Source organism: Streptomyces sp. NPDC020489 (genome assembly GCF_044386545.1).
Classification (GTDB): domain Bacteria; phylum Actinomycetota; class Actinomycetes; order Streptomycetales; family Streptomycetaceae; genus Streptomyces.
In genome coordinates this window covers 1-57,157 of record NZ_JBIRUZ010000003.1, presented here as the reverse complement: position 1 = coordinate 57,157, position 57,157 = coordinate 1, and the positions used below count along the sequence as shown (strand labels likewise).

Genomic DNA, 57,157 nt, shown 5'->3' with positions numbered 1-57,157 from the left:
GCGAAGGACGCCTGATCGCCGTCGACCTCCACGGACTCGACGGTGCCGTGCGCGAAGTCGAGGTTGACGCGGTCCAAGGAGGTCGTCGTCCAGGCGTCGATCGTGGTGACGGCCTTCAGCGGCTTGTTGTTGGAGCCGGGATAGGTGAAGGAGAGGTCGTACGACGCCACGTCGTACCCGGGGTTGCCCAGGTGCGGGAAGAGGCGGTCGCCGACGCCGAGCGGGGTGGCGGGGGCGCTTGCGGCGACGAGGCAGACGGACACGGCGGAGGCGAGCAGCGCGGCCGCCTTGAGCCGGCGCGGGCTCCTGGCGTGGGGGGTGAGCAGCATGCACCACCGCTACCAGTGCGCGCGTACCGCACGGCGACGACTCGCGCCCGGCCCACCCGAACGGGTAACGGCCTGGTGGGATGCGGGCGGGGACGCGCAAGTGTGTCCGGAGTGGCGCCGAGGGCGGAGCCGGGGGCACGGGCGCGCGTACCCGCCGCTCACGCGCTCGTCGTCTGCGCCCTGCTCACGTCGTACACCCCGGGGACGTTCCGCATGGCCCGCATGAGCGTGGGCAGCAGGGCCGCGTCCGGGAGTTCGACGGTGTAGGTGTGGCGGACCCGCTGCTGGCTGGGGGGTTCGACGGTCGCGGAGACGATCTCGGCGCCTTCGAGGGCCATGGCCTCGGTGAGGTCGGCGAGCAGATGGGGGCGGCCGAACGATTCGGCGAAGAGCGTGACCCGGCAGCCGGCGGTCTCGCCCCAGCGCACGGCGACCTCCGCGCGCCCCGCCTCTGTCATGCGCGCCACCGCCGGGCACTCGACCCGGTGCACGGTGACCACTCCCCCGCGCACCGCGAATCCGGTGATGTCGTCGGGCGGTACGGGGGTGCAACAGCCGGCGAGCCGTACGGTGGCGCCCGGTGGGTCGACGAGGACGTCGGCGCCGCCCGGGCGCAGGGCCGGGGCGTCCGCGGCCGGCGTCTCGGCGGTCGCGCGCGGGGCGACCTCGCGCTCCGCGGGCGCGTCGGCCTCCTGCGGCTCCTCGGGCGAGGGATGGGTCGCGATCCAGCGTTGGATGGCGATCCGGGCGGCGGGTGTGTGCGCGTGCTCCAGCCACTCCCTGGAGGGCTCGGAGGCCGGGTCCTGGCCCATGAGGAGCTGGACGGTGTCGCCGTCCCGCAGAACGGTGCTCAGCGTCGCCAGCCGGCCGTTCACGCGGGCGCCGATGCACGCGTGCGCGTCCTCGCCGTACTGCGCGTAGGCGGCGTCCACACAGGTCGCGCCCTCGGGCAGGCCCAGGGTCCCGCCGTCGGGCCGGAACACGGTGATCTCGCGGTCCTGGGCGAGGTCCTCGCGGAGTGTGGACCAGAACGTGTCCGGGTCGGGCGCGGCCTCCTGCCAGTCGAGGAGGCGGGACAGCCAGCCGGGACGAGTCGGGTCCTCGCGCTCGCCGTCCAGGGGCTCCTCCGCAGGGGGCGCGTAGGGGTTGCGGAGCGCGACGACGCCGGCCTCGGCGACCTTGTGCATCTGGTGGGTGCGGATGAGGACCTCGGCGACCTGGCCGTCCCCGCGTGCGACCGCGGTGTGCAGCGACTGGTAGAGGTTGAACTTCGGTACGGCGATGAAGTCCTTGAACTCCGAGACGACGGGCGTCATGCAGGTGTGGAGCTCGCCGAGGACGCCGTAGCAGTCGGCGTCCTCGTTGACCAGGACCAGCAGTCGGCCGAAGTCGACGCCGCGCAGCTGGCCGCGCTTGCGGGCGACGCGGTGCACGGAGACGAAGTGCCGTGGCCGGATGACGACTTCGGCCGGGATGCCGGCGTCGCGCAGCACGCCGCGCACCTCGTCGGCGATCTCGGCGAGGGGGTCGTCCGCGCGGGAGGCGTTGTCGACGATCAACTCCCGCGTGTGCTCGTACTCCTCGGGGTGCAGGATCGCGAAGACCAGGTCTTCCAGTTCGGTCTTGAGCGCCTGCACGCCGAGCCGTTCGGCGAGCGGGATGAGGACGTCGCGGGTGACCTTGGCGATGCGTTCCTGTTTCTCGGGGCGCATCACGCCGAGGGTGCGCATGTTGTGCAGCCGGTCGGCGAGTTTGATCGACATCACGCGGACGTCGTTGCCGGTGGCGACGAGCATCTTGCGGAAGGTCTCCGGCTCGGCGGCGGCGCCGTAGTCGACCTTCTCCAGCTTCGTGACGCCGTCGACGAGGAAACGCACCTCCTCGCCGAACTGCTCCCTGACCTGATCGAGCGTCACCTCGGTGTCCTCCACGGTGTCGTGGAGCAGTGAGGCGGTCAAGGTCGTGGTCTCGGCGCCGAGTTCGGCGAGGATCAGGGTCACGGCGAGCGGGTGCGTGATGTACGGCTCGCCGCTCTTGCGCATCTGGCCGCGGTGCGAGGACTCGGCGAGGACGTAGGCGCGGCGCAGCGGTTCCAGGTCGGCGTCGGGGTGGTGGGCGCGGTGGGCCTCCGCGACATGGCCGATGGCGTCGGGCATCCGGTCGCGCGCGGTCGGGCCGAGCAGGGCGGCGCGGCCCAGACGGCGCAGGTCGATCCGCGCCCGCCAGCGGGCCGCGGGTCCCGTTACCGGACCTGGGGTCGCGGGGTTCGTGGCCTCCGCACTCATGGGCACCTCCGGCTGCGTCAACCGGCGGACGGGGTGCCCCAGGGCGGACACGGCTCAGGGGATGGCATCAATCCCCCGTCCGGGCCGGTGCTTGATGCTACCGAGCCCACCACGTGCGGCTGACCGCCTCTCGTCGAGCGTGAAACGGATCACCCATTCGAGCGACGGTTTCCAGGTTTACGGTTTCGCGCCAGCTGACCTGCGGTTGTCCGTCGTTTCACACCGTTCCGGATGCCCGGAGCTGCGGATCCGAGCGCCTAATACCACCGAGCCCGTCGATTTACACGGTCAGCGGGCCGCGGTTTCCAGCCATTCCGCGGCGATCGTGCCCTCGGCCACGATCACGGCGGGGCCGGTCATCTCGATCTCGCCGTCGGGCCGCTCGGTGATCACGAGGGTGCCGCCGGGCACGTCGACGGTGTACGTCACCGGGGTCCCGGTCACGGCCGGGTCCGCGCCGTCCCTGCGGGCGGTGGCCACGGCGACCGCGCACGCGCCCGTGCCGCACGACCGGGTCTCACCGGAGCCGCGCTCGTGCACGCGCAGGGCGACGTGCCGGGGGCCGCGGTCCACGACGAACTCCACGTTGACCCCGTCGGGGTAGGCGGCGGCCGGGCTGAAGGGCGGCGGGGAGTACAGGGTGCCCGCGTGGGCGAGGTGGTCCACGAAGGCCACGGCGTGCGGGTTGCCCATGTTCACGTTCCGCGCGGGCCAGCTGCGCTCGCCGACGCTGACGGTGACCTCGCCCTCGGGCAGGCGGGCCTTGCCCATGCCGACGGTGACGTCCCCGTTCTTGGCGAGGTGCACGGACTTCACGCCCCCGCGCGTGGCGATCGCCAGGTCGCCCTCGGTGACATGTCCGGCGTGCTGGAGGTAGCGCGCGAAGACCCGGACGCCGTTGCCGCACATCTCCGCGATCGAGCCGTCGCCGTTGCGGTAGTCCATGAACCACTCCGCCTCGGCCGCCAGGTGCCGGGCCTCGGGGTGCGCGGCGGACCGCACGACGTGCAGGACGCCGTCGGCGCCGATGCCCGCGCGGCGGTCGCACAGGGCGGCCACGGCGGCCGGGGACAGGTCTACGGCGTTCTCGGGGTCCGGGACGATCACGAAGTCGTTCTCGGTGCCGTGACCCTTGAGGAAGGCGATCCGCGTGCTCATCCCTCGATCGTACGGGGTGGGTACGACACCGGGTCACGGACCGTCGCACGGCGTCCGTACGCGCGCGTGGCCGTACGTCGTGCCACGCGCGTACAGGTCAGCGCAGGCGGGCCACGCGGAGGACGGCCAGCGCTGTCACCGCGGCCACGACCACGGCGTACAACAGCACCACACGCCAGTCCGGGCGCCGCCCGGAGCCCCGCTGCGGCCAGCCGGGCCACGTGTAACCGACGCGACGGGCGGCCATCATGCCCCAGCCGGCCGCACACGAGCAGATCAGCAGACCGAGCATGGCGATCACGGCCCCGCTGTCGCCGAAGTCGAAGGCGAGCGGGAAGGCGAACATCAGGGAGCCGACCGCGGCCAGGGAGACGATGGGCGCCAGCTGCCAGATGCGCATCCGGCGCTGCGGACGCAGCTCGACCTCGACCTCCGGGCCGCCCGGGAACATCTCCTCGGGCTCGGGGCCGTCGGCTGTGACGCCGTCCGGCGTCTCGTCGGGCCCGTCGGGGCTCAGACGGTCCTCGTCCTGCTCCGGTTCACCGCTGTCAGCGGTGAGGGGCTCGGTGCCGTGTGCGGTGTCGCGAGGGCCGGCCTCCATCGCCACGCGCCCTCCCAACTCGGACTTCACTTGGTCGATCGAAGCTCGATGATGGCACGGCGCCGGATGCCGGGATGACGGCCGGGGCGTCCCGATGCCAGGACGTGATCAGGCTGTAACCGGTCGTTCGACCAACGCCAGTGCGAGCTGCGGAAGTTCTGTGACATCCGCCGCAGCCCCACTCAACCAGTGCACCCGCGGATCGCGCCTGAACCATGAATCCTGGCGGCGCGCGAAGCGCTTGGTGGCACGGACGGTCTCCTCCCGCGCCTCCTCGAGCGTGCACTCCCCGGCGAGCGCCGCGAGCACCTGCTGGTACCCGAGCGCACGCGAGGCCGTACGCCCCTCGCGCAACCCGTGCGCCTCGAGCTCCCGTACCTCGTCGACCAGGCCCGCGTCCCACATCCGGTCGACCCGGCGCGCGATGCGCTCGTCGAGCTCGGGGCGCGCGACGTCGACGCCGATCTGGAGGGTGTCGTAGACCGAGTCGTGGCCGGGGAGGTTGGCGGTGAAGGGCCGGCCGGTGATCTCGATGACTTCGAGCGCCCGGACGATCCGACGGCCGTTGCTGGGCAGGATCGCCCGGCCGGCCTCGGGGTCGGCGGCGGCCAGGCGGGCATGCAGCGCGCCGGAGCCGCGGAGCGTGAGCTCCTCCTCGAGTCGGGCCCTGACGTCGGGATCGGTGCCGGGGAACTCGAGGTTGTCGACGGCGCCGCGGACGTACAGGCCGGAGCCGCCGACCAGGATCGGCCAGCGTCCCTCGGCGAGCAGCGCGTCGATCCGCTCGCGTGCGAGCCGTTGGTACTCGGCGACGGAGGCGGTGACGGTCACGTCCCAGATGTCCAGCAGATGGTGCGGGACGCCGTCGCGCTCCTCGGGCGTCAGCTTGGCGGTGCCGATGTCCATCCCTCGGTAGAGCTGCATGGAGTCGGCGTTGACGACCTCGCCGCCGAGACGTCGGGCCAGGAAGACTCCCAGATCGGACTTTCCGGCCGCGGTCGGTCCGACGACGGCGATGACGCGGGGGGCGGGGGGTGCGCTGCTCACCGCCCCAGTCTCGCAAACGTCAGGGTGTGGCCTCGAACGAGTTACGTGACGGCACGCGCGCGGTGTCGTTGGCTGTTGCGTGGTTTTCGCCGCCGGTTTCTAGAGGCGGCACCCGGGGTGGCGCAAACGGACGCACCGGGCAAGGCGGGTTTTCCCCGCACGAGTACCGTATGGAGTGGATATGGGTGTTTTCGCACGACTTCTTCGGAGGTCGAAGGCTACGGAGGAGACGTCGACCACCGAGGCGGGAGCCGCCCCACTGACGGCCGAGCCCGAGGTGGCGGAGGCGGCAGCGGCGAAGGAGCCGGCCGGGACGGAGCCCCAGGCCGCGTCCGAGGCCGGGAAGCCGGCCGAGCCGACGGCCACGGAGTCCGTCGAGTCCGGTGCCGCCGAGAACGTCGACATCCCCAAGCAGCAGTCCGCCGAAGAGGCGGCCGACCGTGACGCCGGCGACAGCGCCCGCACGTAACTGCCCCCGCGTGGGAAGGTGAACGATGGGTCTCCTGGACAATCTGAAAGCCAAGCTCAGCCCGGCCAAGGGCAAGGTCTCCGGCCTCGCGCAGCAGCACGGGGACAAGATCCAGCACGGTCTCGACAAGGCCGCGAAGGTGGTCGACGAGAAGACCAAGGGCAAGTACAGCGGCAAGATCCAGACGGGCACGGGCAAGGCCAAGGACGCCATGGACCGACTCGCGCACAAGGACGACGGCATGGGCGGCGGCCCCACCACGCCCCCGTCCGCACCGCCGCCCGCTTCCTGAACGGCATATCGACGGACGGCCGCGGGGGTTCGGACCTCCCGGCCGTCCGCCGTTTCCCGACCCGTCAGGACCAGGCCGCGACCAGGTACCCCACGCCGTAGGGCGCGTCGTCGTACAGCAGCCGGCCGTCGAGGCCCGCACCCTCGGCCGCGCCCGCGAGGACCTGCCAGGGAGCCCGCCCGGACGCCTTGAGCTCGTACGCCAGCTCGGCGTCCAGCGCTTGGAGGGCCGCCAGGTCCGCCGCCCCCAGCGCACGCGCGACCTCCTCGTCGAAGGGCGCCGCCCGCTCATCCAGGTAGCCCGGTGCCTTGAGCGTGCGGCAGGCGCTGGCGTCGCCCATGACCAGCAGCGCCACGCGCTCGGCCCGCGCGGCGATGTCCCTCCCGGCCTGGATACACCGCTCGGCGGCCAGCGGTTCCCCCACGCCGAGTCCCTCGATCGGGGCACCCGACCAGCCGACGCGTTCCAGCAGCCACGCGGCCACGGCGAGCGCGAGCGGCAGGGCGCGCGCGGACGCCTCGCCCCGGTCCTCGTCCGGTCGCCCGTCCTGGTCAGCGCCCGGTCGCCCGTCCCGGTCCGCGCCCAGTCGTACGTCGAGGTCGACACCGAAGCCCCGGAAGGAGCCGCGCGTCCCCTCCGCGTGCGTGCCCCGACCGTCCTTCTCGGCGGGGCCGATCACCACGAGCAGGTCCGGCCGGGCGGCGGCGAGCACACCGAGGGCGTCGGCGCACGCGGCCCGCGCGGAGTCCAGCTCGGGCGCGGCACCCGCGGCGACCTCGGGCACGAGGAGTGGCGGACATGGGCAGACGGCGGCGGCGACCAGCATGATCGGCAGCCTACTGCCAGGGGTTCGGCTCGGTGTCGGTGCTCCACACCAGTTCGGCCAGGCGGTACAGCACGTGATGCGTCGACAGCCTGCCTTCGATGGTGGCGTAGTACGCGTCGCCGTCACCGATCCGGTAGACCCGTCGGCTCTTCTGCCGCAGCCGGGACGACGGCTTGTGGGTGCAGGCGATCTCGTACAGCCTCGCGCGGGCCCGTTCGAGGGTGTCCTCGATGTGCTCCACCTCGTCGAGGCTGTACGACTCCCCGTACCCGGCCTGCACCAGGACCACCCAGCGCGGCATGCCGCCCCCCGTCCCTCGTCGCCACGACGAGTATGGCGCGCGCTCAGTCGACCGCGCAGCCCCCCGTCACCGCCGGCAGCGGTTCCGGTACGCCGATCTTCGGCAGGCCCAGCAGCACGCCCGCGGGCTTCGCCGCCTCGGCGGCGTTGCGCTTCTCCCAGGCGTCGCCCGCGCGGGTGCGGCGGACCTTCAGGACCTCGCCCTCGGCGAGGAGGTGGTGCGGGGCGGCGTAGGTGATCTCGACCGTGACCACGTCGCCGGGGCGGACCTCCTCGGCCGGCTTGGTGAAGTGGACCAGGCGGTTGTCGGGAGCGCGGCCGGAGAGGCGGTGGGTGGTGCCGTCCTTGCGGCCCTCGCCCTCGGCGACCATGAGGTCGAGCGTGCGGCCGACCTGCTTCTTGTTCTCCTCCCAGGAGATCTCCTCCTGGAGGGCGACGAGACGCTCGTAGCGCGCCTGGACGACCTCCTTGGGGATCTGCCCCTCCATGGTGGCCGCGGGGGTGCCGGGGCGCTTGGAGTACTGGAAGGTGAAGGCGTTGGTGAAGCGGGCCTCGCGGACCACGTGCATGGTCTGCTCGAAGTCCTCCTCGGTCTCGCCGGGGAAGCCCACGATGATGTCGGTGGAGATCGCCGCGTCCGGCATGGCGGCGCGCACCTTCTCGATGATCCCGAGGAAACGCTCCTGCCGGTACGAGCGGCGCATCGCCTTCAGGATCGTGTCCGAGCCGGACTGGAGCGGCATGTGCAGCTGCGGCATCACGTTCGGCGTCTCGGCCATGGCCGCGATCACGTCGTCGGTGAAGTCGCGCGGGTGCGGGGAGGTGAAGCGCACGCGCTCCAGGCCCTCGATCGTGCCGCAGGCCCGCAGCAGCTTGCTGAACGCCTCACGGTCGCCGATGTCGGAGCCGTACGCGTTGACGTTCTGGCCGAGCAGCGTGATCTCCGAGACGCCCTCGGCGACCAGGGCCTCGATCTCGGCGAGGATGTCGCCGGTACGGCGGTCCTTCTCCTTGCCGCGCAGCGCCGGGACGATGCAGAAGGTGCAGGTGTTGTTGCAGCCGACGGAGATCGACACCCAGGCCGCGTAGGCGCTCTCACGCCGGGTCGGCAGGGTCGAGGGGAACGCCTCCAGGCTCTCGGCGATCTCGACCTGCGCCTCCTCCTGGACGCGCGCGCGTTCCAGCAGGACGGGCAGCTTGCCGATGTTGTGCGTGCCGAAGACGACGTCGACCCAGGGCGCCTTCGACACGATGGTGTCGCGGTCCTTCTGCGCCAGGCAGCCGCCGACCGCGATCTGCATCCCGGGGCGCTTGGTCTTCATGGGCGCGAGGCGGCCGAGGTTGCCGTACAGCCGGTTGTCGGCGTTCTCCCGCACCGCGCAGGTGTTGAACACGACGACGTCGGCGTCACCGTCGGAGCCCTCGGGCGCGCGGACGTAGCCGGCGTCCTCGAGCAGACCGGACAATCGCTCGGAATCGTGGACGTTCATCTGGCACCCGTAGGTGCGCACTTCGTAGGTCTTGGAAGAGGAGGAGACGTCCACGGCCTGGCTCCGGTCGATGCTGCTCATGGGACAAGGGTAGGCGGTGCCGGGTCGGGCTCCGGCCGCCCTGTGGACAACCGCGGGTTCAGGGCTCGATCAGGCCCGCGCGTATCGCGTACCGGGTGAGTTCCAGCCGGTCGCGCATCCCCAGCTTCTGGAGCAGGTTCGCGCGGTGCCGCTCGACGGTCTTCGCGCTGATGAACAGCATCTCGCCGATCTCCTTGGAGGTGTGGCCCTCGGCGACGAGCTTGAGGATCTCCTCCTCGCGCTCGGTGACGGCCCGTTCGGGCAGGGCGTCGCCGCGGTGGAGGCGGTCGAGGTAGGAGCGGACCAGGGCGCGTTCGGCCCCCGGGTAGACGAACGGCCGGTCGCGCACCGCCGCGCGGCACGCCTCGACCAGGTCGCGGTCGGCGACGGACTTGAGGACGTAGCCGCTGGCGCCGGCCCTGAGGGCCTCGAAGAAGTACTGCTCGTTGTCGTACATCGTCAGGATCAGGATCCGCAGGTCCGGCAGGCGGCGGGAGAGCTCGCGGGCCGCCTGGAGGCCGGTCATCCGGGGCATGGCGATGTCCAGGACCGCGAGATCGACGTCACGCGCGCGTGCCAGCTCGACGGCCTCCGCGCCGTCACCGGCCTCGGCGACGACCGTGAGGTCGTCCTCGCCGTCGAGGATGAGGCGCACTCCTCGCCGTACGAGGGTGTGGTCGTCGGCGAGCAGGACGCGGACAGGGGTCCTCGGGGTCACCGCGGGCCTCCGACGCGCAGGCGTACGTCCGTGCCGCCGCCCGGTGCCGGGCCGACCGTGAGGGCCGCCCCAATGAGCAGCGCCCGCTCCCGCATACCCCGTATCCCGGCGCCTTCCGGTGCGTCGCCCAGCCCCTTGCCGTTGTCCCGGACGAGCAGCTCGACACCACCGTCGACCTGCCGGAGGCGGACCTCGGCGTGGTCGGCGGCGGCGTGCCGGGCGGTGTTGGTGAGGCCCTCCTGGGCGACCCGGTAGAGCACGAGTTCCGACTCCTCGGTCAGGGGCGGCAGGCCGCCGGAGACGTGATGGCGCACGGTCAGGCCATGGGCGCTGAACTCCCCGGCGAGCGAGCGCAGGGCGCTGGCCAGGCCGAGTTCCTCCAGGACGCCGGGGCGCAGCCGACGGGCGATGAAACGGATCTCGTCGAGCCCCGCGCGGGTGGCCTCCTGGGCCTGCGCCACCTCCTCGCGCAGTTCCTCGGGGGCCCGGTCGGCGACCCGCTTGAGCTGGAGGAGGACGGCGGTCAGGGTCTGGCCGACCTCGTCGTGCAGCTCGCGCGCGATGCGGTGCCGTTCACGCTCCTGGGCGGACAGGGCACGGGCGGCTCCGGAGGCCCGCTCGGCCTCCAGCCGGTCGAGCATGGTGTTGTACGTCGTGATGAGCTCGGCGGCCTCGGCGGGACCGGCGACGTCCGCGCGGGCGCCCGGGCGCAGCAGGTCGGCGGTGGACATGGCCCGGCCGAGCCTCTTCAGCGGGGCGAGGCCGATCCGCAGGACCAGGGCGTTGGCGACCAGCAGCACGACGAGGCCGAGGAGCACGACCAGGGCCTCGGCCCGCCGGACCGGGGTCGACACGGTCACCGGGCCGAGCAGCAGGGCCGCGGCGACGACGAGGCCGACGGCGTTGAGCGAGAAGATCCGCCAGAACAGTGACACGTGCCCCGACCCGCCCCTCTCTCCTCGCCTCTTTCCGACCAGCCTCGTCGCCCCGCGCGGGTCGCGTATATCCGTGCCGACACCCATGTCGCCACCGTACGGGCGAATGGCAGCATGGCGGATTCGGCACCGACATCACGCTCAGTACATGGGCCAATCACCAAGGGAGAAACGTGTCTGCACCGCGCCTGAGGGCGACGCCGCTGCCGGGGATCGGGGTCCAGTACGACCTCGTGACGCGCGAACACCGCCATCTGTCCGTGGTGGCACACCGCGACGGTGCCCGGACGGTCAGCGTGTACCGGGCCGACGACCCCGACTCCTGCGCGCAGTCGCTGCGGCTGACCGGAGCGGAGGCGGGTTCGCTGATCGACGCGCTGAAGCCCTCGCACCACAGCGCGAGCCTGCTCTACACCACCGATCTGGGACTGGTCGCCGAGCGAATCGAGGTGGCCGCGGCCTCACGCTGGAACGGGCGGGTGCTGGGCGAGACCCGGATGCGGACCGATACCGGCGCCTCGGTGGTGGCGGTGCTGCGGCGGGCCGAGGCGATCCCGTCCCCGGCGCCGGACTTCCGCCTCGCGGGCGGGGACACGCTGATCGTCGTCGGGACGCGTGAGGGCGTCGACGCGGCCGCGGCGATACTCGGGCGGGAGTGAACCGGTGCACTCCGCGGTCCTGCTGATCGAGTTCGGTTCCATCATCCTCGGCCTCGGCCTGCTCGGCCGGTTCGCCGCCCGCTTCCGGATCTCCCCGATCCCGCTCTACCTCCTCGCCGGGCTCGCCTTCGGCAAGGGCGGGCTGCTGCCGCTGGGCGCGAGTGAGGAGTTCGTCTCCATCGGCGCCGAGATCGGCGTCATCCTGCTGCTGTTGATGCTCGGCCTGGAGTACTCGGCGGGCGACCTGGTCACCAACCTCAAGGCCCACTATCCGTCCGGGCTGGTCGACTGCGCCCTGAACGCCGTCCCCGGCGCCCTGGCCGCGCTGCTGCTGGGCTGGGGCCCGGTGTCCGCGGTGGTCCTGGCGGGCGTCACCTGGATCTCCTCGTCCGGCGTGATCGCGAAGGTGCTCGGCGACCTCGGCCGGGTGGGCAACCGGGAGACGCCGGTGATCCTCAGCGTGCTGGTCCTGGAGGACCTGGCAATGGCGGTCTACCTGCCGATCGTGACCGCGCTGGTGGCCGGCGCCGGGCTGCTGGCCGGCAGCCTGACCCTGGCGATCGCGCTGGGCGCGGCGGGTCTGGTGCTGTTCGTGGCGGTCCGCTACGGCCGTCTGATCTCCCGTTTCGTCTCCAGCGACGACCCGGAGAAGCTGCTCCTCGTGGTGCTGGGACTGACGATCCTGGTCGCGGGCGTCGCCCAGCAGCTCCAGGTGTCGGCGGCGGTGGGTGCCTTCCTGGTCGGCATCGCGCTGTCCGGGGAGGTCGCGGAGGGCGCGCACACGCTGCTGAGCCCGCTGCGGGACCTGTTCGCGGCGGTCTTCTTCGTCTTCTTCGGGCTGCACACCGACCCGGCGAGCATCCCGCCGGTCCTGCTGCCCGCGCTCGTGCTGGCGCTGGTGACCGCCGCCACGAAGATCGCCACCGGGTACTGGGCGGCCCGGCGCGCCGGGATCTCCGTCAAGGGCCGCTGGCGTACGGGCGGGGCGCTGGTGGCTCGCGGCGAGTTCTCCATCGTCATCGCCGGTCTGGCGGTGACCGCGGGCATCGAGCCGTCCCTCGGCCCACTGGCCACGGCGTACGTCCTGATCCTGGTCGTCCTCGGCCCCCTGACCGCGCGGTACACGGAGCCTCTGGCCGCCCGCTGGGCGGGGCGCCTCGGGAAGCGCCGGGAGACGGGGGCGACGGCGGTGGCGGAGGCTTCGGTGGCGGACTGACGTGGAGGGAACGAGCTGAGGGTGGCGCGGGCCGCTGGAGTGCTGGAGAGGTGAGCCGGCGCGCACGGCGTAGTACGGCCAGGAGTGGTCCGCGCCCCCTCAGCCCGCGCGCCCTCAGCCCGCGCCCCCTCAGCCGGCGCCCTCCTCAGCCCGCGCCTCCGGCACCCACCCCTGCCGGCGCAGCACCCCCGTCACGTCCGGTGCCTGGTAGTGGTCCCCCTTGAGGACCTTGCCGTCGGCTCTGCGGGTGACGTGGCCGTCGGGGCCCAGCTTGGTCATGTTGGAGCGGTGGATCTCGGCGATGACCGCGTCGAGGTCGATGCCGTGGACGAGGGCCGTGCCGTAGGCGACGTAGACCACGTCGGCGAGTTCGTGCGCCAGCCGGTCCAGAGGGCCCTCGACGGCCACCTCGGCGACCTCCGCGGCCTCCTCAGCGAGCAGCTCGCCCCGGTGCGCGGCCAGCTGCGGCGGCACCGCGGTCGGCGTACTGCGCGCGTCCAGTTCGAAGGCCAGGTGGAACTCACGGACCAGGTCGGCGGGTGATGAACTCATACGGCGACTCTAGCGATCACCACTGACAGCCCGGCTTCCTCCGGCGCCCTCCGGGACGGCCTGGGCGGCGGGTGTACGGCGGGGATGGCCTGGGCGGGGTGCGTGGCGATGCCGGGTGGCTGGGGGCGTGCCCGGCGCTCTCCGGCGGCGCCGGGTGACTGGGGAGCGCACCCACCGCCCCCGTACCCCCTCCCCCGTGACCCCCGCCCTGGCCACCACCGCTCCCAGCTGGCAGGATCCCCGCATGTCCAAGCTGTTCCCCCGTATGAGCAGGAGCCGGGCGCTGCAAGGTGCGGTCGCCGGTTTCGTGGTCTTCGGGCTGCTCCTGTGGTGGCTGCTGCCGGGCGAGGCGCCGCCGGGCGGCAAGATCGTGTTCAGCACGGGTTCGACGGGCGGGGTCTACGAGGAGTACGGCAAGGACCTCACCCAGGCGTTCGCCAAGGACATGCCCGACCTCCAGGTGGACCTGGAGACCAGCGACGGGTCGCAGGACAACGTCGCGCGCGTGGCGTCCGGTGAGGCCGACTTCGCCATCGCGGCGGCCGACGCGGTGGAGTCGTACGCGCTCAAGAACCCGGAGCGGGCCGCCCGGCTGCGCGGTGTCGCCCGCCTGTACGACGACTACGTCCAGCTCGTCGTCCCGCGGAACTCCGCCATCGACTCCGTCGCCGATCTGAAGGGCAAGCGGGTCGCCATAGGGCTGGAGACGTCGGGCGTGCGGCTGATCGCGACCCGGGTGCTGGAGGCGGCGGGCATCGATCCGGCCGAGGACATCAAGCCGTTCGCGTACGGGATCAACGACGCCGACCAGCTCGGGCACACCATCGACGCGTTCTTCTGGTCCGGCGGGCTGCCGACGAACGGGCTGAAGACGCTCGCGCGGACGTCCTCGTTCAAGTTCGTCCCGATCGAGGGCGACTTCGTCACCAAGCTGCACACCCAGAGCGCCGCCAACCGCTACTACCGGCCCACCAACATCCCCGAGTCGGCCTACCACGGCCAGGACGCCTACGCCGTACCGACGATCGCCGTCTCCAACCTGCTGATCACCCGCAAGGACCTGGACCCGCGGCTCACCGAGTGGCTGACCCGGACCGTGATCCGCAGCCGGGACGACATCGGCGCCAAGGTGCACTCCGCCCAGCTGGTCGACCTGCGCACGGCGATCTACACCTCTCCGCTGCAACTGCACGAGGGCGCGCAGCGGTACTACCGCTCGGTCAAGCCGTAGCGCCGCTGCGGGGCACCGTCACCGTCACCGTCAGGCCGTGCGGTTCGTGATGGTCGTAGGCGATCGTGCCGCCGCCCGCGTGCAGCAGGGTCCGCGAGATGGACAGGCCCAGGCCCGAGCCCTTGATGTTCTGGTGGCGGTTGCTGCGCCAGAAGCGGTCGCCGATACGGGCCAGCTCCTCGTCGGTCAGCCCGGGCCCGTTGTCCGTGACGACGACGGTCGTGGTCTCGCCGTTGGAGGAGACGGTCACCTCGACGCACTCGCCCTCGGGCGTGAACTTGACGGCGTTGTCGATGACCGCGTCCAGCGCGCTGGACAGGGTGACCGGGTCGGCCCAGCCGGTGGTGGGCGGACAGTCGCCCACCAGCGTCACGCCCTTGGCCTCGGCGGTCGGCGCCCAGGCCGCGACGCGTTCGGAGGCCAGCGCGCCGATGTCGGTGATGCGTAGGTCGGCGTCCGTGTGCTCGGCGAGGGCGAGGTCGAGCAGGTCGTCGAGGACCTGCGCGAGGCGCTTGCCCTCGGTCTGCACCGAGGCGATCTCCTGGTTGCCCTCGGGAAGTTCGAAGGCGAGCAGCTCGATGCGCAGCAGCAGCGCGGCGAGGGGGTTGCGCAGTTGGTGCGAGGCGTCGGCGACGAAGGCGCGCTGCTGCTCCAGGACGTCCTCGACGTTGTCCGCCATCTCGTTGAACGACCGGGCCAGGCGCCGGAGTTCCGGCGGCCCGCCGGCGGCCGCGACCCGGGACTTCAGACGGCCGCTCGCGATCGCGTGCGTGGTGGCGTCCAGCACGCGCACCGGGCGGAGCACCCACCCGGTCAGCCTCAGGGCGGCGCCGACGGCCACCAGCATCGCGGCCATCAGGCCCGCGCCGATGACCAGCCAGCCGTGCAGGATCCGCGAACGCATCTCCCCCGTCGGTGAGTCGGTGACGACGACCGCGACGACGTCACCGTCCCGGATGACCGGGGAGGCGACCACGATCCGGCCCCGCTGCCAGGGAAAGACCTGCGGCGGGTCCTCGCTGCGCCGGCTGAGCAGCGCCTCGTCGAACGCCTCCCGCACCTCGCCCGCGTCGGGGATGAACAAGGTCATCGGAGCGTTGGCCATGATGCTCTTGTTCTGGTAGAAGACGCCGACGCGGATGCGGTAGACCTCGTAGTAGCTGTCGAGTTCGCTCTGCAGCGTCCTCTGGCGCTCGCCGCCCTCGCCGGTGACGTACTGGGCGAGCGCCGCGAAGTGCGCGGTGTCGTCGATCCGGTCGACGACCACCTTCTGCTGCTGGGCCGCGGCCACCCCGACGGCGAGCGGGATGCCGAGCGCCAGCAGCACGGCCGCCATCAGGACGATGAGCAGCGGGAGAAGTCGTGTGCGCACCCGGCCCCGCTAGGACGACGGCGCGACGAGCCGGTAGCCGACGCCGCGCACGGTCTCGATGAGGGCGGGCATGCGCAGCTTGGCGCGCAGGGAGGCGACGTGCACCTCCAGGGTGCGTCCGGTCCCCTCCCAACTGGTGCGCCACACCTCGCTGATGATCTGTTCCCGGCGGAAGACGACTCCGGGGCGCTGGGCCAGCAGGGCGAGCAGGTCGAACTCCTTGCGGGTCAGCTGCACGACCGCGCCGTCCACGCTGACCCGGCGGGTCGGCAACTCGATCCGGACGGGGCCGAGGATCAGCGCGCTCTCGCCGTCCGCGGCGGCGTCCTCGTGGACGGTGCGACGGCTGACGGCGTGGATGCGGGCGAGCAGTTCCCCGGTGTCGTAGGGCTTGACCACGTAGTCGTCGGCGCCGAGGTTGAGGCCGTGGATGCGGGAGCGGACGTCGGAGCGGGCCGTGACCATGATCACCGGGGTGCTGGTGCGCTTGCGGATCTTGCCGCAGACCTCGTACCCGTCCTGGTCGGGCAGGCCGAGGTCGAGGAGGACGACCCCGAAGCCGTCGCCCTCCGGGACCAGTGCCTGAAGGGCTTCCTCGCCACTGCGCGCGTGGGTGACGTCGAAACCGTGCCGTGCCAGAACCGCGGACAGAGCGGCGGCGACATGATTGTCGTCCTCTACGAGCAGCAGTCTCATCCGGGCCTCCTTCGGTTCATCGGCCGTACGATCGGAATAGGTGAAAAACTACGTTCTGGGTGTGTACAACAACGCGTGCACACGCGCGCGTGCGCCCCGTGCAGTCACGCTGATGGAAGAGGACGGAGTCAAGTGGGTTCCGGTTGCGAGCCGCTTCCGTTACCCGGCCGATATGCGCCCTGCTCACAACTGCTACGACACGTGTCCGATTGCTATCGGATCGTGATGCTCAGATTCCCCTCAAAGGTAATGACGCAGGTCGCGTGGGGTCACTACTGTCCTCCGAAACCGAGGAGGACGGAGCCCGATAGCGATGACCGAAGTATCGGTGGCCAAGGAAGACATGGCCGCGACCGGCGAACTGGTCGTCCTGAAGAGCGTCAACAAGCACTTCGGCGCGTTGCACGTTCTCCAGGACATCGATCTCACGATCGCCCGCGGCGAGGTCGTCGTGGTCATCGGACCCTCCGGGTCCGGCAAGTCCACCCTGTGCCGCACCATCAACCGCCTGGAGACGATCGACTCCGGGACGATCGCCATCGACGGCAAGCCCCTGCCCGCGGAGGGCAAGGAGCTGGCCCGGCTGCGCGCCGACGTCGGGATGGTCTTCCAGTCCTTCAACCTCTTCGCGCACAAGACCGTGCTCGAGAACGTGATGCTCGGCCAGGTCAAGGTCCGCAAGGCTGACAAGAAGCAGGCCGAGGACAAGGCCCGCGCCCTGCTCGACCGGGTCGGTGTGGCGAACCAGGCGGACAAGTACCCCGCACAGCTCTCCGGCGGCCAGCAGCAGCGTGTCGCCATCGCCCGCGCGCTGGCCATGGACCCCAAGGTCATGCTCTTCGACGAACCCACCTCGGCGCTCGACCCCGAGATGATCAACGAGGTCCTCGAGGTCATGCAGCAGCTCGCCCGCGACGGCATGACCATGATCGTCGTCACCCACGAAATGGGATTCGCCCGTTCGGCGGCGAACCGGGTGGTGTTCATGGCGGACGGCCGCATCGTCGAGGAGGCTGTGCCGGACCAGTTCTTCAGCGCTCCGCGCAGCGACCGCGCGAAGGACTTCCTGTCCAAGATCCTGCACCACTGACGGCGTACGGCACGACCCTCGTCATCCGCCGCCCCGTCTCGACGGACCGCATCTCTCTTCCCACAAAAGGATGTTCACCATGAAGCTCCGCAAGGTCACCGCCGCGGCCGCCGCTGCGCTGGTCCTCTCCCTGACCGCGACCGCGTGCGGCGGGGACGACGGCGACAGCGACAGCTCGGACACGGGCTCCGGCGGCGGCAAGATCAAGATCGGCATCAAGTACGACCAGCCGGGTCTCGGCCTCAAGGAGCCCGACGGTTCCTTCTCCGGCTTCGACGTGGACGTGGCGACGTACGTGGCCAAGGAACTGGGCTACAAGCCGGACCAGATCGAGTTCGTGGAGACCAAGAGCGCCGACCGTGAGAACGCGCTCGCCCGTGGCGACGTGAAGTTCATCGCGGCGACCTACTCGATCAACGACGAGCGCAAGCAGAAGGTCGACTTCGCCGGCCCCTACCTGCTGGCCCACCAGGACCTGCTGGTCAAGGCGGACTCCGACATCACCAAGGCCACCGACCTCAACGGCAAGAAGCTGTGCTCGGTGACCGGCTCGACCTCGGCGCAGAACGTCAAGAAGGACTTCGCCCCGAAGGCCAACCTCAAGGAGGTCAGCGGCTACTCCGAGTGCATCGCCGGCCTCCAGAGCGGCTCCGTGGACGCGCTCACCACGGACGACTCGATCCTCGCCGGCTTCGCCGCGCAGGACCAGTACAAGGGCAAGTTCAAGCTCGCCGGCCTCAAGCTGAGCAACGAGAACTACGGCATCGGTGTCAAGAAGGGCGACACCGCGACCGTGGACAAGATCAACAAGGCGCTCGAGAAGATGGTCGCCGACAAGGCCTGGGACAAGGCGGTCCAGGACAACTTCGGCCCGGCCAACTACAAGAACGAGCCCGCCCCGAAGATCGGCGTGGTCGTCAAGTAACGCAGGGATCCACTGGCGCGCCGCCGCCCGCCGCGATCAGGGCGGCGGCGCGCCGCGCCCCTCCACGTACCCCAGACACCCGGAAGCGCGGGAGATCGTGTTCGACTTTCTTGATGGTTACGACGTCCTAGGGGCGTTCTGGATGACGGTGAAACTCACCGTCCTCTCCGCCCTCGGCTCCCTGATCTGGGGCACCCTGCTGGCCGCGATGCGGGTCAGCCCGGTCCCGCTGATGCGCGGGTTCGGCACCGTCTACGTGAACATCGTCCGGAACATCCCCCTGACGGTGATCATCATCTTCACGTCGCTCGGCCTCGCCGACATCTTCGGGATGACCCTGGGCTCCGAGGAGTTCGACGTCCAGGGATTCCGGCTGGCCATCCTCGGACTCGTCGCCTACACCGCGGCCTTCGTATGCGAGGCGATTCGTTCCGGCATCAACACCGTGCCCCTCGGCCAGGCCGAGGCGGCCCGCGCCATCGGGCTGAACTTCAGCCAGACGCTCCGGCTGATCATCCTGCCGCAGGCCTTCCGCGCGGTCATCGGCCCGCTGGCCAACGTGCTGATCGCCCTCACCAAGAACACCACCGTGGCGGCCGCGATCGGCGTGGCCGAGGCCGCCGCCCTGATGAAGACGATGATCGAGAACGAAGCCCAGACGCTCGCCATCGGCGCCGTCTTCGCCCTCGGATTCGTGATTCTGACCCTGCCGACCGGTCTCATCCTCGGGTGGCTGAGCAAGCGACTGGCGGTGAAGCGATGAGCTCCGTTCTGTACGACACACCAGGACCCCGCGCCAAACGGCGCAACGTCCTCATCTCGGTGGTCTTCTTCATCCTGCTCGCCCTGCTCCTGTGGTGGATCTGGCAGGCCATGGACGACAAGGGCCAACTGGAGTGGGCCCTGTGGGAGCCGTTCACCACCGAACAGGCGTGGACGACGTACCTGCTGCCGGGCCTCGCCGACACCCTGAAGGCAGCCGCGCTCGCCATGGTGATCGCCCTGCCCCTCGGCGCGGTCTTCGGCATCGCGCGCCTCTCCGACCACCGCTGGGTGCGCGGCACGGCCGGCGCCGTGGTCGAGTTCTTCCGGGCCATCCCGGTGCTGCTGCTCATGCTGTTCGCCAACGAGTTCTTCGTCCGCTCCACGGACGTCAGCAGCGAGGACCGGCCGATGTACGCGGTCGTCACCGGCCTGGTGCTGTACAACGCCTCCGTCCTCGCCGAGATCGTGCGGGCCGGCATCCTCTCCCTGCCCAAGGGGCAGACCGAGGCCGCCAAGGCCATCGGCCTGCGCAAGGGCCAGACGATGACGAGCATCCTGCTGCCGCAGGCCGTCACCGCGATGCTGCCGGCCATCGTCAGCCAGCTCGTCGTCATCGTGAAGGACACCGCGCTGGGCGGCGTGATGCTCGGCTTCACCGAGCTGCTCAACGCCCGTGCGACGCTGGCCGCCAACTACGCCAACGTCATCCCCAGCTTCATCGTGGTCGCGATCATCTACATCGTCCTGAACTTCCTCCTCACCAGCTTCGCGAGCTGGCTGGAGGGCAGGCTGCGCCGCAGCAAGAAGAGCACGGGCGCGGTGCTCGGCGAGGACACGGAGATGAACCCGGCGGCAGTCGGCGGCGCCTTCGGGACCGGTGGCGAGGGTGGCGGCCCCGGTGGCTTCACCTTCACCAAGAAACCCTGACGATCCGTTCCGTCGGACCTTGAAGATCTGATGAGCAGTCAAGTGGCTTGAACGGCACGGACACAGCGCCGTGAGCAGTACGGAGGCAGTGGCATGATCGCCACTGCCTCCGTCACTTGACGCAAGCACCGGCAATGGGTTGCATACGTTCTGTGATCGTGCACCCTGCTCCAATCTCCTGTTCACCCACGTCGCTCGGGACGCCCTCGCGGGCAGGGGGCGCCACGCCGTGGACCCGGTGATCATCGTCGGAGCGGGGCCCGTCGGGCTCACGCTCGCCCTCGCGCTGGCCCGTCAGGACGTGCCGTCCGTGGTCCTCGACGAAGGTCCCGGCAAGGACGAACCCCGCCCCGCCCGCACCGTCGTCCTGCGCGAGGACACCGCCGCCCTCCTCGAACGCCTCACCGGTGTCCCCCTCGCCGAGGTGGGCTGCCGCTGGGCCGGATGGCGGTCGTTCCGCCGCAAGCAGGTGATGCGCGAGATCACCTTCGACGACACCGCCGACGCCCCCGACAGCGCCGCGAGCGAGCCCGGGTCCGCGCCGCCCCTGCACATCGCCCAGCACGCGCTGACCGGCGCCCTGCGCGACGCCCTCGCCGGCGAACGCCTCGTCAAGCTCGCCGCGGACAGCCGCCTCGACACGATCGAACAGGAGCCCGGCGGCGTCACCGCCCACACCCGCGGCCCCAAGGGCACCTGGTGGCGCGGCAGCTACCTGGTCGGCTGCGACGGCCCGCGCTCGACGGTGCGCAAACTCCTGGACATCCGCTTCCCCGGCCGTACGGCGGTGGAACGACACGCCGTCGCCGCGTTGCGCACGGAACTTCCGTGGCACGACGAGGCGTTGCTCCATCGGATGCCGCCGTGGCGGATGTCCGGTCCCTCCGCCGGGGAGGTCACCGGACGCCCCCTCCCCGACGGCGTCTGGCGCCTGGACTGGCTGCTGCCGCCCGGCAAGGACCTGGTCACACCCGAGCTGCTGGTGTCCCGCGTCCGGGAGACCCTCGCCGGCTGGACGGACGGACCGACGCCGCCCTACGACCTCCTCGACACCGGCGTGCACACCGTCCACCACCGGCTCGCGCGACGCTGGCGGGTGGGCCGGGTCTTCCTCGCCGGGGACGCGGCGCACCTGCTCGGCGCGCTCGGGACACAGGGGCTCGACGAAGGGCTGCGGGACGCCGACAACCTCGCCTGGAAGCTGGCGTCGGCCTGGCACCACGGTCCGCACGAGGCGCTGCTCGACAGTTACCAGGCCGAGCGGCGCGCGGTGGTCGCCGCCCGACTGCGCGCCGCCGACCAGGCGCTGCCGCTGGTGCGGGGCGGCGGCGGACTGCGGTCCGTCGTCCCCGGCTCGGCCCGGGGCCACGACGCGCTGCTCACCGACGGTCACCTGGGGCGCGGCACGCTCGGCGCGCCGGGGACGTACGCCACGTCACCGCTCGCCCCGCGGCACCTGGAGGCGGAGGTGCCCGTGGACACCGCGCCGGGCGCGCAGGTCGCGGACGTACGGGTCACCGCCGAGGACGGCTCCTTCGTACGGCTCCGGGACCGGCTCGGCCGCGGTGCGCTGCTCGTGGTGCTGATCGCGCCGGGCACCGGGGTGTGGGAGCGCAAGCACTGGGTGGGCGCGGGCCTCATGCCCCGACTGGCGGCCGCGGTGTCGGCGCTGCCCCATCCGGCCGAGCTGCTGGTCGCGGAGGCGTATCCGGGCGCGGCGGCCCACAGCGTCCTCCTGGTACGCCCCGACGGCCACCTGGTGACCGCGCTGAGCGGGGTACGCCCCGCCGACCTGTACGCGGCCGCGGAGGCGACCCTGGGCGGCCCGAGGAGGACGGAGGCTTCGGCGGGGGTGCGGTGAGCTTCGGGCGGGGCGGGGGCGGGCGATCGCGGCCGGATCATGGTCAGCGGGCCCGACCGAGACGATGGCTTCGACGGGCACCCGGGGAACGGGACCGGCCGTCGGACGGATGGCGGGTCTCCGCACGGTGAGCGAGGGCCGGCCAAGGCGAAGGCCGCCGTCCACAATGCGGTTGCCGGCGTCTGCATGCGGCTGGCCGCCCGGGGGCGCCCTCGGAGCACGGTGAGCGACACCTGCCGTGGCTGTGGGGACCGCACATGTGTGCGTTCCACATAGTGACGGTGAGTTGACCGCTCTGTACCGCCATGGTGTACTCCGCGTCATGACCGACACCTGTGTGCGCCTGTGGCGGAGGGTCCATATGGACCTCGTCCGTTACGCGGGCTGCGTGTGTCGCGAGTCCTGCTGAATTCGCATCCCCTTCTTCCGCGCGCGCCGCCCCGGCGCTGCCGCGCGCTTTCCGCGAACACTCATCAGGACGGTACCCGTGTCTGTCTCCCCCTCCGTGTCCGCCGTTTCCGCGCCCACGCAGGCCGAACTCCTCGATTTCGTACGGCGGACCGCCGCCGACGCCGAACTGATCTCCTCTCTCCCGCTCGACCCCGAAGGCCGCACCTGGGTGCGTCTGGAGGGACCCGGCGGGAGTGAGGCGTGGCTGATCGGCTGGCCGCCCGGCACGGGCACCGGCTGGCACGACCACGCCGAGTCCGTCGGCGCCTTCGTGACGGCCGCCGGCGAACTCAAGGAGAACTCGCTGGCCGCTCGACTCCCGGCGGACGGTTGGAAGACCATCGAACTCACCGAAGGCGTGGACCGCGAGCGGCGGCTCCCGGCCGGCACCGGACGCTCCTTCGGACAGCACCACGTCCACGAGGTGCTCAACGAGTCCACCGAGCGCCACGCCGTCTCTGTGCACGCCTACTACCCGCCGCTGCCTCAGATCCGGCGCTACAGCCGCACCGGGCCGGTCCTGCGCCTGGAGCACGTGGAGCGCCCGGAGGACTGGCAGTGAGCCCCGGATCCTCGCTCGGCATCGACGAGTTGCTGGAACGCGTCCGCGAGAGCTACGAGCGGATCGAGGCGCGGGCGGCGCACGACGCCGCCGCGCGCGGACAGGCGCTGCTGGTGGACATCCGCTACGCCGCCCTGCGTGAGCGGGACGGACTGATTCCCGGCGCCCTCGTCGTCGAGCGCAACGAACTGGAGTGGCGCCTCGACCCGCGCGGCAGCCACCGGGTGCCCGAGGCGACGAGCCACGACCTGCTCGTCGTGGTGATCTGCGACGAGGGTTACGCCTCGACGCTGGCCGCCGAGTCCCTGCACCGGCTGGGACTGCGCCGGGCCACGGACCTGGTGGGCGGGTTCCAGGCGTGGCGGGCCGCAGGGCTGCCGGTGCTGGCGCCGCTGACGTCGTAGAGGCGGGCCCACGGGCTCGGTCGATGCGGGGGCGCGGTGGAGAGGACCGCGTCCGCGTCGCCCTTGGTGACGCGGACCACCGGGGTGGCGATCTCGTCGGTGTCGTCGTCGCAGCGCGGCAGGGCGAACGCGTTGGTCACCGCCAACTCGCCCGTGCTCTCGGCCGGGTTGGCGACGGTGGCCGCGAAGCGTGAGCTCCTCAGCACGGCCGGGCCCTCGTCGTGCGTTTCAGCGCGGCCGGGCCTCGTCGTGCGCCTCAGCACGGCCGGGCCCTCTCGTGCGCTTGCGGACCCGTGCCCTTCAGGATCCGTGCGCTTCAGGACCCGTGCGCTTCAAGGCCCGGGCGCGTCAGAACCCCTCCCCCTCCAGGAACTCCGCGTCCTCGCCCTCCTCTTCGAGCGCCTGCCGGACCACTCTCAGGGCCATGCCCTCGGGGTACCCCTTGCGGGCGAGCATGCCGGCGAGACGGCGTAGTCGCTTGTCGCGGTCGAGGCCGCGCGTGGAGCGCAGCTTGCGGGCGACGAGTTCACGAGCTGTCTCCTCCTCCTGCTCGGAGTCGAGCTGCGAGACGGCCGCGTCGATCAGCGTGGAGTCGACCCCCTTGGTACGCAGTTCCTGGGCCAGGGCCCGCCGGGCCAGACCTCGCCCGTGGTGCCGGGACTCCACCCAGGCGTCGGCGAACGCACCGTCGTTGATCAGCCCGACCTCCTCGAACCGCGACAGCACCTCCTCCGCGGCCTCGTCCGGAATCCCCTTCTTGCTCAGGGCGTCCGCGAGCTGCTTCCGCGTGCGCGGGGTCCCGGTGAGCAGGCGCAGGCAGATGCCCCGCGCCCGCTCCACCGGGTCCCCTGAAGACTCCCCCTGCTCGGCCCTCGACGAGGAGGAGGCGCCTTCGTCCGTACCGGACGGCTCCCCGCCACGTCGCTGCCGACGCCCCCGGGAACCGCCCACGCCACGTGCCGCACGGCCCCCGCCGCGCCCACGGCGGGACCCGCCGCCGGACCCGCCGCCGGACGGGACGGCGGAGCCGGCCGTCGCCGAGTCGTCGTCCAGCCACTCCCCGCCGCCCGGTACCCCGCCGTCCGGCGCGTCGCCGTACGGCCGGTCGCCGCCCTCGTCCTCGCCGTACGCGCGCCCCGTGCCGCCGTACGACGACACGCGGCCGTGTCCCCCGTCCGCGCCGTACCCCCTGCCGTCCCCGTGCGCATCGCCGTCTAGCCCTGAGGTTCCTCCGTCGCCTCCCCCGGCCCGCTCACGCGGGGCGTCCTGGTAGGCGTACTCGGCCCAGTCGGTTCGTCGAGTCACGGGTCAGCTCTTGGCAGCCGCGGCCTTGGTCTTGGCCGCCTTGGCCGCCGGTGCGGGCACCGTCTTCGCGGCGTCGTCCGCAGGGGCGGTGACCGCGGCGGCGTCGGCACCCGGCTCCGCGGTCGGCTCCTGGGGACGTACGCCCACGCCCAGCTTCTCCTTGATCTTCTTCTCGATCTCGTTGGCCAGGTCGGGGTTGTCCTTCAGGAAGTTGCGGGCGTTCTCCTTGCCCTGGCCGAGCTGGTCGCCCTCGTACGTGTACCAGGCGCCGGCCTTGCGGACGAAGCCGTTCTCCACGCCCATGTCGATCAGGCCGCCCTCGCGGCTGATGCCCTGGCCGTAGAGGATGTCGAACTCGGCCTGCTTGAAGGGCGGCGCGACCTTGTTCTTGACGACCTTGACCCGGGTGCGGTTGCCGACCGCGTCCGTGCCGTCCTTCAGGGTCTCGATGCGACGGATGTCCATGCGCACCGAGGCGTAGAACTTCAGCGCCCGGCCACCGGTCGTGGTCTCCGGGGAGCCGAACATCACACCGATCTTCTCGCGGAGCTGGTTGATGAAGATCGCGGTGGTCTTGGACTGGTTGAGCGCGCTGGTGATCTTCCGCAGGGCCTGGCTCATCAGACGGGCCTGCAGACCGACGTGGCTGTCGCCCATCTCGCCCTCGATCTCCGCACGCGGGACGAGCGCGGCGACGGAGTCGATGACGATCAGGTCGAGGGCACCGGAGCGGACCAGCATGTCCACGATCTCCAGGGCCTGCTCGCCGTTGTCCGGCTGGGACAGGATCAGGTTGTCGATGTCGACGCCGAGCTTCTTCGCGTACTCGGGGTCGAGGGCGTGCTCCGCGTCGATGAAGGCGACCTGGCCGCCGGCCTTCTGCGCGTTCGCCACCGCGTGCAGCGTCAGGGTCGTCTTGCCGGAGGACTCCGGTCCGTATACCTCCACCACGCGGCCGCGCGGGATGCCGCCGACGCCGAGCGCGACGTCGAGCGCGGTCGACCCGGTGGGGATGACCTCGATGGGCTCGTTGGGCCGCTCGCCCATGCGCATGACCGCGCCCTTGCCGAACTGCCGTTCAATCTGTGCGAGTGCGGCGTCCAACGCCTTCTCGCGGTCGGTTCCTGCCATGGGTTCCACCCGATTTGCTTGAGTCGATCGCTTCACGTCAAAGACGCTAACGCCTGCCACTGACAATGCGCCCCGACGCCCGTCCGGCCTGTGGATAACTAGGGGACCTGTCCACTCAAACCGTGCCGAAATCCCCGCCAAGAGCCTCGCCGGAGCTTCCATAAGAATGGATGTTCGATTTTCGTGTCAAGCGCACCACGCGGCACTTCCGAGGCAATCCGCAGGGCACCGCCAGAGCCCCTGCCGGCACCCCTCCGCGCCCCCTCAGCACCCGGGGCGCACCACCGCCCGCACCGCCTCACCCTCCGCCCCCCTGACCCGTCGGCCATCGGGATCTGCGAATGTGCCGTCATGCTGCTGACTCCTGAACAGACCCTGTTCGTCCGGGGCGCCACGCCCGCCCTCCTCCTCGCCGAGGCTCCCGTTCACCACGACCTGCCGGTCCTGACCGCACAGGACGGAACCGTGCCCCGGTGCGAGGGATGGAGCCTCGTCCCCAAGCTCACCCTGTGTGTCGTGGACGGCCCCGGCGAGGCAGGCGTCCTCATCCCCTCCCTCGCGGCCCCGGTGATGACCGACGGCGCCCCGGATCCGGACGGCATGACCGACTGGTGCGCGGACGCCGAGCGGGCGGGCGGCGCGGTCGTACTGTCCCTCGCCCAGCTGCCCCGGACACTGGACTGGTCCCACCTGCTGAACTCCGGATCGGCGCGCGGCGGTTTCATACCCGCCCTCACCTGACGCCCTCCCGCGACCGGGGCGCTCCCCGCCCTCTCCTGGGCGCACCGCGTAGCGCGAGCGCCCCTCAGGAGGCCCCTCCCCCGGAGCCACCCCCCGAACCCCTCCCAGGGCCACCCTCCGAACCATCCCCGGCATCACCGCCGGAACCCCCCGCAGCTCTCCCCGAGGAGCCCCCGGCCACATCCCCGGAGCCCTGCTCCCCGGAGTCCCGCTCCCCAGAAGGACGCTCCCCGGAGTCCCGCTCCCCAGAAGGACGCTCCCCGGAATCCCGTTCCCCCGACTCCGGCTGCTCCCCCGCCCCCCGGTGGGCCACCAACCCACGCGCGCGGGTGAGGAACCCCGACTCCCCGCCCAGGCGCCGGTGCCCGAGCACGCGCGGGTCGTCGGTGACGTCGTAGCGCTTCACGTACGCCCCCAGGAACGCCTGCAACGTCGCGACCGCCGGGATGGCGATCAGCGCACCCACGGCCCCGAGGAGGGCCGTACCGGCGATGACGGAGCCGAAGGCGACCGCGGGGTGGACGTCGACCGTCTTCGAGGTCAGCTTGGGCTGGAGCATGTAGTTCTCGAACTGCTGGTAGATCACGACGAAGATCAGCACCCACAGCGCGTACCAGGGATCGACCGTGAAGGCGATCAGCATCGGCAGCGCGCCCGCGAGATACGTGCCGATCGTCGGGATGAACTGCGAGACCAGACCCACCCAGACGGCGAGCACGGGCGCGTTGGGCACGCTCAGCGCTTGCAGCAGGACGTAGTGCGCGACACCGGAGATCAGCGCCATCAGACCGCGCGAGTAGAGATAGCCGCCGGTCTTGTTGACGGCGATCTCCCAGGCCCGCAGCACCTCCGCCTGCTTGGCGGGCGGCAGCACGGAGCACAGTGCGCGCCGCAGCCGGGGGCCGTCGGCGGCGAAGTAGAACGAGAACAGTCCGATCGTCAGCAGTTGGAAGAGCCCGCCGAGGACCTGGGCGGAGACGTCCAGGACACCGGTGGCGCTGTTCTGCACGTAGTTGCGCAGCCAGTCGGAGTTGAGGACGCCCTCCTGGACGTCGACGCGCTTCAGCTCGGTGTGGAAATGCGTGTTGATCCAGTTGATGACGGAGTCGAGATACGCCGGGAAATCCTCGACGATCTTGATGATCTGCCCGGCGAGCATGGTGCCGAGGAGCGTGACGAAGCCCGCGGAGACGATCAGTACGGCGAGGAACACGAGGAAACTGCCGAACCCCCGGCGCACGCCGCGCGAGGCCATCCAGCTCACCGCGGGTTCGATGGCGAGGGCCAGGAAGAACGCGATCAGGATGTTGATCAGCAGCCCGGTCAGCTGATGGAAGGCCCACGTGCCCAGCTGGAAGGCGGCGTAGAGGGCGAGGGTGAGCACCACGGCACGCGGCAGCCAGCGCGGCATGCGGGAGTTGGCCCCGTCGGGATGGTCGGCCGGGGGCCGGGGAGGCGGAGTCGTGCCGAACGGGGAGGCGTGCTGGGGGACCGCGTCGGTCTCGTCGGTGGGTGCCACGGTGCAAGTTTCGCCCACGTGACTGACAATCCGCTCCTCCCCTGCGATCCCCGTGACCGTCAGCGCTGTTCCTGGGGCACGTCCATGACCGTGCACACCACGCGCCACACGTCCTTGGCGTCCCAGCCACCTTGCAGCGCCTCGTGCACCGTGCGCCCGCCGAGCTCCGCCATGACGTGGTCGCGCGCGAAGGTGTCGGCGTAGTCCGGACCGAAGTGATCCGCCATCCGCTGCCAGAAGACCGTCAACCGCATGACACCAGTATCCCGCCCCTGAGAGTGGGCCTCGGTCGGGACCGCTTGTCGAGAACGCTTTCCGTCCTACGGTCTGACGCATGGCCGAAACAGGAGCTTCCCCACTCCCCCCGACGCCCCCGGCGCACTCCCCGCTCTTCCGCGCCGAGCACTTCGTCTGGCTCACCGCGCGCGTGCTGGAGCAGCGCCTCTTCGCCCACCACTTCCTGAACGGCGCCGCCGACCCGGTGGAGACCGCCCTGGACGCGTACCGCAACGAGGACGGCGGTTACGGCCACGCGCTGGAGCCCGACCTGCGCGGCCCGGTCAGCCAGCCGCTGCACGCAGGGCATGCCCTGCGCGTCCTGGACGCCATCGACCGTTGCGGCGGACAGCGCGTGGAACGGGTGTGCCGCTATCTGACCTCCGTCTCCACCACGGACGGCGCCCTGCCGGCCATCCATCCCAGCCAGCGCGGCTATCCGTCGGCCCCGTTCATCCCGATCGTGGACGACCCGCCCAGTGCGCTGCTCGCCACCGGTCCCGTGGTGGGCCTGCTGCACCACAACGAGGTCTGGCACGCGTGGCTGTTCCGCGCCACGGACTTCTGCTGGCACACGGTCGAATCGCTGCGGACCTCCCATCCGTACGAGGTGCAGGCCGCCGTGGCCTTCCTGGACTCCGCTCCCGACCGTTCGCGCGCGGAGGCCGCCGCCGACCGCCTCGGCCGCCTGGTGCGCGAGCAGCGGCTCGCGGCGCTGGACCCGGAGCGCCTGGACACCCACCCGGTGGCACCCGGCTACGCCCCGGGCGAGCACCACTTCCCGCACGACTACGCCAGGACGCCGCACTCACTCGCGCGCGCGTGGTTCACCGACGAGGAGATGGAACGCTCCTTGGACTTCCTCGCGGGCGACCAGCGGGAGGACGGTGGCTGGCCGGTCCGTTGGCGCCAGTGGGCCCCGGGCACGTCCCTGGAGGCCCGCCCCATAGTCACGATCGAGGCGCTGCGCACCTTGAGGGCCTACGGCCGTCCGATCGGCTGAACCGACGCCGGTGACCGGCTGGACGTCTTCGGCGCGTGCCGTTCGCCTCACCGTCCACCTACTCGGCGCTCACCCGTGGCGTGCGCCTCACCGGTCCCCCCGCGTCCCTCACCCCAAGGCCCGCACGCCCGCCGTCACCGCCACGGCCGCCGCGACGACGACCAGGAAGGGGGCGCGCAAGAGCAGCGCGAGGGCGGCCGCCGCCAGCCCCGCGCCCCTGGCGTCCAGCACCAGGGCGCGACCGTCGGCGAAGGCCTGCTGAGCCGTGAGCGCGGCGAGCAGCGCGACCGGGAGCAGCGCGGCGAGCCGCTTGACGAGGGGCCGTTCCAGGGCTCCGGTGGGCACCAGGAGCCCCGCCAGCTTGACGGCGTAGCAACCGAGCGCGGTGAGGCCGATCGCGATCCAGACGTTCACCGCTCCGCCTTCCTGCGCCCCTCGGCCCACAGCACGACGGGCGCCGCGAAGGCGGCCACCAGGACCGGCACCCCGGCCGGCAACACTGGCAGCAGCCCGAGCCCGAACAGTACGGCGAGCCCGGCGACGGCACGCTCGACGGCGCTCTTGAGCATGGGCGCGAGCAGCGCCAGGAACACGGCGGGTCCCGCGGCATCGAGGCCCCACGCCTCCGTGTCGCCGATCGCCTCGGCTCCCAGCGCACCGAGCAGGGTCGTGAGGTTCCACAGCACGTAGAGGCTGAGTCCCGTGACGGTGAACCCGATCCGCGCGCCGCGTCGCGTGCGTTGCGCCAGCGCGACGGCCGCGGTCTCGTCGATGACCCACTGGGCGGCGAAGGGCCGCACCGCGCGCGGGAGAGCCAGCAGCTGGGACAGCCGCAGCCCGTAGAACGCGTTGCGCGCCCCCAGGAAGAACGCCCCGGCGGCCGCGGTGAACGGGTTGCCACCGGCCGCGAGCGCCCCCACGAGCGCGAACTGGGACGCCCCCGTGAACACCAGCAGGCTGAGCGCGCAGGTCTGCGCCAGGGTGAGCCCACTGCCCGCCGAGGTCACCCCGAAGGCGAACCCGGACAGTCCTACGGCGACTCCGACCCCGAGGGCGTCTCGTACGACGGCGGTGTCCGGCCTTTCTCCGTCGTCGGAGCGTGTGTCTGGGACTGCTGTCTGTTCTTCCACGCGCCGCACGCTATGTCGGGTCCTCGCGGGCCGTCTTGTACGTTCTTGCGCTCCCTCTGGTACGCGCCGGGAGGCACCCCGACGATCCGCGTGAAATGCCGGTTCAGATGCGGCTGGTCGGTGAACCCCACGGCAACGGCGGCCTCCGCCGGGGACGTCCCCGCGTCCAGCAGCAGCCGCGCCCGCCGCACCCGCGCGTCGGTCAACCAGGTGTGCGGCGGCATCCCATAGGCGTCCCGAAAGGCCCGCAACAGCGCGAAGGGCCCCACCCCCAGCTCGGCGGCCAGCCTCTCCAGGGACGGCGGCCCGGTCATCCGCTCCTCCAGCGCCTCACGCGCCCGTGCCGCCATCCGCGCCCCGGCCGTCCGCACCTCCCGCCGCACCAGCACCCCGCCGTTGAGCCGCAGCAGCCGAGTGACGGCGACCCTCAGCAGCGTGTCGGCGGCCAGCGCGTTCCCCTCGTCCACGGCACGCAGCACCTGATGCACCAGCCCGGCCGCGTAAGGGTCGTCAAGGACCGGACTCACGAACCCCGGGGTGCCCCGGATGCCGGTGGTCTCCGCGGCTATCCCGGCCACCACCTCCGGCGCCGGGTACACCGCCCCGTACCGCCACCCCTCAGGCACCCCCGCCCGCCCGGTGTGCGGGGTGTCCGGATTGACGAGCGCCAGCGAACCCGCCCCCGCGTACCGATCGGCCCCGCGGTAGTGGAAGACCTCCACACCGTCGGCGATGGCCGCGATCACGAAACTCTCATGGGTGTGCCGCACGAAGTTCTTCCGGATGTACCGGGCCCGCAGCAGATCCACCCCGGGCAGCTCGGCGTACCGCCAATGCCGCGCCCGCTCACCGGATCCCACCATGCCCCCATTGTCCGCCGCCCGGGCGCCACCCCTCACGCCCACCAGGCCGCACCCAGCACACCCCAGCACCCCCCACCGGCCGCCGGCGCCACAACCGCACCAACCAGCCGCCGCCGTCCCAACCGCACCCATCGGCCGCCCCCGTCACAGACGCACCCCCACCCCGGAAACCCCAGGTCAGGGCGATTGTCAGTACCCGGGTGCAGGATGGACCCATGGCCAGCTCCACACACCGAGCCCTCGCAGGCTTCTCCCCCGCGACCCAAGGCTGGTTCGCGGGGGCCTTTGACGCGCCCACCGCGGCCCAGGCAGGTGCCTGGCGGGCCATCGCGGAGGGCTCGGACGTCCTGGTGGTGGCGCCCACCGGTTCCGGCAAGACCCTGGCCGCCTTCCTCGCCGCACTGGACCAGCTGGCCTCCACTCCTCCGCCCGCGGACCCCAGGAAACGCTGCCGAGTCCTGTACGTCTCCCCTCTGAAGGCCCTCGCGGTCGACGTGGAGCGCAACCTGCGCAGTCCTCTCACCGGCATCCGCCAGGAATCCGTACGCCTGGGCCTGCCCGAGCCGGAGATCAAGGTCGGCATCCGCTCCGGCGACACCCCCGCCGCGGAGCGCCGCGCCCTGGCCACCCGCCCCCCGGACATCCTGATCACCACCCCGGAGTCCCTCTTCCTGATGCTGACGTCGGCCACCCGCGACGCGCTGACCGGCATCGACACCGTCATCCTCGACGAGGTGCACGCCGTCGCGGGCACCAAGCGCGGCGCCCACCTGGCCCTCTCCCTGGAGCGCCTGGACGAGCTCCTGCCGAAGCCGGCCCGCCGCATCGGCCTCTCCGCGACCGTGCGCCCGGTCGACGAGATCGCCCGCTACCTCTCGCCGCGCCGCAAGGTGGCGATCGTCCAGCCGAAGTCCGGCAAGGAGTTCGACCTGTCCGTCGTGGTCCCCGTGGAGGACCTGGGCGAACTGGGCGGCTCCCCGGTGGCCGACGGCAAAGAGGGCGCGGAACGCCCGTCGATCTGGCCGCACGTGGAGGAGCGGATCGCCGACCTCGTCCAGTCCCACCGCTCGACGATCGTCTTCGCCAACTCCCGCCGCCTGGCGGAACGCCTGTGCAACCGCCTCAACGAGATCGCCTACGAGCGGGCGACCGGCGAGCCCCTCTCCGAGAACCACACCCCCGCCGAACTCATGGGCGGCTCAGGCGCGGCCCAGGGCGCGCCCCCGGTCATCGCCCGGGCCCACCACGGCTCGGTCTCCAAGGAGCAGCGCGCCCTCGTGGAGGAGGACCTCAAGGCCGGCCGCCTTCCCGCGGTCGTCGCCACCTCCAGCCTCGAACTCGGCATCGACATGGGCGCGGTGGACCTGGTCGTCCAGGTCGAGTCACCCCCTTCGGTGGCGTCCGGCCTTCAACGCGTGGGCCGCGCGGGGCACCAGGTAGGAGCGGTCTCCACCGGCGTGGTCTTCCCGAAGTACCGAGGAGACCTGGTCCAGTCGGCGGTCGTCACGGAGCGCATGCGCACCGGCGAGATCGAGTCCCTCAAGGTCCCCGCGAACCCCCTGGACGTCCTGGCCCAGCAACTGGTCGCCATGACCGCGATGGACACCTGGCAGCTGGACGACCTCCTGGCCATGATCCGCCGGGCCGCCCCCTTCGCGTCCCTGCCCGAATCCGCCTTCACCGCGGTCCTGGACATGCTCGCCGGCCGCTACCCGTCCGACGCCTTCGCGGAACTGCGCCCGCGCGTGGTCTGGGACCGGGTGGCCGGCACGATCACCGCCCGCCCCGGCGCCCAGCGCCTCGCGGTGACCTCCGGGGGCACGATCCCTGACCGCGGCCTCTTCGGCGTCTTCCTGGCCGGCGCGGACCCCAAGAAGGGCGGCGGCCGGGTCGGCGAGCTGGACGAGGAGATGGTCTACGAGTCCCGCGTGGGCGACGTCTTCACCCTCGGCACCAGTTCCTGGCGCATCGAGGACATCACCCGTGACCGCGTCCTGGTCTCCCCCGCCCCAGGCGTCCCGGGCCGGCTCCCGTTCTGGAAGGGCGACCAGCTCGGCCGGCCCCTCGAACTGGGCCGCGCGGTGGGCGCGTTCCTCCGCGAGGTCGGCTCGCTGCCGAAGGACATGGCCCGCCCACGACTCCTCGCGGCGGGCCTGGACACCTGGGCCGCCGACAACCTCCTGGCCTACCTCGGCGAGCAGCGCGAGGCCTGCGGCCACATCCCCGACGACCGCACGATCGTCGTGGAGCGCTTCCGCGACGAACTCGGCGACTGGCGCGTGGTCGTCCACTCCCCCTTCGGCGCCCAGGTGCACGCCCCCTGGGCCCTCGCCCTCGGCGCCAAGCTCTCCGAGCGCTACGGCATGGACGCCCAGGTCATGCACGCCGACGACGGCATCGTCCTGCGGCTGCCCGACGCCGACCTGATGGGCCTGGACCTGCTCGACCAGGAACCGGCGAAGCTCGGTACGGAGTACGACGCGGACCAGGCCCCGGTCGGCGCCGCGGACGTCGTGTTCGACAAGGGCGAGGTCGACCAGATCGTCACCGACCAGGTCGGCGGCTCGGCCCTGTTCGCCTCCCGCTTCCGCGAATGCGCGGCACGCGCGCTCCTGCTCCCCCGCCGCAACCCCGGCAAGCGCACCCCGCTGTGGCAGCAGCGCCAACGGGCCGCACAACTGCTCCAGGTGGCCAGCGAGTTCGGCTCGTTCCCGATCGTCCTGGAGGCGGTCCGCGAGTGCCTCCAGGACGTTTTCGACGTCCCCGGCCTCGTCGAGCTGATGGGCGACCTGGAGTCCCGCAAGGTCCGCCTGGTCGAGGTCACCACCCCCGAGCCGTCCCCGTTCGCCCGCTCGCTCCTCTTCGGCTACGTCGCCCAGTTCCTGTACGAGGGCGACTCACCGCTGGCCGAGCGCCGCGCGGCCGCACTCTCCCTCGACTCCCGCCTGCTGGCCGAGTTGCTCGGTCAGGCGGAGCTGCGCGAACTGCTCGACGCCGAGGTCCTCACCGAGTTGGAGCGGGAACTTCAGTGGCTCACCGAGGACCGTCGGATCAAGGACGTCGAAGGCGTCGCCGACCTCCTCCGCGTCCTCGGCCCCCTCACCGACGCCGAACTGGCCGAGCGGGGCGCGGAGCCGCAGTGGGCACGCGACCTCGCCCGGGCCCGACGCGCGATCAAGGTCCGCATCGCCGGCACGGATCACTGGGCGGCGATCGAGGACGCAGGCCGCCTGCGCGACGCCTTGGGCACGGCGCTGCCGGTCGGTGTCCCGGAAGCCTTCATGGAGCCCGTGAAGGACCCCCTCGGCGACCTCCTCGCGCGGTACGCCCGCACCCACGGCCCGTTCACCTCGGCGACCGCCGCCGCCCGCTTCGGTCTGGGTGCCGCGGTGACCGAGGGCGCCCTCCAGCGCCTCTCGGCGTCAGGCCGTGTGGTCCAGGGCGAGTTCCACCCCGCGGGCATCGGCCAGGAGTGGTGCGACGCCGCCGTGCTGCGCCGACTGCGCCGCCGCTCGCTGGCCGCCCTGCGCCACGAACTGGAGCCGGTCCCCCCGCCCGCCCTCGCCCAGTTCCTGCCCCAGTGGCAGCACATCGGCAAGGGGCACGGGCTGCGCGGCATCGACGGACTGGTGCGTGCCGTGGAGCAGTTGCAGGGCGCCTCCGTCCCGGCCTCCGCCCTGGAGAAGCTGGTCCTGCCGTCCCGCGTCGCCCAGTACACCCCGGCGATGCTCGACGAACTCACCTCCGCCGGCGAGCTGGTGTGGGCCGGGGCCGGCTCCCTGCCCGGCAAGGACGGCTGGGTCTCCCTCTACCTCGCGGACACGGCTCCCCTGCTGCTGCCCCCACCCCACCCCCTGGAGCTGACGGCACTCCACGAGTCCGTCCTGAACGCCCTCTCCGGCGGCTACGGACTCTTCTTCCGCCAGATCGCCGACCAGGTCCGCGCGACGACCCACCCAGAGGTCACCGACCCCCAACTCGCCGACGCGGTCTGGGACCTGGCCTGGTCCGGCCGCCTCACCAACGACACGCTCACCCCCCTGCGCTCCCTGCTGGGCTCGGGCCGCACCGCCGGTTCCACGGCCCACCGCGCCAAGCGCACCATGCCGCGCGGCCGCTACGGCGCCCTGACCGCCGCCGCCCGCACCGCCTCCCGGGGCGGCCCCCCGACGGTCGCCGGCCGCTGGTCCCTCCTCCCCGACCGCGAACCGGACCCCACCCTGCGCGCCCACGCCCTGGCCCGCACCCTCCTCGACCGGCACGGCGTGGTGACCCGGGGCGCGGTGTCCGCGGAGGGCGTCGAGGGCGGCTTCTCGGCGACGTACCGCGTCCTGTCCGCCTTCGAGGAGACCGGCCAGGCCCGCCGCGGCTATGTGGTGGAGGGCCTCGGCGCCGCCCAGTTCGCCATGGACGGCGCGGTCGACCGCCTCCGCGCGGTGGCCAACGCCCGCGAACGGGGCGAGGGCATGCCACACCCGGCCACCCCGGGCGCACGCGACGCATTCGAGGCCCCCGACGGCGCCACCCCCCACGACCCCTTCGGCACCCCCGCTCTCCCCACTGCCCAGGACCCCTTCGCAACGCCCGGCCTCACCGTCCCCGCCGACGACCCCGACTTCGACTGGCTGGACGACATCCCGCCCTCCGCCGGCACCTCCCCCTCCCCCGGCGACTACATCTCCCCCCAAGACTTCCCCGGTTCCGGCCGTGGCCCCGGCACCCCCCGCCGCGGCCCGTACAACCCGGCCCACGCCCCCACCCCCCACCGCTCGCCCACCCGAACCCCCGACTCCCGAGCCGTCGTCCTCGCCGCCGCCGACCCGGCGAACGCGTACGGCGCGGCCCTGCCCTGGCCCGAGCCCCCGACCGGCGCCAGCCACAAGGCGGGCCGCAAGGCGGGCTCCCTGGTCGTGCTGGTCGACGGCGAGCTGGCGCTCTACATGGAGCGCGGCGGCAAGACCCTGCTGGCCTGGGCCGAGGACCCGGAGGGCAAGCCCGCCGACGATCCCCGCCTCCAGGCGGCGGCCGACGCCCTCGCTGCGGCGGCCCGAGCGGGCTCGCTCGGCACGGTCACCGTGGAGCGCGTCAACGGCGTCCCGGCCCTCACCTCCCCCATCGGCACCCTCCTGGAGGGAGCGGGCTTCATCGCCACCCCACGCGGCCTGCGCCTACGTGCATGACCAGACCTCCACGCCGCACGCAACCACCCCACCAGGGGCACGCCTCACGCCCCTAGCGCCCCCGCCCCGCCAAGGGCACGCCTCGCGCCCCCCCGCCGCACGCGACCCACCAAAGACACGCCTCACACCCCCGCCCCGCACGCGACCACCCCAGAGGCACGCCTCACGCCCCCCGCCCCGCAGGCGACGCCCCCACCTGACGCCCCCTGCACCGCACGCACCGCACGCACCGCACGCGACCACCCCACCAAAGGCACGCCTTACACCCCGCGCCCCCACCCCGCACGGGACCACCCACCAGAGGCACCGCCTCGCACCCCCGCCCCGCACACCACCACCCCACCCAACGCCCCCTCACGCCCCCTCCCTCCCCCACCCGCCCGCAACCCCCACCCCATGCCACCCTTGACCCATGCCCGAAGGAGACACCGTCTGGCAAGCCGCGAACCGTCTGCACACCGCCCTCGCCGGCAAGATCCTCACCCGTAGCGACCTGCGCGTCCCCAAGTTCGCCACCGCCGACCTGACGGGCCGCGCCGTCCTGGACGTCACCCCGCGCGGCAAGCACCTGCTCACCCGCGTCGAGGGCGGCCTGACCCTCCACTCGCACCTCAAGATGGACGGCTCCTGGCGCGTGTACGGCAACGACCAGCGCTGGACCGGCGGCCCCACCCACCAGATCCGCGCGATCCTCGGCACCGCCGACCGCACGGCCGTCGGCTACCGCCTGCCGATCCTGGAGCTCCTGCGGACCACCGACGAGGACCGCGTCGTGGGCCACCTCGGCCCCGACCTCCTGGGCCCCGACTGGGACCCCGACCGCGCCCTCGCCAACCTCCTCCAGGACCCCGACCGCGCCCTCGGCGAGGCCCTCCTCGACCAGCGCAACCTCGCCGGCATCGGCAATGTCTACAAGAGCGAGATCTGCTTCCTGCTCGGCGTCACCCCGTGGCTCCCCGCCGGGGCCCTGCCCGAGGACCGCGCCGCGAAGCTGCCCGTCCTCGCCAAGAAGCTCCTCGAGGCCAACCGGGACCGCCCGGTCCGCATGACCACGGGCCGCCGCGGCCAGGACCTCTTCGTCTACGGCCGCGCCCGCCGCCCGTGTCTGCGCTGCGGCACCCCCGTCCGCCTCGCCAACCAGGGCGACGGCTCCCGCGAACGCCCCACCTACTGGTGCCCCACCTGCCAGACCGGCCCCACCCCGGCCGCCCCCCGGGGCCCGGGCCCGGCCCGAACCCCCGGAACCCCACCCCGTACGACTAATTGACGACCCGTCAGAAAGACTCGTACCGTCCCCCTCATGACCGTCAGCGCGTACGACCTGACCGGACGCACCGCATTCGTCACCGGGGCCGCCGGCGGGATCGGCCGGGCCTCGGCGGTCCTGCTCGCCGAGGCCGGTGCCACCGTGCACTGCGCGGACCGGGACCCCGAGGGCCTGCACGAGACGGCGACGCTCATCAAGGACGCGGGCGGCGCCGCCCGCACCCACCACCTCGACGTCACCGACCGCGAGCAGCTCCGTCGGGCCGTCGCCTCCTGCGGGCGCCTCGACGTGCTGGCGGCCATCGCCGGGATCATGCACAGCAGCCCGGTCCTGGAGACACGGGAGGAAGACCTCGACCGTGTCCTGAACGTCAACTTCAAAGGGGTCCTGTACGCCTGCCAGGAGGCGGCCCGCCGGATGCTCGAGCACCGGACCAGGGGCAGCATCGTCACCATGGCCTCCGGCGCCGTGGACACCGGCGGCCCCGGCCTGCTCTGCTACGGCGCGGCCAAGGCGGCCGTCGTCCAGCTGACGAAGACCCTGGCGACCGAGGTCGGCCGGCACGGCATCCGCGTCAACGCGATCGCGCCGGGCTGGATCCGCACGCCCATGACCGACCGCCACGGCGAGGCCCAGGAGCGCACCGAGGCGATGATGGCCCGGATGTCACCGCTGGGCCGGGTCGGTGAGGCGGAGGACGTCGCCCACGCGGTGCTGTATCTGGCGTCCGACGCCTCGTCCTTCACGACGGGCCAGATCCTGCGTCCGAACGGTGGGGTGGCGATGCCGTGGTGACCCGCCAGGCCGCCCGCCACCGTCCCGCGGCGAGCGCCCCGGCCGCCCGTCCCCTGGGCACGCAGTGCACCGGCAGCAGGCTCAGCCCCCAGCCACCGGCCGCGACAGCGCCTTCCAGCACCCCCGCTCCGGGAGCCAGCGCCAGCCGCAGCACCGCCCACCACCACAGCGCCCCCAGCCCGAGCACCACCCCCCAGCGCACTATCGGTCGCGCCATGAACCGACCTCCAGCCCGAGGAACCGATGAGCCGCCGCGGCAGTGAGCCGACAGCCCCGACCCAGGCCACCTCGAACGCCCAGGTCGCGGGCGCACCGGCAGCGCAGGGAGTCACCGCCCGCACATCCACCACCGGCGGCCCGGGCCATGTCACTCCACGATGCACGAAAGCCCCGACCAACGCCTCCCCGGATGATCCGGAGAAACCCGGTCAGGGCCTCCCGCACTTCTCAGCGCGTCGTCAGCTCATGGTCGAGCGCGTCTCGAGCGCAAACGCCGTGACGCTCACGCGGCGACGACATCCACCGCTTCGGCGGGCGCCTTGATGGTCACCCGTTCCGGTGGCACACCGGCCACCGAGACGGAACCCAGCATCGGACGTACCGGCGTGGGCACAGGCTCGTTCGGGGTGGCCGCAGCGGACTGGGCCAGCTCGGCGAGAGCGAGCTCGTCGCTCACTTCCCGCATCAGTTCGGACATCCGTACGTCCAGCGCGTCGCAGATGGCGGAGAGCAGCTCGGAGGAAGCCTCCTTCTGCCCCCGCTCCACCTCGGAGAGATAGCCGAGCGAGACTCGGGCGGACGAGGAGACTTCGCGCAGAGTACGGCCCTGGCGTTGGCGCTGCCGACGCAGCACGTCACCCAGCAGGCGACGGAGCAGAATCATCGGTGGCTCCCTCCTCGGACCGCGTAGCCGCATCCATTACGCCCCACCGTACCGCCTTGCGCCGCGGCCGTGCGGGGAGCGATGTCGTGTTCACTCAGGGCTGCAAACATCAAAACCCCCCGTTCCGTTCCGTATCCTGTGCCCGCTCATTCCCGGTCTGTTCGCCCGCAAGCTCCTGAAGGAGCAGTGCGAGTACGCTCCGTACACTCTCCATACGAATTTCCGCCCGGTCGCCGTTCAACCGCAGCGACAGCACTTTCTCGCCATCGGGCAGCTGCGAGGGCGGCCCGGAGATGGCCACATAGACCGTCCCGACGGGCTTGCCGTCCTGTTCCACCGGACCGGCGACACCCGTGGTCGCGATGCCCCAGGCCGCACCGAGCGCCTTGCGCACTCCGGCCGCCATCTGGGCCGCGACCTGCGGATCCACCGCTCCCCGCTCCGCCAGCAGGGTGGCGTCCACCCCGAGCAGCTGCTGCTTGAGCTCGGTGGCGTAGGCGGTCACGGAGCCCCGGAAGGCCTTGGACGCCCCGGGGGCCGCTGTGATTTCCGCCGCAACCAACCCACCGGTGAGCGACTCGGCGACGGCGAGCGTCTCCGCCCTCACCGTGAGTAGTCGCACCACTTCAGTGGCCGGGGAATTCACGCTTCCGTCTCCTCCAACGCCGCCGCGCGCGCGGCGATTCCCTGCCGGCGCAGCACAATGGCCTGTCTTACATAGTCGAGGCCGGTCACCACGGTCAGCACGACCGCCACGGCCATCACCCAGAACCGCGCGGTGGCCAGCCATCCCGTCAGCGCCAGGACGTACATCCCGACGGCGATGCCCTGGATGAGGGTCTTCAGCTTGCCGCCGCGGCTCGCCGGGATGACGCCGTACCGGATGACGATGAAACGCAGGAGTGTGATCCCGAGTTCCCGGCCCAGGATGACACCGGTCACCCACCACGGCAGGTCGCCCAGCGCGGACAGACAGATGAGCGCCGCCCCCATGATCGCCTTGTCGGCGATGGGGTCGGCGATCTTCCCGAAGTCGGTGACGAGGTTGTACGTGCGGGCCAGGTGACCGTCGAACAGGTCGGTGATCATGGCGACGGCGAAGGCCGCCCAGGCGAACGAGCGCCATGCGGGGTCGTACCCGCCGTCGGCCAGCATCAGCGCGACGAAGCCCGGCACCAGCAGCAGCCGCAGCATCGTCAGGATGTTCGCAACGTTCCAGAGGCTGGCCTGGTCGACGGCCGCCGCGGCGATCTTGCCGCTCCGCACGGACTTGGCGCCGGCGTCGGTGCCAGCCGCACCCGCCGTGCCAGCCGCACCCGCCGTGCCGGCCGCACCCGCCGGAGAGGGGCTGCCCGCGGCGGGTGCCGGTGCTCCGGTCATCTGCGCGCCTCCTCACTACCTGCGTGCGAGCCCGTCACCGGCTCGGCGACCAGGTCGACCCCCTCGGTGCCGACCACCTTCGCTTCGACCATACGACCGACGCTCAGTCCTTCGCCGCTCGTGAGCAGCACCTGGCCGTCCGTCTCCGGCGCCTGGTGCTCACCGCGCCCGTACACGCCCTCCTCGTCCACGGACTCCACCAGCACGTGCACGGTCTCGCCCACGCGCTCCTCGGCCCGCTGCGAGACGAGTTCCTCGGCCAGCCGGGAGACGCGCGCGAGGCGCTCGGCGACGACGTCCTCGTCGAGCTTGTTGTCGTACGTGGCCGCCTCCGTGCCCTCCTCGTCGGAGTAGCCGAAGACGCCGATGGCGTCCAGGCGCGCGCCGTTCAGGAACCGCTCCAGCTCCGCCAGGTCGTCCGCGGTCTCGCCGGGGAAGCCCACGATGAAGTTGGAGCGCACTCCGGCCTGCGGGGCCTTGCTCCGGATGGTGTCGAGCAGTTCCAGGAAGCGGTCGGTGTCGCCGAAGCGCCGCATCGCGCGCAGCACGCCGGGGGCGGAGTGCTGGAAGGACAGGTCGAAGTAGGGCGCGACCTTGGGCGTGGAGGTCAGCACGTCGATCAGCCCGGGCCGCATCTCGGCCGGCTGGAGGTAGCTGACCCGCACCCGCTCCAGGCCGTCGATGTCGGCGAGCTCGGGCAGCAGGGACTCCAGCAGCCGGATGTCGCCCAGGTCCTTGCCGTAGGAGGTGTTGTTCTCGGAGACCAGCATGATCTCCTTGACGCCCTGCTCGGCCAGCCAGCGAGCCTCGTTCAGCACGTCGCTCGGGCGCCGCGAGATGAAGGAGCCGCGGAAGGACGGGATGGCGCAGAAGGTGCAGCGCCGGTCGCAGCCGGAGGCGAGCTTCACCGAGGCCACCGGGGCACCGTCCAGACGGCGGCGCAGGGGCGCGCGGGGACCGGAGACCGGGGCCACGCCCTCCGGGAGGTCGGCGGGCGCGCCGTGGCCCGGCAGGGCCACGTCGGAGGCCGACTGCCGCTCGGCGGGGCTGATCGGCAGCAGCTTGCGCCGGTCGCGCGGGGTGTGGGCGGCGTGGACGCCACCGCTCAGGATGGTCTGGAGCCGGTCGGAGATGTCGGCGTAGTCGTCGAAGCCGAGCACGCCGTCGGCCTCGGGGAGGGCCTCGGCGAGGTCCTTGCCGTACCGCTCGGCCATGCAGCCCACCGCGACGACGGCCTGGGTTCTGCCGTGCCCCTTGAGATCGTTGGCCTCCAGGAGGGCGTCGACGGAGTCCTTCTTGGCGGCGTCGACGAAGCCGCACGTGTTGACGACGGCGACGTCCGCGTCCGCGGCGTCCTCCACGAGGTCCCAGCCGTCCGCCTCCAAGCGGCCTGCGAGCTCCTCCGAGTCCACCTCGTTACGGGCGCAGCCAAGAGTGACGAGTGCGACGGTACGGCGTTCAGGCATGGACTCAAGACTACTTCGTTCCACCGACAGCCCACGTCGACGGGGTTGGCGATCTTGCTCCGCCAACCCCGACCCCGCCTACAGCACCGCCTGTCCGGCCCTAACCGACCGTCGGGTCGCCCTTGGTGTACGTCAGCCGCTCCACCGCGCCCGGCTGCCAGTCGTCCTCGATCTTCTTGCCGTTGACGTACAGCTGGATCGCCCCGGCGTCACCGAGGACGAGGTTGATCTTCTCGCTGTCCTGGAAGGTCTGGGAGTCGCCCTGCTGGAGCAGACCGTCGAACAGGATCCGGCCGTTGTGGTCCTTGGCGGAGATCCAGCTCTTGCCGTCGGGGGCGCTGACCTGGACGGTCACCTTGTCCTGGGGCGCGGCCGCGATGGCGCTGTCGGACGGGGCCGGCTTGGCCGACTCGGGCTTCTCGCTCTTGGGCTTGGGTGAGGAGGTCGTGCTGGTCGACGGCGTGGCGTCCTCGGCGACCTGTGCCGCGCCGCCCTCGTCGCCGCCCTTGAACGCGGTGAACCCGACGAACCCGACCACGGCGACGATCGCGGCGACCATGGCCGCGGTCCAGTTGGGCCCGCGGCGCTCGGGGCGGATGCGCTCCGCCTCGAACAGCGGGGCCGCGGGGGTGGGCGCCGGACGGCCCCCGCCGTGGTCCGCGGCGTACTGGTCCAGGAGCGGGGCCGGATCGAGGTGGACGGCCTTGGCCAGGGTCCGGATGTGCCCGCGCGCGTAGACGTCCCCGCCGCAGGGGCCGAAGTCGTCGGCCTCGATGGCGTGCACGATGGCGATGCGGACCCGGGTGGCGTTGCTGACGTCATCGACGGTCAGCCCGGCCGCGATCCGTGCCTGCTGAAGGGCACGGCCGACGGAGATACGGGCTTCCTCGCGGTCGTCTTCGAACGGACGCTCGTCTTCAGGGGAGTTGCCGATGGACACGGGGGCGCCTTTCGAGCGTTTAAGCCACCTGTGCTGGAGGTTCAGTCTAGGGGGGGTACGAAAGGGTGGGGCAACCGGGCGGTGGGACTTTGTACGCCATCGGTATGGCCGGACACGCCGATGGTGGAGCAAAAGGTTTCCGCTTCCCTCAACTTGACGTACGCCGAAGGGAAACGGTTGCTCAATGATCCCTTACGGGTGAGTCACGATCGAACACCCATCGGCGGCTCACCCGTGGGCCCGGCGACCACTGCGCCCCGTTTCCTGCCCTTAAGCCTCCCCGCGGATCACCGCGAGCACTCCGTCCAGTTCGTCAGCCTTCACAAGAACGTCACGAGCCTTGGACCCTTCGCTGGGTCCGACGATGCCCCGGGACTCCATCAGGTCCATCAGCCGCCCCGCCTTGGCGAACCCGACCCGCAGCTTCCGCTGGAGCATCGACGTCGACCCGAACTGCGTGGAGACCACCAGCTCGGCCGCCTGGCACAGCAGATCGAGGTCGTCGCCGATCTCCTCGTCGATCTCCTTCTTCTGCTTGGTGCCGACGACGACGTCGTCCCGGAAGACCGGCGCCATCTGGTCCTTGCAGTGCTGGACGACCGCCGCGACCTCGTCCTCGGTCACGAAGGCGCCCTGCATACGCGTGGGCTTGTTGGCGCCCATCGGCAGGAAGAGCCCGTCGCCCTTGCCGATGAGCTTCTCGGCGCCGGGCTGGTCGAGGATGACCCGGGAGTCGGCGAGCGAGGAGGTGGCGAAGGCGAGCCGCGAGGGGACGTTCGCCTTGATCAGACCGGTGACGACGTCGACCGACGGCCGCTGCGTGGCGAGCACCAGGTGGATGCCGGCCGCTCGCGCGAGCTGCGTGATGCGCACGATCGCGTCCTCGACGTCGCGCGGGGCGACCATCATCAGGTCGGCGAGCTCGTCGACGATCACCAGCAGATACGGGTATGGCTGGAGCTCCCGCTCGCTGCCCTCGGGCAGTTTGACCTTGCCGCTGCGGATCGCCTCGTTGAAGTCGTCGATGTGCCGGAACCCGTACGCCGCCAGGTCGTCGTAGCGGAGGTCCATCTCCCGTACGACCCACTGGAGCGCCTCGGCGGCCCGTTTGGGGTTGGTGATGATCGGCGTGATCAGGTGCGGGATGCCCTCGTAGGCGGTCAGCTCGACCCGCTTGGGGTCGACCAGGACCATGCGGACGTCCTCGGGGGTCGCGCGGACCATGATCGACGTGATCAAGCAGTTGATGCAGGACGACTTGCCGGAACCGGTGGCTCCGGCGACCAGCACGTGGGGCATCTTCGCGAGGTTGGCCATCACATAGCCGCCCTCGACGTCCTTGCCGAGCGCGACCAGCATCGGATGGTCGTCCTCGGCGGCCGCCGCGAGCCGCAGCACGTCACCGAGGTTGACCATCTCGCGGTCGGTGTTCGGGATCTCGATGCCGACCGCGGACTTGCCGGGGATCGGACTGATGATCCGTACGTCCGGGCTGGCGACCGCGTAGGCGATGTTCTTGGCCAGCGCGGTGATCCGCTCGACCTTCACGGCCGGGCCGAGCTCGACCTCGTAGCGCGTGACCGTCGGGCCGCGGGTGAAGCCGGTGACGGCCGCGTCGACCTTGAACTCCGTGAAGACGGTCGTCAGCGAGGCGACGATCGCGTCGTTGGCCGCGCTGCGCGCCTTGCCGGGGCCACCGCGCTCCAGGAGGTCGAGCGAGGGCAGCGCGTACGTGATGTCGCCGGACAGCTGGAGCTGCTCGGCGCGCGGCGGCAGCTCGCTCGGGGCCTCGGGCGCGGGCTTGGTGAGGTCGGCGACCTCGGTCTTCAGCCTCTCCTGCCGGGGACGCGCGGCGGGCGCGGGCACGGGCGTCGGCACCCGGGTCGGTGTCGGTGTCGTGTCCTCGCGGTCCCCGGCGCTGACGCCCTGGGTGAGGTCGGCGACGACCGGCGACGGCGGCATCCCGTGCAGCACGGCACCGTCGAGCGCGGCGGCCGCGGCCGCGGCGACGTCCACGGCGTCCATCGGCCGGTCCATGTCGGGCTGCGGCACCGCGGAGCGCCGGGGACGGCCACGGCGCCGCGTGAGCGCCTCCTGCTCCGCGTGCTCGGGGTCGTACGCCTCGGGCGCCGGAGCCCGCCTGCGGCCGCGCGCGGGCAGCGCCTCACGCCACTGCTCGTCGTAGCGCTCGTCGTCCGCGGGGAACTCGTCGAACTCGTCCACGGCCGGGTCGTGCACGACCCCGAGCCGCACACCCAGCTCGCGCAGCCTGCGCGGGATGGCGTTGACCGGCGTGGCGGTGACGACCAGCAGCCCGAAGACCGTGAGCAGCACCAGCAGCGGTACGGCGAGGACCTCGCCCATGGTGTACGTCAGCGGGGTCGCCGCGCTCCAGCCGATCAGGCCGCCGGCGTCCCTTATCGCCTGCATGCCGTCGCTGCGGGCGGGCGCGCCGCACGCGATGTGGACCTGGCCGAGCACGCCCACCGCGAGCGCCGACAGTCCGATCACGATCCGGCCGTTGGCCTCGGGCTTCTCGGGATGCCGGATGAACCGCACGCCGATGACCGTGAGCAGTATCGGCACGAGCAGGTCCAGGCGGCCGAAGGCGCCGGTGACGATGATCTCGACCAGGTCGCCGACCGGGCCGCGCAGGTTCGACCAGGTGCCGGCCGCGACGATCAGCGCGAGGCCGAGCAGCAGCAGCGCGACGCCGTCCTTGCGGTGCGCCGGGTCCAGGTTCTTCGCGCCGTTCCCTATGCCGCGGAACACCGCGCCCACGGCGTGCGCCAGGCCCAGCCAGACGGCGCGTACGAGCCGGTAGATGCCGCCGGTGGGGCTTGGCACCGGCCTGGGCGGCGGCGCGGCCTTCTTCGCCGCGACCCTCTTGGCGGGCGCCTTCTTCGCCGGAGGCTTCTTCGCAGCGGCCTTCTTCGCCGGAGCCGCCGCCTTCTTCGCGGGCTGCTTCTTGGCAGCGGAGGGACGTGAGGCCATAGGTGCGAGGTTACCGGGGGAGACGACAACGGACACGTGTGGCCGGTGCTTCACCCGTTCGTGTCGCCCTTTCCCCGGCACGGAACTGACGCGCGCTCACCCGCAACGGGCCGGGCGGGGCAGGTCAGTTCTGGGAGGTCATCGACTGCGTACTGCCGGTCCCGGGCTCCAGGGCGTCCAGCGCCCGCCTGAGCCCGGTGAGTTTGCGTTCGAGATGGGCCGCGGTGGCCACGGCCGCCGCGTCCGCCGACTCGTCGTCGAGCTGCTTGGACAGGGCCTCGGCCTGCTCCTCGACCGCGGCGAGCCGCGCCGAGAGTTCGGCCAGCAGTCCCGCGGGCTCCTTCGTCTCACCGGCCGGGGCCTTGCCGCCGGCACCGCCCTCCAACTGGAGCCGCAGCAGCGCCGCCTGCTCCCTCAGCTGGCAGTTCTTCATGTACAGCTCGACGAACACGGAGACCTTCGCGCGCAGCACCCACGGGTCGAAGGGCTTGGAGATGTAGTCCACCGCGCCGGCCGCGTATCCCCGGAAGGTGTGATGCGGGCCATGGTTGATCGCGGTGAGGAAGATGATCGGGATGTCCCGCGTGCGCTCGCGCCGCTTGATGTGCGCGGCGGTCTCGAACCCGTCCATTCCCGGCATCTGCACATCCAGCAGGATCACCGCGAAGTCATCGGTGAGCAGCGCCTTGAGCGCTTCCTCCCCGGACGATGCCCGCACCAGCGTCTGATCGAGCGCGGAGAGGATGGCCTCCAGCGCCAGCAGATTCTCCGGCCGGTCATCGACCAGGAGGATCTTGGCCTTCTGCACCATGGCCCGCCCTCCTCGCCCCGGCGTGGGGCCTCCCCTGTCCTCAGGACTCGTGGTGACACCCGCAGGTGCCGCCCCGGGGGACGACTCCCTGACGCCGCCCGTCCTCGTGCCGGTCATGGTAGCCGCACCCCGCCCGTCGCCACACCCTGTCACCGCGATGTCACTGTGCACGTAGCAGAAACGCAGTGAGAGACCAGAAGGTTCCCCGAATCCCGTACTTTTACACGGCTTCGAGCACACTGAGTCAGCAACTCCGCGTGAACACGGGCGGTTCTCGCAGCATCCCCCCGAAGCCCGACCGATCCGGTCACATGCAGCGCGGCGCACTCCGGTCACGCACACCGCGCCTCGATCCGATCACGCGCCCCGATCCGGTCACATGGAGCGCGGCCCACTCCGGTCACGGACCCCGATCCGATCCGGTCACGACCCCGCGCCCGATCCGATCACGCACCTCGCTCCCGTCACGCACCCCGCATCCACTGCTCCATCACCGACAGCAGATGATCGGGATCGACCGGCTTGGTCACGTAGTCGGAGGCGCCCGACTCGATCGCCTTCTCCCGGTCGCCCTTCATCGCCTTCGCGGTCAGCGCGATGATCGGCAGGCCCGCGAACTGCGGCATCCGGCGGATCGCCGTGGTCGTCGCGTAGCCATCCATCTCCGGCATCATGATGTCCATCAGGACGACCGTGACATCGTCGTGCTGCTCCAGCACCTCGATGCCCTCGCGGCCGTTCTCGGCGTACAGCACCGACAGCCCGTGCTGCTCCAGGACGCTGGTCAGCGCGAAGACGTTGCGGATGTCGTCGTCGACGATCAGCACCTTCTCGCCGCCGAACCGAATGCCCGGCCGCACCTCCGGCGCCGAGCTCTGCTCGGTCGGCGACCACTGGTCCGGCTGGGGCCGCTGCTCCACCTCCGGCAGGGTCCTGCGGCGGCGCCTGAAGAGCGCGGCGGCCCCGTTCTGCGTCTCCTGGTACGACTTCACCTCGGCCGGCGTCCCGGCCTCCGCGTCGGACCGGCCGTTCTCAGAGGCGAGCAGTTCCCCGACCTCCAGGGCCGTCACGGACTGCTGATAGCCCTGCGGAGGCAGTTCGCTGGGGTGCAGCGGCAAATACAGCGTGAACGTCGATCCACGCCCCGGCTCGCTCTGGGCGTAGATCTCACCGCCGAGCAGTTGCGCGATCTCCCGCGAGATCGACAGCCCGAGCCCCGTACCGCCGTACTTGCGGCTCGTCGTGCCGTCGGCCTGCTTGAACGCCTCGAAGATCACCCGCATCTTGCTGGCCGCGATCCCGATGCCGGTGTCGGTCACGGAGAACGCGATCAGGTCGCCGTCCGGCTCCCGCAGCGAACCGGTCTCCAGGAGCTGCTCGCGGATCTGCACCGGCACGTCCGCGCCGGCGGGCCGGATGACCAGCTCCACCGATCCGGAGTCGGTGAACTTCACCGCGTTCGACAGCAGGTTGCGCAGCACCTGCAACAGCCGCTGCTCGTCGGTGTGCAGCGTGGCCGGCAGCTCCGGGGAGACCCGTACGGACAGGTCCAGGCCCTTCTCCGCGGTCAGCGGCCGGAAGGTGGCCTCCACGTAGTCCACGAGCTGGACGAGCGCGATGCGCGTCGGTGAGACGTCCATCTTGCCCGCCTCGACCTTCGACAGGTCCAGGATGTCGTTGATCAGCTGGAGCAGGTCGGAGCCCGCCCCGTGGATCGTCTCGGCGAACTCGACCTGCTTCGGCGAGAGGTTGGCGTCCGCGTTGTCGGCGAGCAACTTGGCCAGGATCAGCAGCGAGTTGAGCGGCGTCCGCAGCTCGTGCGACATGTTGGCGAGGAACTCGCTCTTGTAGCGCATCGACACGGCGAGCTGCTCGGCGCGCTCCTCCAGGACCTGTCGCGCCTCCTCGATCTCGGTGTTCTTCACCTCGATGTCCCGGTTCTGCTGGGCCAGCAGCTCGGCCTTCTCCTCCAGTTCGGCGTTGGACGCCTGGAGGGCCTTCTGCCGGTTCTCCAACTCGGCCGACCGCTCCTGGAGTTGCTCGGTCAGCTCCTGCGACTGCTTCAGCAGCTGCTCGGTCTTGGTGTTGACGGAGATGGTGTTGACGCTGGTCGCGATCATCTCCGCGATCTGGTTGAGGAAGTCCTTCTGGATCTGCGTGAACGGGGTGAAGGACGCCAGCTCGATCACGCCGAGCACCTTCCCCTCGAACAGCACCGGCAGGACGATCACCTGCGCGGGAGGCGCCTCACCGAGCCCGGAGGAGATCTTCAGATAGCCGCTCGGCGCGTTCTCCACCAGGATCGTCCGCTTCTCCTGGGCGGCCGTCCCGATCAGCGCCTCCCCCGGCCGGAACGACGTGGGCATGGAACCCATCGAGTAGCCGTACGACCCGAGCATGCGCAGTTCGTACGAGTCCTCGGCGGCGGCACCCGCGTCCTTGCCGTCGAGGTGCGGCATCGCCAGGAAGAACGCGCCGTGCTGCGCGGAGACCACCGGCGTCAGCTCGCTCATGATCAGCGAGGCCACGTCCGCGAGGTCGCGGCGGCCCTGCATCAACGCGGAGATCCGGGCGAGGTTGCCCTTGAGCCAGTCCTGCTCCTTGTTGGCGATCGTGGTGTCGCGCAGGTTGGCGATCATCTTGTTGATGTAGTCCTGGAGTTCCTGGATCTCCCCGGACGCGTCCACGTCGATCTTCAGGTTCAGGTCACCGCGGGTCACCGCGGTCGCCACGCGCGCGATGGCACGCACCTGCCGGGTCAGGTTCCCGGCCATCTCGTTCACGGACTCGGTGAGGTCGCGCCAGGTGCCGTCGACGTCACGCACGCGTGCCTGGCCGCCGAGCTGTCCTTCGGTGCCCACCTCGCGGGCGACCCGGGTGACCTCCTCGGCGAAGGAGGAGAGCTGGTCGACCATCGTGTTGATGGTGGTCTTCAGCTCCAGGATCTCGCCGCGCGCGTCGATGTCGATCTTCTTGGTCAGGTCACCCTTGGCGATGGCGGTGGTCACCATCGCGATGTTCCGCACCTGACCGGTCAGGTTGGACGCCATCTGGTTCACGGACTCGGTCAGGTCCTTCCAGGTGCCCGCCACACCGGGCACCCGCGCCTGTCCGCCCAGGATGCCGTCCGTACCCACCTCACGGGCCACCTTGGTGACCTGGTCGGCGAACGAGCTCAGCGTCTTCACCATCGTGTTGAAGGTGTCGGCGAGCTGCGCGACCTCACCGCGCGCCTCGATCGTCACCGTCCGGGTCAGGTCACCGTTGGCGACGGCGGACGCGACCTGGGAGATGTTGCGCACCTGCATGGTCAGGTTGTTGGCCATCAGGTTCACGTTGTCGCTGAGGTCCTTCCAGATGCCCACGACACCGGGCACATGGGCCTGGCCGCCCAGGATGCCCTCGGTGCCCACCTCACGAGCCACCCGGGTCACCTGCTCGGCGAAGGAGGACAGCTGGTCGACCATCGTGTTGACCGTGCTGACGAGCTCGAGGATCTCGCCCTTGGCGTCGACGGTGATCTTCTTCGACAGGTCGCCCTTGGCGACCGCGGTCGTGACCTCGGCGATGTTGCGCACCTGGATGGTCAGGTTGTTCGCCATGAAGTTCACGGACTGCGTGAGGTCCTTCCAGGTGCCGGAGACCCCCTGCACCTCGGCCTGGCCGCCGAGGATGCCCTCGGTGCCCACCTCACGGGCCACGCGCGTGACCTCCTCGGCGAAGGACGACAGCTGGTCCACCATCGTGTTCAGGGTGTTCTTCAGCTCCAGGATCTCGCCGCGCGCGTCCACGGTGATCTTCTGGGACAGGTCACCCCGCGCCACCGCCGTCGCGACCTGCGCGATGTTGCGCACCTGGCCGGTCAGGTTGGACGCCATGCCGTTCACCGAGTCGGTGAGGTCCCGCCACACACCGGCGACGCCGGGCACCTGCGCCTGACCGCCGAGGCGCCCCTCGGTGCCCACCTCGCGGGCCACCCGAGTCACCTGGTCGGCGAAGGCGGACAGCTGGTCGACCATCGTGTTGATGGTGTTCTTCAGCTCCAGGATCTCGCCGCGCGCGTCGACGTCGATCTTCTGGGACAGGTCACCCCGGGCCACCGCGGTCGTCACCTGGGCGATCTGCCGCACCTGCGAGGTGAGGTTGCCGCCCATGAAGTTCACCGAGTCGGTGAGCTCCTTCCAGGTGCCGGAGACCCCCGGCACGACCGCCTGACCGCCCAGGCGGCCCTCGGTGCCCACGTCCCGGGCCATCCGCGTCACCTGGTCCGCGAAGGCCGACAGCTGGTCCACCATCGTGTTCACGGTGTTCTTCAGCTGGAGCATCTCGCCGGAGACGTCCACAGTGACCTTCTGCGACAGGTCACCGTTGGCCACGGCCGTGGTCACCTGGGCGATGTTCCTCACCTGTCCGGTGAGGTTCCGGAACGCCGTGTTGACGGAGTCGGTGAGGTCCTTCCAGGTCCCCGCGGCACCCGGCACCTGCGCCTGGCCGCCCAGCTCACCCTCGACGCCGACCTCGCGCGCCACGCGCGTGACCTCGGCGCCGAACGCGGAGAGCTGGTCCACCATGCCGTTGACGGTGTTCTTCAGCTCCAGCATCTCGCCGGCCACGTCGACGGTGACCTTCTGCGACAGGTCACCGTTGGCCACGGCCGTCGTCACGGCGGCGATGTCCCGCACCTGCGTGGTCAGGTTCCGGAAGACCGTGTTCACCGAATCGGTGAGGTCCTTCCACGTCCCCGCCGCGCCCGGCACGTTCGCCTGCCCGCCGAGCTGACCCTCGGCGCCGACCTCGTTCGCCACGCGCGTGACTTCGTCCGCGAAGATCCGCAGCGTCTCGGTCATCTGGTTGATCGTGTCCGCGAGCTGCGCGACCTCACCGCGCGCGGAGACCGTCACCTTCCGTGACAGGTCACCGTTGGCGACCGCGGTCGTCACCTCGGCGATGCCACGCACCTGGGCCGTCAGATTGCCGGCCATGAGGTTCACCGAATCGGTGAGGTCCTTCCACACACCCGCCACACCGGGCACCTGCGCCTGACCGCCGAGCTCGCCCTCGACGCCCACCTCGCGCGCGACGCGGGTCACCTCGGAGGAGAAGGACGACAGCTGGTCCACCATCGTGTTGACGGTGTTCTTCAGCTCCAGCATCTCGCCGGCCACGTGAACCGTGACCTTCCGGGACAGATCGCCCTTGGCCACCGCGGTGGTCACGAGCGCGATGTCCCGCACCTGCGCCGTCAGCCGGTACGCCATGGTGTTGACGGAATCCGTCAGGTCCTTCCAGGACCCGGACATCCCGCGCACCTTGGCCTGACCGCCCAGCTTGCCCTCGGTACCCACCTCGCTGGCCACGCGCGTGACCTCGTCGGTGAACGTCGACAACTGGTCGACCAGGTTGTTGACAGTCCGCCCGACCTTGAGGAACTCCCCGCGCAGCGGATGCCCGGCCCCGTCCGGCGCCTGCGTCCGCAACTCCATGCGCGGCGACAGATCACCCTCCGCGACCGCGGACAGTACCCGGCCGACCTCGGAGACAGGTCGTACGAGATCGTCCACCAGGGCGTTGGAGGCGTCGATGGCGGTCAGCCAGGAGCCCTCGCACGCGCCGATCTCCAGCCGTTCCGTGAGCTTTCCCTCACGGCCCACCATCCGCCGCACCCGCGACAGCTCGCCCGTGAGGTGCAGATTGCGGTCGGCCACCTCGTTGTAGACCGCCGCGATCTCGGACAGCACGCCGTCGCCCGAGACCGTGAGCCGCTTCCGGAAATTGCCGTCCCGCATCGACACCAGAGCCGCCAGCAGCCGATTCAGGGCAGCCGTGTCCACCACGGTGGTCCCACCGCGTGGTGCGCGCCGGTTGCCCAGGGACTGTCCGCCCTTCGCGCGCGTCTTCGTGCCCCGCGTCGCTGCGCCAGACTCCACTGTGTCCCTCCCGCAGGGATCGACCGATACCGCTGTGCTCCGGTACTACTGCCCGGTGCCCGGGCGTACCCGTTGCCACCACTGATACAGCTGCGCATTTCTGCCGGATGTACCAGGCCGCACCCCGGGCTGCTGCCCGTCGTACGCGCGGCACACTCAGTCTGCCCGGACCTTCACAAGAAGCTTGCCCAGTGTTTCACCCCGGCTGAACCAGGCCATAACAGTTCGGCAGCTTCGCACATCGTCCGCACACCCTCCGGACGGAAACACTGGCGACCGGCATCCGCATGGACGGGGAAGGTAAGTAACCTTGCATGCGGCTGTCCAGCCACGCCGGTCCGTCCGGCCTGGGCGGTGGCACGAGTACGAGCGGGCATCGGAGGGGCGGCCGCACAACATGACCACCGGACTGATCCCTGGGGAACACCCCCCGGACCGCCGGCCGACGGGCGGCCTGCCGCACCAGCGGCACGAGCCGGTCGGCCAGGGAGCCCTGCACGTCGACAACAGGCCGAGGAGTTCTGTGATCACCGCGCGCGCGGCCGCCAGCTTCGAGCCCGTCGGGCGATCGGTCGCGAGCGCCCGCTCCTTCGTCCGCGACACGCTCCAGGGCTGGGGCTTCGCGGACATCGTCGACGACGCGGTCGTCCTCACCAGCGAGCTGGTCACCAACGCCGTCGTCCACGCGGGCACCACCGCGGACCTCCTGTGCCTGCGTGCGGTGGACGGCGTACGCATCGAGGTCGGCGACCGCTACCCCGAGCGCGAGGTCCCCCTCCAGGGCTCCCTGGCGGGCATGGGCAGCCCCGACCGCGAGGGCGGCCGAGGCCTCCAGCTGTGCGCGGCCCTCGCCGCCCGCTGGGGCGTCGAGTACACCCCGACGCACAAGCAGGTCTGGTTCCAGCTCGACCTCCCCGAACGCCCGGTGGGTACCCGGGCCGCCGGCCCGTCCCTCCCCCCGGACCTCCTCCCCCTCGCCGACGGCCGCGTCCGCGTCGCCGTCGTCCAGATCGACCGTACGGCGGCCATCACGGCCTGGAACGAGGACGCCGAGGAACTCTTCGGCTACCCCGCCGAACAGGTCACCGGCAAGCCCCTGACCGACCTCGCGGCCTGGCCGCACACCCCGGGCACCAGCACCGGCATCGCCGAGGCCCTCCAACTCTCGCGCTGGGAGGGCAGCTACGGCATCCGCGGCGCCGACGGCCGCGTCACCCCCGTGTACGCTTCCCACCTCCGCGTCCGCGACACCAACGGCGAGCCCTCGACGGTCTGCCTCCTCGTCCGCGACCACGAACGCGCGGTCCTTCAGACCCCGTTGCGCATCCCGACGTCCGACACGTCATCCGGCTCCGACGGCCAGAGCACCGACCCCTTCGAGGTGTTCATCGGCTCCCCGGCCCCGGACGACCTCGACGGCCTCCTCCAGCGCACCGTCGAACGCGCCCGCGACATGCTCGACGGCGACTCCGCCTTCCTGCTCCTGGCCACCGACGACGAGACCGAGTTGGAGGTCCGCGCCTCCACCGGCCTGCCCTCCGCCCGCCAGCGCTTCGCGCGCGTGCCCGTCGAGGCAGGACCCGGCCGCTACGGCTCCGCCCGCATGCCGGCCGTCCACGACGACCTCACGGCCGTCCCCGGCGCCGTCCCGCTGCTGAACGGCACCGGCATGCGCTCGGTCGTCACCGTCCCCCTGAAGGTCGAGGGCCGCCTCACCGGCTCCCTGGGCGTCGCGGCCGAAGGCCCCGGCAGATACTCCAACGAGGAGGCACTGCGCCTCCAATTCGCGGCGGACCGCATCGCGTTGGCCGTCGAGTCGGCACGCCTCGGCGAACTGGAACGCCTGCGCCGCGGCTCCCTGAGCTTCCTGGTCGAGGCCTCCGACCTCCTCGCGGGCACCCTGGACCGCGACCAGACCCTCGCCCTCATGGCACAGATGACGGTGCCCACCCTGGCAACCTGGTGCGCGGTCTACACGATCGCCGACCAGGCCTCGGAGCCCTACCTCTCGTACGTCCTGCACGAGGACGAGGAACTCATCGACGGCATCAAGTCGTTGCTCTCGAAGATCCCCTCCCCCGACCCGGTGCCCACGCCGGGCGCCCGCGTCTGGTCCGCCCCCGCCGACGCCGCCCACCAGGCCGCCCTGCGCACCTCCATGCGCAGCCTGGGCCTGGGCGAGCCCATCGGCCGCCTCAGCTCGGGCATCGGCCCCACCCTCGCCACCGCGTCGGCCGTGGGCGGCGAGACGGTCGTCCTCCCCCTGGTGGCCCGCAACCGGGTCATCGGCATGCTGACGCTGGGCAAGCCGACGGACGAGCACTTCCGCCAGGAGATCCTGGAGCTGGCGGAAGACCTCTCCCGCAGGGCCGCCCTGGCTCTCGACAACGCCCGCCTGTACTCCGAGCGCACCGCCATCAGCCAGTCCCTCCAGCGCAGCCTGCTCCCCCCGGAACTCCCGCAGATCGACGGCGTCGAGGTCGAGGTCATCTACCGCGCGGCCGGCGAGGGCAACGAGGTCGGCGGCGACTTCTACGACGTCTTCCCCATCAGCGACGGCGCCTACGGCTTCGCCATCGGCGACGTCTGCGGCACCGGCCCGAACGCCGCCGCGGTCACGGGCCTCGCCCGCCACGCGCTGCGCCTGCTGGCCAGGGAGGGCCTGAGCGGCCCGGCAGTCCTGGAGCGCCTGAACTCCGCCATCCTCGACGAGGGAGCCCGCAGCCGCTTCCTGACACTCCTCTACGGCGAGATGCGCCCCCAGGAGGACGGCAGCGCCGAGCTGAAGGTGGTCTGCGCCGGCCACCCCCTCCCGCTCCGCCTGCGCCAGGACGGCACCGTCGAACCGGCCGCCGAGCCCCAGCCGCTCCTGGGCGTCATAGACGATCTGGAGCTGTACGAGGAGACGGTCACTCTGGAGCCGGGGGACGTCCTCCTCTGCGTCACGGACGGCGTCACCGAACGCCGTGAGGGCACCCGCATGTTGGGCGACGACGGCCTCGCCGACGTCCTCACGACCTGCACGGGCCTGACCGCCGGCGCGGTCGCCGCCCGCATCATGCGCGCCGTGGAACGCTTCGCCTCGGACGCCCCCTCCGACGACATGGCGATCCTCGCCATGCGGGTCCCCGGCCTCCACACGGACTGAAAGCGGGCACGAAAAAGGCCCCGCCCGAATGGGCGGGGCCTTTCTGCTGGAGCCCCCTAACGGAATCGAACCGTTGACCTTCTCCTTACCATGGAGACGCTCTGCCGACTGAGCTAAGGGGGCCTGTCACTTTTCGAGGTTTCCCTCGCGGCAACGGAATAGATCATACCCCGAACAGACGGGTGCTCCCAACCACCCCCACCCGCCTCAGAAGGCCGCCTGCAACAGCCCTCCGAGCGCGTTGCACGCCCCCACGATCCGCTGCATGTCCCTCTTGGTCAGCGCGGCGTCCACCGGCAGCGCCAACGTCTCGTCCGACGCCAGCTCGGTCTCCCGCAACGACACACAGCGCCGGAACTCGGGCAGTCGATGCACCGGCGTCTTCACCGGCACATGACACGCAACTCCCTTGCCCCGCAAGGCGCGCGCGAAGGCGTCCCGATCAGGCCGCCCGTTCCCGGGGACCCGCACGACGTACTGCTGATAGGTGTGCCCGTCCCCACCGTCAGGCGTCCGCACGCCCTTCAACTTCCCATCGAGATAAGCGGCCCGCTGCCTGCGCTGAGCCACCTCGTCATACGGCGCCTCGGACTCCCCATGCTCCAGCACCAACAACCCGTGCCGCTGCCCCAGAACATGCAGCGCCCCGACATCGGCCCGCCGCCCGAAGCGGTGTACGACGACGACGGCCGCGGTCCGTGACGTGACGGCCGCCTCGACAGCGGATGCATCGAGGCAGTAGCTCACCGGATCTATGTCGGCGAACACCGGAAGCGCACCGGCCTGGACAACGGCCTCGGCGACCTCGACGTTCCCGAAGGCCGGCACCACGACCTCGTCACCGACTCCGACGCCGGCGGCCCTGAGCATTGCAGCAGTACCCATGCTTGGGATGGTGATTGCGCAACGTGAACTTCAAGTGACGCAGAACAAAAAAGGGTTGGACCCTGAACCGAAGTTCAGGATCCAACCCTTTGAATGATTGTTCGGCGGTGTCCTACTCTCCCACAGGGTCCCCCCTGCAGTACCATCGGCGCTGTGAGGCTTAGCTTCCGGGTTCGAAATGTAACCGGGCGTTTCCCTCACGCTATGACCACCGAAACACTATGAAACTGTTTCAGCCGCACCACACCCGTGACCATGGGCATGGGGCTGTT

The 57,157-nt window shown here is 71.3% G+C and carries 49 protein-coding genes, 1 tRNA gene and 1 rRNA gene (1 of these 51 cut by a window edge); 19 read left to right on the top strand and 32 right to left on the bottom strand.

Going from position 1 to position 57,157, the window contains the following annotated elements:
• The 5 genes from ACH41F_RS07460 to miaA form a co-directional block, all read right to left on the bottom strand.
• Window positions 1-329 carry the 5' end (the start) of a M1 family metallopeptidase gene (locus tag ACH41F_RS07460; protein ID WP_398833727.1) on the bottom strand. It extends 1,225 nt beyond the left edge of the window, so the window shows 329 of its 1,554 coding nt (coding positions 1-329); it begins with the start codon at window positions 327-329; its stop codon lies off the left edge, out of view.
• A 158-nt stretch (window positions 330-487) separates the two neighbouring features.
• Entirely contained in the window at window positions 488-2,614 is a 2,127-nt protein-coding gene (locus ACH41F_RS07455) for an HD domain-containing protein (protein WP_391243782.1), read from the bottom strand.
• 288 nt (window positions 2,615-2,902) lie between these two features.
• A complete protein-coding gene (gene dapF / locus ACH41F_RS07450) occupies window positions 2,903-3,772 on the bottom strand; it encodes a diaminopimelate epimerase (protein WP_398833725.1) in 870 nt (289 codons plus the stop codon).
• Between the two features lie 97 nt (window positions 3,773-3,869).
• Window positions 3,870-4,373 carry a hypothetical protein gene (locus tag ACH41F_RS07445; RefSeq protein WP_391243911.1) on the bottom strand — a complete coding sequence of 168 codons (504 nt, stop codon included), beginning with the start codon at window positions 4,371-4,373 and terminating at the stop codon, window positions 3,870-3,872.
• A 108-nt stretch (window positions 4,374-4,481) separates the two neighbouring features.
• On the bottom strand, window positions 4,482-5,420 hold the full coding sequence (gene miaA / locus ACH41F_RS07440) for a tRNA (adenosine(37)-N6)-dimethylallyltransferase MiaA (protein ID WP_391243789.1): 939 nt from the start codon (window positions 5,418-5,420) through the stop codon (window positions 4,482-4,484).
• Between the two features lie 181 nt (window positions 5,421-5,601).
• Between miaA and ACH41F_RS07435 the strand changes: the two genes are divergently transcribed.
• The gene (locus ACH41F_RS07435; protein ID WP_398833722.1) at window positions 5,602-5,889 is read left to right on the top strand and encodes a hypothetical protein; all 288 of its coding nucleotides are present in this window, start codon (window positions 5,602-5,604) and stop codon (window positions 5,887-5,889) included.
• Between the two features lie 25 nt (window positions 5,890-5,914).
• Complete coding sequence (locus tag ACH41F_RS07430; protein WP_398833720.1) at window positions 5,915-6,181, top strand: antitoxin; 267 nt, start codon at window positions 5,915-5,917, stop codon at window positions 6,179-6,181.
• Between the two features lie 64 nt (window positions 6,182-6,245).
• Here ACH41F_RS07430 and ACH41F_RS07425 read toward each other — a convergent pair whose 3' ends face one another.
• Genes ACH41F_RS07425 through ACH41F_RS07405 form a run of 5 tightly spaced genes read right to left on the bottom strand, consistent with a single transcriptional unit; the run spans window position 6,246 to window position 10,531 of the window.
• Entirely contained in the window at window positions 6,246-7,007 is a 762-nt protein-coding gene (locus ACH41F_RS07425; RefSeq protein WP_398833719.1) for a class III extradiol dioxygenase subunit B-like domain-containing protein, read from the bottom strand.
• Window positions 7,008-7,017: 10 nt separating this feature from the next.
• Entirely contained in the window at window positions 7,018-7,308 is a 291-nt protein-coding gene (locus ACH41F_RS07420) for a hypothetical protein (protein WP_398833717.1), read from the bottom strand.
• Window positions 7,309-7,351: 43 nt separating this feature from the next.
• A complete protein-coding gene (gene miaB / locus ACH41F_RS07415) occupies window positions 7,352-8,878 on the bottom strand; it encodes a tRNA (N6-isopentenyl adenosine(37)-C2)-methylthiotransferase MiaB (RefSeq protein ID WP_391243802.1) in 1,527 nt (508 codons plus the stop codon).
• Window positions 8,879-8,936: 58 nt separating this feature from the next.
• The gene (locus tag ACH41F_RS07410) at window positions 8,937-9,596 is read right to left on the bottom strand and encodes a response regulator (RefSeq protein WP_391243805.1); all 660 of its coding nucleotides are present in this window, start codon (window positions 9,594-9,596) and stop codon (window positions 8,937-8,939) included.
• Window positions 9,593-10,531: a HAMP domain-containing sensor histidine kinase gene (locus ACH41F_RS07405; protein ID WP_398833714.1), complete on the bottom strand. Its 939-nt coding sequence runs from the start codon at window positions 10,529-10,531 to the stop codon at window positions 9,593-9,595. Before ACH41F_RS07405 ends, ACH41F_RS07410 begins: the two co-directional genes overlap by 4 nt.
• Window positions 10,532-10,704: 173 nt before the next feature.
• On the opposite strand from ACH41F_RS07405, the gene ACH41F_RS07400 reads away from it, so the two are divergent.
• Window positions 10,705-11,190 (top strand): TrkA C-terminal domain-containing protein, encoded by a 486-nt coding sequence (locus ACH41F_RS07400; protein ID WP_391243811.1) that lies wholly within the window; start codon window positions 10,705-10,707, stop codon window positions 11,188-11,190.
• 4 nt (window positions 11,191-11,194) lie between these two features.
• A complete protein-coding gene (locus ACH41F_RS07395) occupies window positions 11,195-12,406 on the top strand; it encodes a cation:proton antiporter (protein WP_391243814.1) in 1,212 nt (403 codons plus the stop codon).
• A 129-nt stretch (window positions 12,407-12,535) separates the two neighbouring features.
• Here ACH41F_RS07395 and ACH41F_RS07390 read toward each other — a convergent pair whose 3' ends face one another.
• Complete coding sequence (locus ACH41F_RS07390; RefSeq protein WP_398833711.1) at window positions 12,536-12,958, bottom strand: MazG nucleotide pyrophosphohydrolase domain-containing protein; 423 nt, start codon at window positions 12,956-12,958, stop codon at window positions 12,536-12,538.
• Between the two features lie 244 nt (window positions 12,959-13,202).
• On the opposite strand from ACH41F_RS07390, the gene ACH41F_RS07385 reads away from it, so the two are divergent.
• Complete coding sequence (locus tag ACH41F_RS07385; protein ID WP_398833709.1) at window positions 13,203-14,189, top strand: TAXI family TRAP transporter solute-binding subunit; 987 nt, start codon at window positions 13,203-13,205, stop codon at window positions 14,187-14,189.
• On the opposite strand, the gene ACH41F_RS07380 is transcribed toward ACH41F_RS07385, so the two are convergent.
• Complete coding sequence (locus ACH41F_RS07380) at window positions 14,179-15,561, bottom strand: ATP-binding protein (RefSeq protein WP_391243822.1); 1,383 nt, start codon at window positions 15,559-15,561, stop codon at window positions 14,179-14,181. The genes ACH41F_RS07385 and ACH41F_RS07380 overlap by 11 nt on opposite strands.
• A 9-nt stretch (window positions 15,562-15,570) precedes the next feature.
• Window positions 15,571-16,257, bottom strand: coding sequence for a response regulator (locus ACH41F_RS07375; RefSeq protein WP_391243825.1), 687 nt, complete (start codon window positions 16,255-16,257; stop codon window positions 15,571-15,573).
• Window positions 16,258-16,570: 313 nt separating this feature from the next.
• On the opposite strand from ACH41F_RS07375, the gene ACH41F_RS07370 reads away from it, so the two are divergent.
• The 8 genes from ACH41F_RS07370 (at window position 16,571) to ACH41F_RS07335 (ending at window position 23,241) form a co-directional block, all read left to right on the top strand.
• On the top strand, window positions 16,571-17,347 hold the full coding sequence (locus ACH41F_RS07370) for an ATP-binding cassette domain-containing protein (RefSeq protein WP_391243827.1): 777 nt from the start codon (window positions 16,571-16,573) through the stop codon (window positions 17,345-17,347).
• Between the two features lie 79 nt (window positions 17,348-17,426).
• Complete coding sequence (locus ACH41F_RS07365) at window positions 17,427-18,272, top strand: transporter substrate-binding domain-containing protein (protein ID WP_391243830.1); 846 nt, start codon at window positions 17,427-17,429, stop codon at window positions 18,270-18,272.
• A gap of 97 nt (window positions 18,273-18,369) precedes the next feature.
• Window positions 18,370-19,035, top strand: coding sequence for an ABC transporter permease subunit (locus tag ACH41F_RS07360; RefSeq protein WP_391243833.1), 666 nt, complete (start codon window positions 18,370-18,372; stop codon window positions 19,033-19,035).
• Window positions 19,032-19,964 carry an ABC transporter permease subunit gene (locus tag ACH41F_RS07355; RefSeq protein WP_391243836.1) on the top strand — a complete coding sequence of 311 codons (933 nt, stop codon included), beginning with the start codon at window positions 19,032-19,034 and terminating at the stop codon, window positions 19,962-19,964. Before ACH41F_RS07360 ends, ACH41F_RS07355 begins: the two co-directional genes overlap by 4 nt.
• Before the next feature lie 229 nt (window positions 19,965-20,193).
• Window positions 20,194-21,825 carry an FAD-dependent monooxygenase gene (locus ACH41F_RS07350; RefSeq protein ID WP_391243839.1) on the top strand — a complete coding sequence of 544 codons (1,632 nt, stop codon included), beginning with the start codon at window positions 20,194-20,196 and terminating at the stop codon, window positions 21,823-21,825.
• Window positions 21,826-22,147: 322 nt separating this feature from the next.
• The gene (locus ACH41F_RS07345; RefSeq protein WP_391243914.1) at window positions 22,148-22,234 is read left to right on the top strand and encodes a putative leader peptide; all 87 of its coding nucleotides are present in this window, start codon (window positions 22,148-22,150) and stop codon (window positions 22,232-22,234) included.
• Between the two features lie 78 nt (window positions 22,235-22,312).
• Window positions 22,313-22,837 carry a cysteine dioxygenase gene (locus ACH41F_RS07340; RefSeq protein ID WP_391243842.1) on the top strand — a complete coding sequence of 175 codons (525 nt, stop codon included), beginning with the start codon at window positions 22,313-22,315 and terminating at the stop codon, window positions 22,835-22,837.
• Window positions 22,834-23,241: a rhodanese-like domain-containing protein gene (locus ACH41F_RS07335; RefSeq protein ID WP_391243845.1), complete on the top strand. Its 408-nt coding sequence runs from the start codon at window positions 22,834-22,836 to the stop codon at window positions 23,239-23,241. The genes ACH41F_RS07340 and ACH41F_RS07335 overlap by 4 nt, the downstream gene beginning before the upstream one ends.
• A gap of 348 nt (window positions 23,242-23,589) precedes the next feature.
• Here the strand turns inward: ACH41F_RS07335 and recX are convergent, their stop codons facing one another.
• Both recX and recA read right to left on the bottom strand, forming a co-directional pair.
• Window positions 23,590-24,546 carry a recombination regulator RecX gene (recX, locus tag ACH41F_RS07330; RefSeq protein WP_391243848.1) on the bottom strand — a complete coding sequence of 319 codons (957 nt, stop codon included), beginning with the start codon at window positions 24,544-24,546 and terminating at the stop codon, window positions 23,590-23,592.
• 3 nt (window positions 24,547-24,549) lie between these two features.
• Window positions 24,550-25,677, bottom strand: a complete 1,128-nt coding sequence (gene recA, locus ACH41F_RS07325) for a recombinase RecA (RefSeq protein WP_391243851.1) — start codon at window positions 25,675-25,677, stop codon at window positions 24,550-24,552.
• A 351-nt stretch (window positions 25,678-26,028) separates the two neighbouring features.
• On the opposite strand from recA, the gene ACH41F_RS07320 reads away from it, so the two are divergent.
• Complete coding sequence (locus ACH41F_RS07320; RefSeq protein WP_391243854.1) at window positions 26,029-26,418, top strand: hypothetical protein; 390 nt, start codon at window positions 26,029-26,031, stop codon at window positions 26,416-26,418.
• 64 nt (window positions 26,419-26,482) lie between these two features.
• Here ACH41F_RS07320 and ACH41F_RS07315 read toward each other — a convergent pair whose 3' ends face one another.
• Both ACH41F_RS07315 and ACH41F_RS07310 read right to left on the bottom strand, forming a co-directional pair.
• Window positions 26,483-27,829, bottom strand: coding sequence for an AI-2E family transporter (locus ACH41F_RS07315; protein ID WP_391243917.1), 1,347 nt, complete (start codon window positions 27,827-27,829; stop codon window positions 26,483-26,485).
• A gap of 167 nt (window positions 27,830-27,996) precedes the next feature.
• A complete protein-coding gene (locus tag ACH41F_RS07310; RefSeq protein ID WP_391243857.1) occupies window positions 27,997-28,191 on the bottom strand; it encodes a DUF3046 domain-containing protein in 195 nt (64 codons plus the stop codon).
• A gap of 80 nt (window positions 28,192-28,271) precedes the next feature.
• Between ACH41F_RS07310 and ACH41F_RS07305 the strand changes: the two genes are divergently transcribed.
• The gene (locus ACH41F_RS07305) at window positions 28,272-29,216 is read left to right on the top strand and encodes a hypothetical protein (protein WP_398833702.1); all 945 of its coding nucleotides are present in this window, start codon (window positions 28,272-28,274) and stop codon (window positions 29,214-29,216) included.
• Between the two features lie 108 nt (window positions 29,217-29,324).
• Here the strand turns inward: ACH41F_RS07305 and ACH41F_RS07300 are convergent, their stop codons facing one another.
• From ACH41F_RS07300 to ACH41F_RS07290, 3 genes are read right to left on the bottom strand one after another with little or no spacing between them, the layout of a single operon-like run.
• Entirely contained in the window at window positions 29,325-29,630 is a 306-nt protein-coding gene (locus ACH41F_RS07300) for an AzlD domain-containing protein (RefSeq protein ID WP_391243863.1), read from the bottom strand.
• Window positions 29,627-30,346, bottom strand: coding sequence for an AzlC family ABC transporter permease (locus ACH41F_RS07295; RefSeq protein WP_398833700.1), 720 nt, complete (start codon window positions 30,344-30,346; stop codon window positions 29,627-29,629). The genes ACH41F_RS07300 and ACH41F_RS07295 overlap by 4 nt, the downstream gene beginning before the upstream one ends.
• Entirely contained in the window at window positions 30,247-31,209 is a 963-nt protein-coding gene (locus ACH41F_RS07290) for an AraC family transcriptional regulator (protein WP_398833698.1), read from the bottom strand. Before ACH41F_RS07290 ends, ACH41F_RS07295 begins: the two co-directional genes overlap by 100 nt.
• Before the next feature lie 215 nt (window positions 31,210-31,424).
• Here ACH41F_RS07290 and ACH41F_RS07285 point away from each other — a divergent pair, with 215 nt between their 5' ends.
• The 3 genes from ACH41F_RS07285 (at window position 31,425) to ACH41F_RS07275 (ending at window position 38,451) form a co-directional block, all read left to right on the top strand.
• Window positions 31,425-36,389, top strand: a complete 4,965-nt coding sequence (locus tag ACH41F_RS07285; RefSeq protein ID WP_398833696.1) for an ATP-dependent helicase — start codon at window positions 31,425-31,427, stop codon at window positions 36,387-36,389.
• Between the two features lie 412 nt (window positions 36,390-36,801).
• On the top strand, window positions 36,802-37,656 hold the full coding sequence (locus tag ACH41F_RS07280; protein ID WP_398833694.1) for an Fpg/Nei family DNA glycosylase: 855 nt from the start codon (window positions 36,802-36,804) through the stop codon (window positions 37,654-37,656).
• Window positions 37,657-37,689: 33 nt separating this feature from the next.
• A complete protein-coding gene (locus ACH41F_RS07275; protein WP_398833692.1) occupies window positions 37,690-38,451 on the top strand; it encodes an SDR family NAD(P)-dependent oxidoreductase in 762 nt (253 codons plus the stop codon).
• Here the strand turns inward: ACH41F_RS07275 and ACH41F_RS07270 are convergent.
• From ACH41F_RS07270 to ACH41F_RS07230, 9 genes are all read right to left on the bottom strand, one after another.
• Window positions 38,399-38,668, bottom strand: coding sequence for a hypothetical protein (locus ACH41F_RS07270; protein ID WP_391243882.1), 270 nt, complete (start codon window positions 38,666-38,668; stop codon window positions 38,399-38,401). The two genes, ACH41F_RS07275 and ACH41F_RS07270, sit on opposite strands and share 53 nt — an antisense overlap.
• 285 nt (window positions 38,669-38,953) lie before the next feature.
• Window positions 38,954-39,334 carry a helix-turn-helix domain-containing protein gene (locus ACH41F_RS07265; protein WP_391243885.1) on the bottom strand — a complete coding sequence of 127 codons (381 nt, stop codon included), beginning with the start codon at window positions 39,332-39,334 and terminating at the stop codon, window positions 38,954-38,956.
• 109 nt (window positions 39,335-39,443) lie between these two features.
• The gene (locus tag ACH41F_RS07260) at window positions 39,444-39,980 is read right to left on the bottom strand and encodes a CinA family protein (RefSeq protein WP_398833689.1); all 537 of its coding nucleotides are present in this window, start codon (window positions 39,978-39,980) and stop codon (window positions 39,444-39,446) included.
• Entirely contained in the window at window positions 39,977-40,714 is a 738-nt protein-coding gene (gene pgsA / locus ACH41F_RS07255) for a CDP-diacylglycerol--glycerol-3-phosphate 3-phosphatidyltransferase (protein WP_398833687.1), read from the bottom strand. Before pgsA ends, ACH41F_RS07260 begins: the two co-directional genes overlap by 4 nt.
• A complete protein-coding gene (gene rimO, locus ACH41F_RS07250) occupies window positions 40,711-42,180 on the bottom strand; it encodes a 30S ribosomal protein S12 methylthiotransferase RimO (RefSeq protein WP_391243895.1) in 1,470 nt (489 codons plus the stop codon). Before rimO ends, pgsA begins: the two co-directional genes overlap by 4 nt.
• Before the next feature lie 100 nt (window positions 42,181-42,280).
• Window positions 42,281-43,120: a RodZ domain-containing protein gene (locus ACH41F_RS07245; protein WP_391243899.1), complete on the bottom strand. Its 840-nt coding sequence runs from the start codon at window positions 43,118-43,120 to the stop codon at window positions 42,281-42,283.
• Window positions 43,121-43,390: 270 nt separating this feature from the next.
• Window positions 43,391-46,114, bottom strand: coding sequence for a DNA translocase FtsK (locus tag ACH41F_RS07240; protein WP_391243902.1), 2,724 nt, complete (start codon window positions 46,112-46,114; stop codon window positions 43,391-43,393).
• 124 nt (window positions 46,115-46,238) lie between these two features.
• Complete coding sequence (locus ACH41F_RS07235) at window positions 46,239-46,925, bottom strand: two-component system response regulator (protein ID WP_398833684.1); 687 nt, start codon at window positions 46,923-46,925, stop codon at window positions 46,239-46,241.
• A gap of 464 nt (window positions 46,926-47,389) precedes the next feature.
• Window positions 47,390-52,852 (bottom strand): HAMP domain-containing protein, encoded by a 5,463-nt coding sequence (locus ACH41F_RS07230; protein ID WP_398833682.1) that lies wholly within the window; start codon window positions 52,850-52,852, stop codon window positions 47,390-47,392.
• Window positions 52,853-53,249: 397 nt separating this feature from the next.
• On the opposite strand from ACH41F_RS07230, the gene ACH41F_RS07225 reads away from it, so the two are divergent.
• Window positions 53,250-56,000, top strand: coding sequence for a SpoIIE family protein phosphatase (locus tag ACH41F_RS07225; RefSeq protein ID WP_398833680.1), 2,751 nt, complete (start codon window positions 53,250-53,252; stop codon window positions 55,998-56,000).
• A gap of 47 nt (window positions 56,001-56,047) precedes the next feature.
• On the opposite strand, the gene ACH41F_RS07220 is transcribed toward ACH41F_RS07225, so the two are convergent.
• From ACH41F_RS07220 to rrf, 3 genes are all read right to left on the bottom strand, one after another.
• A tRNA-Thr gene (locus ACH41F_RS07220) sits at window positions 56,048-56,123 on the bottom strand.
• A gap of 84 nt (window positions 56,124-56,207) precedes the next feature.
• The gene (locus tag ACH41F_RS07215) at window positions 56,208-56,870 is read right to left on the bottom strand and encodes a DegT/DnrJ/EryC1/StrS family aminotransferase (protein ID WP_398833678.1); all 663 of its coding nucleotides are present in this window, start codon (window positions 56,868-56,870) and stop codon (window positions 56,208-56,210) included.
• A gap of 114 nt (window positions 56,871-56,984) precedes the next feature.
• A 5S ribosomal RNA gene (gene rrf / locus ACH41F_RS07210) occupies window positions 56,985-57,101 on the bottom strand.
• Window positions 57,102-57,157 lie beyond the last annotated feature (56 nt).

Excerpts from the sequence above, each read along its gene's own strand:
- dapF (WP_398833725.1), bottom strand. The coding sequence starts at position 3,772 with ATGAGCACGCGGATCGCCTTCCTCAAGGGTCACGGCACCGAGAACGAC.
- ACH41F_RS07390 (WP_398833711.1), bottom strand. The coding sequence starts at position 12,958 with ATGAGTTCATCACCCGCCGACCTGGTCCGTGAGTTCCACCTGGCCTTC.
- ACH41F_RS07275 (WP_398833692.1), top strand. The coding sequence starts at position 37,690 with ATGACCGTCAGCGCGTACGACCTGACCGGACGCACCGCATTCGTCACC.
- ACH41F_RS07310 (WP_391243857.1), bottom strand. The coding sequence starts at position 28,191 with ATGCGGTTGACGGTCTTCTGGCAGCGGATGGCGGATCACTTCGGTCCG.
- ACH41F_RS07270 (WP_391243882.1), bottom strand. The coding sequence starts at position 38,668 with ATGGCGCGACCGATAGTGCGCTGGGGGGTGGTGCTCGGGCTGGGGGCG.
- ACH41F_RS07240 (WP_391243902.1), bottom strand. The coding sequence starts at position 46,114 with ATGGCCTCACGTCCCTCCGCTGCCAAGAAGCAGCCCGCGAAGAAGGCG.
- ACH41F_RS07305 (WP_398833702.1), top strand. The coding sequence starts at position 28,272 with ATGGCCGAAACAGGAGCTTCCCCACTCCCCCCGACGCCCCCGGCGCAC.
- ACH41F_RS07285 (WP_398833696.1), top strand. The coding sequence starts at position 31,425 with ATGGCCAGCTCCACACACCGAGCCCTCGCAGGCTTCTCCCCCGCGACC.
- ACH41F_RS07445 (WP_391243911.1), bottom strand. The coding sequence starts at position 4,373 with ATGGAGGCCGGCCCTCGCGACACCGCACACGGCACCGAGCCCCTCACC.
- ACH41F_RS07355 (WP_391243836.1), top strand. The coding sequence starts at position 19,032 with ATGAGCTCCGTTCTGTACGACACACCAGGACCCCGCGCCAAACGGCGC.
- ACH41F_RS07455 (WP_391243782.1), bottom strand. The coding sequence starts at position 2,614 with ATGAGTGCGGAGGCCACGAACCCCGCGACCCCAGGTCCGGTAACGGGA.
- pgsA (WP_398833687.1), bottom strand. The coding sequence starts at position 40,714 with ATGACCGGAGCACCGGCACCCGCCGCGGGCAGCCCCTCTCCGGCGGGT.
- ACH41F_RS07265 (WP_391243885.1), bottom strand. The coding sequence starts at position 39,334 with ATGATTCTGCTCCGTCGCCTGCTGGGTGACGTGCTGCGTCGGCAGCGC.
- ACH41F_RS07435 (WP_398833722.1), top strand. The coding sequence starts at position 5,602 with ATGGGTGTTTTCGCACGACTTCTTCGGAGGTCGAAGGCTACGGAGGAG.
- ACH41F_RS07345 (WP_391243914.1), top strand. The coding sequence starts at position 22,148 with ATGACCGACACCTGTGTGCGCCTGTGGCGGAGGGTCCATATGGACCTC.
- recA (WP_391243851.1), bottom strand. The coding sequence starts at position 25,677 with ATGGCAGGAACCGACCGCGAGAAGGCGTTGGACGCCGCACTCGCACAG.
- ACH41F_RS07215 (WP_398833678.1), bottom strand. The coding sequence starts at position 56,870 with ATGCTCAGGGCCGCCGGCGTCGGAGTCGGTGACGAGGTCGTGGTGCCG.
- miaB (WP_391243802.1), bottom strand. The coding sequence starts at position 8,878 with ATGAGCAGCATCGACCGGAGCCAGGCCGTGGACGTCTCCTCCTCTTCC.
- ACH41F_RS07420 (WP_398833717.1), bottom strand. The coding sequence starts at position 7,308 with ATGCCGCGCTGGGTGGTCCTGGTGCAGGCCGGGTACGGGGAGTCGTAC.
- ACH41F_RS07425 (WP_398833719.1), bottom strand. The coding sequence starts at position 7,007 with ATGCTGGTCGCCGCCGCCGTCTGCCCATGTCCGCCACTCCTCGTGCCC.
- ACH41F_RS07235 (WP_398833684.1), bottom strand. The coding sequence starts at position 46,925 with ATGGTGCAGAAGGCCAAGATCCTCCTGGTCGATGACCGGCCGGAGAAT.
- rimO (WP_391243895.1), bottom strand. The coding sequence starts at position 42,180 with ATGCCTGAACGCCGTACCGTCGCACTCGTCACTCTTGGCTGCGCCCGT.
- ACH41F_RS07290 (WP_398833698.1), bottom strand. The coding sequence starts at position 31,209 with ATGGTGGGATCCGGTGAGCGGGCGCGGCATTGGCGGTACGCCGAGCTG.
- ACH41F_RS07370 (WP_391243827.1), top strand. The coding sequence starts at position 16,571 with ATGACCGAAGTATCGGTGGCCAAGGAAGACATGGCCGCGACCGGCGAA.
- ACH41F_RS07430 (WP_398833720.1), top strand. The coding sequence starts at position 5,915 with ATGGGTCTCCTGGACAATCTGAAAGCCAAGCTCAGCCCGGCCAAGGGC.
- ACH41F_RS07320 (WP_391243854.1), top strand. The coding sequence starts at position 26,029 with ATGCTGCTGACTCCTGAACAGACCCTGTTCGTCCGGGGCGCCACGCCC.
- ACH41F_RS07225 (WP_398833680.1), top strand. The coding sequence starts at position 53,250 with ATGACCACCGGACTGATCCCTGGGGAACACCCCCCGGACCGCCGGCCG.
- ACH41F_RS07280 (WP_398833694.1), top strand. The coding sequence starts at position 36,802 with ATGCCCGAAGGAGACACCGTCTGGCAAGCCGCGAACCGTCTGCACACC.
- ACH41F_RS07375 (WP_391243825.1), bottom strand. The coding sequence starts at position 16,257 with ATGAGACTGCTGCTCGTAGAGGACGACAATCATGTCGCCGCCGCTCTG.
- ACH41F_RS07315 (WP_391243917.1), bottom strand. The coding sequence starts at position 27,829 with ATGCCGCGCTGGCTGCCGCGTGCCGTGGTGCTCACCCTCGCCCTCTAC.
- ACH41F_RS07365 (WP_391243830.1), top strand. The coding sequence starts at position 17,427 with ATGAAGCTCCGCAAGGTCACCGCCGCGGCCGCCGCTGCGCTGGTCCTC.
- ACH41F_RS07385 (WP_398833709.1), top strand. The coding sequence starts at position 13,203 with ATGTCCAAGCTGTTCCCCCGTATGAGCAGGAGCCGGGCGCTGCAAGGT.